Here is a 57671-nt window from a genome sequence, read left to right on the forward strand (position 1 = left end):
GGCCGGGGCGAGGTGACGGGAGCGGCCAGCGCGGGGGTGACGGCCGGGGAGACGGACGCGGCTACGGCTCCCCCGACCGGTACGGAACGTACGACGGACTCGGCGGAGTCGGTGGGTGTGCCGGACGCGGAGTCGGCGGCCGGGGCCGGGTCCGGGCGGACGGGGCCCCGGCCGGACCCCGTGGCGCCTGAGACCGGCACCCTCCGTCCCGGCGGCCTCACCCCGCTCCCCCGGCGGGTGCCGCAGACCAGTCTCGCCGTCGAGCTGCGTGAGGAGGCCTCGGCCGTTCGCGAGGAGGAGGACGCCGACGAGTTCACCGCGGACCACGCGGCCTCCTCGCTGGCCGGGTTCCAGCGCGGCACGCTGCGTGCCCGGGACGAGGACGACCCGCTCGACACCCCCGAGGAAGTGTGCACCGCCGACACGAACGGTCCGCCCGTCGCCGCCCGTACTCCCCACACCGATCGCTCATGAAGGACATGCCATGACACGCCCCACCCCCGCCACGCACACCCAGCTGGACCAGCTGCTCACCGGACTCGTGGAGCGGGTCGCCGACGTGACGCAGGCGGTCGTGCTCTCGGAGGACGGGCTGGTCGTCAGCAAGTCCACCGGGTTCCTGCGCGACGACGCCGAGCGGCTGGCGGCGACCGCGTCCGGTCTGATGAGCCTGAGCAAGGGCGTCAGCATGGACTTCCGGGGCGGCCCGGTGCGCCAGGCGCTCATCGAGATGGCCAACAGTTTCCTCGTCCTCACCTCCGCGGGGCCCGGCGCCCACCTCGTCGTCCTCACGGGGCCGAACGCCGATGTCGGGGTCGTCGCGTACCAGATGAACATGCTGGTGAAGAAGATCGGCGAGCACCTGAGCGCGGCACCACGGGCCGGCATCGGCCCCACCGGCGGGTGAGGTGACCGACAGTGACGCGTCCGGCCGGTTGGTGCGACCGTTCGCCCTGACCGGCGGACGGACCCGGCCCAGCCGCGCCGACTTCACCCTCATCACGACGGTGACCGCGGTCGATCCGCCGCCGGAAGGGGCCCCGCGGCCGCAGGCCGAGCAGACCCGCATCCTGCGCCGGTGCGCCCGCCCGGTGGCCGTGGCGGAGCTGGCCGCGCTGCTCGACCTTCCGGTCAGCGTGGTCGTGATCATGCTGTGCGATCTGCTGGAAGCGGGCCTGATCACCGCGCGCCCGCCGCGCCCGGTCTCGCCCCGCTCCCCGGACCTGGACCTGCTGCAGAAAGTGAGGGAAGGCCTTGGCCGGCTCTGACACGCTCGCGACCGGGGCAGCCGGTACTCCCGCGGCACCCGACACCGTCAAGATCCTCATCGCCGGGGGCTTCGGCGTCGGCAAGACCACCATGGTCGGGTCGGTCAGCGAGATCACCCCGCTGCGCACGGAGGAACCCCTCACCGTCGCCGGCCTGGGCATCGACGACCTCGCGGGGATCGAGGAGAAACGGGCCACCACCGTGGCCATGGACTTCGGCCGGATCACCATCAGCGACGAACTCGTGCTCTACCTCTTCGGCACCCCGGGCCAGCAGCGGTTCTGGTTCATGTGGAACGACCTCGCGGTCGGCGCCCTGGGCGCGGTCGTCCTCATCGACGTCCGCCGCCCGGAGTCGAGCTTCGCCGCGGTGGACTTCTTCGAACGCCGGCGCATCCCCTTCGTCGTCGCCGTGAACGGCTTCGAGGGCCGGCACCCCTATCCGGCCGAGGACATCAGGGAGTCCCTCGCCCTCCCGGAGGACGTTCCGGTGGTGCTGTGCGACGCTCGGCGCCGCGAGTCGTCCCGGGACGTGCTGATCGCCCTCATGGACCTGCTGATCGCCGCGGCCGTCGAATAGCGGCGCCTCACTCGTCCGGCCCGGTCAGCTCCGCGTCGGAGGAGGGGATCAGCCGGGCGCCGAGGTCCGGGTCGGGCATCTCGCGGTCGAAGGGGAACATCGGGCGGCGGATGCGGTGGTGTCCCAGACGCGGCAGGTCCTGGTCGACGCCGCCCGGGGTGAGGGCCATCTTCCAGTCGGCGGCCATCGCGAACAGCTCGGGCTCCAGGTACCCGATCTTGACAAGGACGACGTCCGCCTCGCGCGGCGCCAACTCCAGGTCGGTGAAGTCGTGTTCGTGGTGGTACGGCTTTCTCAGCCGCGTCAGGATCACGTACACGCTCCCCACCCGCAGCACCGCCTCGGTCACCGCGTGCGCGTCACCGTGCCGGATCGCGTGCACCACCCCGGTCAGGGTGAGCGGGCCCGCGTGCCGGTCGTCCACCTCGGCACCCGCGGTGACGGTGACCGTGGCACCGACGCCGGCCTGTACGGCCGTATCGACGGCACAGGGGCCCGGCAGCGAGGCGTAGACGGCCACAGGGCCCGAGGGATCCTGGAACTCCGGGCGGGCCAACACCTGTCGCAGCCCCCATGTGACGTCACCTGCGCCGCCCGCCGTCGGGTTGTCCCCGGTGTCGCTGATGAAGTACGGACGCTTCGGGGAAGCCAGAGCCGCGTCCAGGCACTCCTCCAGCGTGCCGGTCGGGGCGACGAAGCCGAAGTCGTGACGGGCCTTCCAGAAGCCGCGGGCGAGCCGTTCGGCACCGGTCGTCACCGCGTCCACGGACGCACCCGTGACGACGACGGCGGCCCGGTTGCGGGGCTCGTCCGCCCACGCGTAGCCGACCCAGATCGCCGCGTCGGTCACTCCGTCGGTCGCCTCGACATCCGCCACGGCCGCGTAGACGCTCTTCGCCGGCTCGATCCGGGTGGAGGTCTGCTCGCCGGCCAGCAGCACGGGCACCGGGATCCATGCCTTGACCGGGCGGGGCGCGCCGCTCGTGAGGTGGTCCACGAGGTTGCGGGCGGCCCGCTCCTTGGTCTCCGTCTCGTCCTCGTGCGGGGCCATGCGGTAACAGGTGATCAGGTCGGTGCGGTGGACGAGTTCGCGCGAGACGTTGCCGTGCAGGTCCATGGAGGCGGAGATGATCGTGTCCGGGCCGGTGATCTCCCTGATGCGGAGCAGGAGTTCGGCCTCGGCGTCGTCCAGGCCCTCCACGGTCATCGCGCCGTGGATGTCGTACCAGAGGCCGTCGACGGGGCCGATCTCCTTCAGCCGGTCCAGGAGTTCGGCGGAGAGGTCGGCGTAGGCGCGGGCCGTCACCGTGCCGCCGGGCAGCGACTTGCCGACGAGGGCGCCCCGCCAGGTGGCGGCGTGACGCAGTGGCCGACCCGGGGCGAGGAAGGGGTAGCGGGTGAGGACGTCGTCGCCTCGCAGGGGGTGGAAGGCGGAGGCCTCGGTGCGGGCCGGGGAGAAGGTCGAGGACTCGATGCCGAGGCCTGCGACGGCGATGACGGGGCGGGATGAAGGCACGGTTGCTCCAGGTCCGTTGATGTCTGCGAGTTCGTCGTGGCCGGTCGTGCTCCTAGAGGCCTCCGGTGACCGTCCGCATCGCCTGCGCCAGCGCCCGCTGCAAGGCGAACTGCCCCGCCCCCGCCAGCCCCGCGTCCGCGCCCAACGACGTGCGCTCGATCACCAGGTGCTGGGTCACCAGGGGGTGGCAGCCCTCGTACAACTGGCTCCGTACAGCGGCGACGAACGGCTCCAGGGTGGAGAGGATGCCGCCCAGATACACCGCGTCCGGGTTGAAGAAGTTGACGTTGGCGGCGAGGACCTGGCCCAGGTAGCGGCCGGCCTGGCGGACCGCGCGGGTGGCTTCGGGATCGGCATCCGTGGCCAGCCGTACGACGTCCTCGGTGGTCCCCACCCGCAGGCCCCGCTCCCGCAGGATCCGGACCAGTGCCGCACCCGAGGCGACCGTCTCCAGGCAGCCGGTGTTGCCGCAGGAGCAGGGGGTGTCCTGGGCGGCCTCGACGCGGACGTGGGTGATCTCCCCCGCCCCGCCGGTCGCGCCCCGGTACAGCCGTCCGTCGGCGATGATGCCCGCGCCGATTCCGGAACCCACCTTCACCATGATCGACTGCCGGTGCTCGGCGGGCCGGACGCTGTGCTCGCCGACGGCCATGCAGTTGGCGTCGTTCTCGACGGCCACCGGCACGGCGAGGCGTTCCTCGAACCAGTCGCGCACGGGGAAACGGTTCCAGCCGGGCATGCGCGCGGGCAGGGTCACCAGGCCCGGCTCCACGTCGACCGGGCCCGGCAGGCACAGGCCGACGCCCCGCAACCGACCTGGGCCGTGCCGGTCGATCAGGGTCTGCAGCGTGTCCGCCAGGCCGGGCAGCGCGGCCTCGGGGCCGTCCGCCGTGGCGAACGGGACGGTCGACACGTCGGTGAGGCCGCCCCCGGGGTGGACGACCCCCACGTGCGCGTGCTTTCCGCCGATGTCGGCCGCGACCGCGAACCCGTCGCTGCCGCCGAGCCGCAGCACCTTGCGCGGCCGCCCGCCGGTGGAGGACCGGGTGCCTTCCTCGGCGACCAGGCCGTGGTCCAGCAACTGGCCGACCGCGAACGACACGGTCGAGGGCGCGGCACCCAGCAGCGCGGCGAGTTCCGTACGGGTCGACGCCTGCCCGGAGGCAAGGAGTTCGAGGACGCCCTCGGCCAGCGAGGAGAAGCCGGTGCCGTGCCGTCGGGGCGGTTGCCGGTGCGGTGGCGGACTTTTTTCAAGCATGGTCGAAGTTACTCCCGAATTCGACGGCCCAGGCGTTGAGCGTAGGCCCGAAAACCCTCTCTGTGCTTTTTCCAGAACAGCAGAAACAGACTTTTTACAGCGGCACGCCTATTTCTTCCAACAGACGAGGCGTTCACTGGCTCCACCCCCGCTTCCGCCTCCCTGTGCCCCTGGAGCAACCATGTCCCCTGCCCGCACGAGACTTATCGCCGGTGCCGCCGCCCTCAGCGCGGGCACCCTGCTGCTCACCGCCTGTTCGGGGTCGAGCGGCTCGTCGTCGTCCTCTTCGCACGACACGATCGACTACGCGCTGCCGGCGAACTTCACCCCGAACTGGATCCTGCCGATCGGCACCGCGGCGCACCTCAACACCAACAACATCTCCATCGCGAACACGCTGTGGGAGCCGCTCATCGCCTACGACGGCTCCACCGGCAAGATCGGCTGGAACAAGGCCGGTTCGGTCGCCACGGCCGCCGACTTCGCCGCCGGCAACAAGAGCGTGACGATCACTCTCGGCGACCGGCACTGGAGCGACGGGAAGCCGATCACCTCGGCGGACGTGAAGTTCTGGTTCGACCTCATCAAGGCGAACAAGGCGGCCTGGGCGGGCTACAACCCCGGCAAGGCGCCGGACAACTGGACGTCCTTCAAGACGGTCGACGACCGCCACTTCACGATCACCTTCGACCGGGCCTACAACCCGCAGTGGATGCTGGCCAACGAGCTCAACTCCATCACCCCGCTGCCGCAGCACGTCTGGGCCGGGGGCCGGGACGCCAAGCAGGCATGGACGTACCTCAACGACGCGGCGAAGAACATCTCCGGGTACGCCTCGAATCCACTGTGGAAGACCATCAGCGGCCCCTACGCCGTCAAGTCCTTCTCCACCGCCGGGAAGGTGGTCCTCACCGCCAACAAGAAGTACGACGGCGGCGAGAAGGCGAACATCCCCACGGTGAACCTGCTCCCCTTCACGACCGCGGACGCCGAGAAGAACGCCCTGCGTTCCGGCAGTGTCGACTACGGCTACATCGAGGCCACCGACCTCGACCAGAAGGACAGCTTCACCGCACAGGGCTACAAGGTGCAGCCGTGGTCGGGCTGGGCGATCACCTACATGCCGTACAACTTCAACAACCCGGCGGTGGGCGCGGTGTTCAAGCAGCTCTACGCCCGTCAGGCCATCCAGCACAGCATCGACCAGACGGCCCTGTCGAAGGTCGTCTTCAACGGGACGGCGACACCCGGATACGGTCCCGTCCCGCAGGGACAGGCCTCGGACTTCCTGTCGCCCACGCAGAAGGCCAACCCGTACCCCTTCTCGAACGCCACCGCCAAGTCCCTCCTCACCGGCCACGGTTGGACCGAGCAGGGCGGGGTGATGACGTGTGCCGAGCCCGCGAAATGCGGTGCGGGTGTCGCCAAGGGCACGAAGTTCGAGATGCAGGTGCTCTCGCAGTCCGGCTCCGCGGTCACCGACAACATGATGAGCGCGATCCAGTCCTCGCTCGCGAAGACCGGCATCACGTTCTCCATCAAGACGGCTCCGGTCAACTCGGTGCTCTCGCAGACCCCGCAGTGCACCTCGGGACAGTCCATCTGCAAGTGGCAGCTGAGCTTCTTCGGCACGGCGGGCAGCTGGTACTTCAACGCCTTCCCGACCGGTGACTCGCTGTTCCAGAGTGGCGGCGGCTCCAACTTCGGCAAATACTCCGACCCGGCCGTCGACAAGCTCATCTCCGCCACCACGACGTCGAGTTCGAACCAGGCGATCCAGGACTACAGCGCGGCCCTCGCGAAGGACCTGCCGGTGATCTGGCTGCCCGAGCCGGACTACCAGATCTCCGTCGTCAGGAACGGGCTCGGCGGCTTCTCCCAGGACTCCCTCGCCAACTTCCACCCGGCCCAGTGGAAGTGGACGGACTAGTGGACACGGCCGTCTACCTCGTCCGCCGGTTTCTTCAGGCCCTCGCCGTGATCCTGATCGTCACGATCGTGGTCTTCTGCCTGCTGCACGCGCTTCCCGGGGGCCCCGCACGCGGAATCCTCGGGCCGCAGGCGACGGCCGGGCAGATCGCCGCGTTCAACCACGAGCAGGGGCTCGACCGGTCCCTGCCCGTGCAGTACGTCCTGTATCTGCGCGAGTTGGTGCAGGGGGATCTCGGCACGTCGTACACGCTGAACGAAGCGGTCTCCCGGCTGATCGAGCAACGGTTGCCGAAGACCCTGGTGCTGACCGTGCTGTCCGCGATGGTCGGGCTGGTACTGGCCGTGCCGTTGGGCATGTGGCAGGCGGTGCGGCGGAACAAGCCGACCGACTATGTCATCACCACGCTGAGCTTCGTCGCGTATTCGACGCCGGTGTACTTTCTGGGGCTGCTGCTGATCCTGCTGTTCACGCAGACGCTCCGGTGGTTCCCCTCTCAGGCGCCCCAAGGGGACACGCTGGGGCAGGTGCTCGCGGATCCCGCGGGGCTGGTGCTGCCCGTGGTCACGGGGGCCGCGTCCATGGTGGCCGTGTTCAGCCGCTATATGCGGGGCGCGACGTTGGAGAACCTCTCCGAGGACTACGTGCGGACCGCTCGGGCGGGGGGTGCGGGGCAGTACGCGGTGCTCTTCCGGCACGTTTTCCGCAACTCGCTGACGCCGGTGGTGGCGATGCTCGGGTACTACGTGCCGGTGCTGTTCGGAGGCGCGCTGGTGGTGGAGCAGTTGTTCAACTACCCGGGAATGGGGCTGTTGTTCTGGTCCGCGGCTCAGTCGTCGGACTATCCGGTGCTGCTCGGGTGTGTGCTGGTGATCTCGGTGGCGACTGTTGTGGGGACCTTGCTCGCGGATGTGGTGCAGCGGGTTGTGGATCCTCGGGTGAAGGAGGGGCGGGCGTGAGTGTTCAAAGCGCGGGCCGGTGGGGGTTGATCGCGCCCCGCGGCGGAGCCGCAAAGGGGCGCAGCCCCGCGCCCCTCAGAGCGCGCTTCGCGCGCAATCGGCTTGCGGTGGCCGGGGTCGCTGTCGTCGTTCTCTTCCTGCTGTTCTGTTTCATCGGGCCGCTGGTGTACGCCACCGATCAGACCCACACCGACCTCACCCAGGTCAATCTCGCCCCCAGCGGCTCCCATTGGCTCGGTACCGACGCCGTCGGGCACGACCAGCTCGGGCGGCTCATGTACGGCGGACAGGTGTCGTTGCTCGTCGGGCTGGCGGCCGGGCTGCTGGCCACCGTGATCGGGACGCTGTGGGGTGCCGTCGCGGGGTATGCGGGCGGGTGGGTCGATGCCGTGATGATGCGGGTCGTCGACGCGGGCATCGCCATTCCCGCGCTGTTCATCCTGCTGGTCGTCTCCGCCATCACCAGTCCCGGCCCGTCCGGGTTGATCGTGGTGCTCGGGCTGGTGTCCTGGCTGGTGCCGTCCCGGCTCGTGCGGGCCGAGACGCTCACGTTGAAGAACCGGGACTACGTGCTGACCCTGCGCGCCACCGGCGGCACACACGGGCGGGCGATCCGACGGCACATCCTGCCGAACGCGGTCTCCACGATCGTCGTCGCGGCCACCTTCCAGATCGCCGACGCGATCCTGCTCATCGCCTACGTGTCGTATCTGGGCCTCGGTGTCCAGCCGCCGAGGACCGACTGGGGCGGCATGCTGTCGGCCGGCCTGACGGCCGCGTACTCGGGGCGCTGGTGGCTGATCGTGCCGCCGGGTCTCGCGATCATCCTCGTCGTGTGCGCGTTCAACGCGATCGGCGACGGGCTGCGGGACGCCTTCGACGTGAGGGGACGGGCATGAACATCCTGACCATCGAGGATCTCGGGGTGACCTTCTCCACCGAGACGGGCGACGTGCCCGCCGTACGCGGGGTCTCGCTGCACGTGCGGCCCGGGGAGACGCTGGCGCTGGTCGGCGAGTCGGGGTCCGGCAAGTCGACGGTCGCGCTCGCCGCGATGGGGCTGCTGCCGGGCACCGCGCGCGCCTCGGGGCGGATCGCGGTCGACGGCACGGACATCGTCGGGGCACCGGAGGCCTCGCTCGTCCGGCTGCGGGGGCGGACCGCCTCCATGGTGTTCCAGGAACCGGCCACCGCTCTCGACCCGCTCACCCGGGTCGGTGCCCAGATCGCCGAGGTCGTACGGAACCACCGGGACGTGTCCCGGTCCGAGGCCGCCCGGGAGGCGGTCGAGCTCCTGCGTCGCGTCGGGATTCCCGAGCCGGAACGGCGGGCCTCGGCGTTCCCCTTCCAGTTGTCGGGCGGACAGCGGCAGCGGGTCGTCATCGCCATGGCGATCGCCAACTCACCGAGCCTGCTGATCGCGGACGAGCCGACCACCGCGCTGGACGTCACCGTGCAGGCCGAGATCCTGGATCTGCTGCGGCGGCTGGCGGCCGACTCGGGCACCGGCGTCCTGCTGGTCACGCACAACATGGGTGTGGTCGCCGACTTCGCGGACCGGGTCGCCGTGATGCTGCGGGGCGAGGTCGTGGAGACGGGGCCGGTGGAGGAGGTGCTGCTGCGGCCCACGCACGCGTACACGCGGGGACTGCTGGCGGCGGTGCCTCGGCTGAGGCTCAGCGGCGAGGACGCTCCTCCGGCCGATGAGCCCCCGGTGGTGCGACTGCGTGACGTGTCGGTGCGGTTCGGGCGTGTCCGGGCCCTGGACGGGGTCTCTCTCGACGTCCGTCCCGGTGAAACCGTCGGCCTCGTGGGCGAGTCCGGGTCGGGCAAGTCGACGGCGGCCAGGGTCGCGCTCGGGCTCGTCGCGCCCGCCTCCGGCTCGGTGTCGCTGTTCGGGACCGACCTGGGCCGGGTCAGGGGCCGACGGCGGCGGGCCCTGCTCTCCGGTGTGGGTGTGGTGCTCCAGGACCCGGTGGCCTCGCTGGACGCGCGGATGAGTGTGGCCGAGTGCGTGGCCGAGCCGCTGCGGGTGCACCGCAGGGGCATGTCGGGGCCCGAGCGGCGGGACCGGGTCGCCGAGGTGCTCGAACTCGTGCGGCTGCCACGGGAGTTGGCCGGCCGGGGCCCTCGTGAGCTGTCCGGTGGTCAGCGGCAGCGGGTGAGTCTCGCGCGGGCGCTGGTCCTCGAACCCCGGCTGCTGGTGGCGGACGAGCCGACGAGCGCGCTCGATGTGAGCGTGCAGCGGACCGTGTTGGAGGTGATCGCAGAGTTGCAGCGGGAGCTGGGGTTCGCCTGTCTCTTCGTCTCCCATGACCTGGCCGTGGTCCAGGAGTTCGCCCAGCGGGTCGTCGTCATGCGGGACGGGCGGGTCGAGGAACAGGGCCCGACCATGGCCACGCTGCTGCGCCCGGAGACCGACTACACCCGGCGGCTCATCGCGGCCGTACCCGTGCCGGATCCGGTGGTGCAACGCGAGCGGCGTGCCCGACGGCAGACGGAGGTCACCGCGTGAAGGTGGTCGCCGGTGTCGACATCGGCGGCACGAGCACCCAAGTGGCGCTGTGTACAACGGATCTGACCGTCGTCGACCGAATGGAGGTGCCCACCCCGGCGTCCGCGGGCGGGGGCGCGATGACCGGCGCCGCGCTGGCTGCCGTACGCCTGCTGCTCGACCGTACGCCGGCACGGCTGCTGGGTGTCGGGGTCGGGGCGGCGGGTGTGGTGGACGCGCGCGCGGGGCGGATCCTGGTGGCCAGCGACTCCTTCCGCGACTGGGCCGGGTTCGCGGTGACGTCCGCGTTCGAGGAGGCGCTCGGGGTGCCGGCGTTCCTGGACAACGACGTCAACGCGTTCCTGCGCGGCGAGGCGACGGCCGGCGCGGTCGCGGGCGAACCGCATGTGCTGGGGATGACCCTCGGGACCGGGGTCGGCGGGGCGTTGTGGCTGGGCGGGTCGCTGTACGACGGGCCGCACGGCGCGGCGGGCGAGATCGGGCACGTGCCGGGCTTCGGCGACCTGCCGTGCACGTGTGGCGGGCGCGGCCATCTGGAGACGCTGGCTTCGGGGCGGTCGATCGCGGCGCGGTACGGGGAACGGACCGGGCGGCAGCTGAGCGCGCGCGAAGTGGCGGAGTCCTGCGACCCGGACGCGCTCGCCGTGTACGAGGACGCGGGTGCCGCGGTCGCTCGCGCGCTCCTCGTCACGGCGGGGCTCCTGGACGTCACCACCGTCGTGATCGGCGGGGGCGTCAGCCGCGCCTGGCCACTCCTCGAACCGTCGATCCTGCAAACCCTGACCACCGAACCGCCGGTCAGCGGGCACCCGGTACGAGTGCTGCCCTCGCTGCTCGGCAAGGACGCGGTGACGGTGGGTGCGGCGGCCCGGGTACGGGCGGAACTCGGAATCTGACCCGCGAGAACCGGACCTGGGCGAAGTGGGAGCCGAGCCCCGGCGTCGCTCGCGTCCAGGCCAAGCACGTCGCTCGCGTCCAGGCCGGGCACGACCCCGTCGGACCGGCGCGGGTCTCCGTTGTGGGGGACCCCGCTACAGCGGAGACCCCCCGCGCCGGTCGCCGGTCAGGATCAGCCGAGGCCGTTCGTCTTCAGCCAGGCCTTCGCCACGTCCAGCGGGTCCTTGTTGTCCAGCTGGACCTGGGAGTCCATGTCGAGCAGGGCCTTGGTGTCCAGCTTGGCCGAGACCGCGTTCAGGGCGGCCACGCCCTCCTGGGAGAGACCGGACTTGTAGACCAGCGGGGTCACGTTCGCGAAGCCGAAGAGGTTCTTCGGGTCCTGGAGGACGACGAACTTCTCCTTGGTGATGGTCGGGTCGGTCGTGAAGATGTCCGCGGCCTGCACGGTGTTCTTCTTGAGCGCCGCCTGGGTCAGCGGACCGCCCGCGTCGAGGGCCTTGAAGGACTCGAACTTCAGGCCGTACTGCGACTCCAGGCCGAGCAGACCCTGCTGCCGGGTCTGGAACTCCGGCGAACCGCCGATGACCAGCTTCGGGGCGATGTCCTTGAGGTCGGCGAGGGTGGACTCGGCGGTCAGGCTGTACTTCTTCGCGGTCTCCGCGTTGACCGAGACCGAGTCCTTGTCCTCCGCGGGCGCCGACTCCAGCAGCGTCAGCTTGGAGTCGAGCTTGGCCTTGACCCCGGCGTTCACGGCCTGCGCGGACTCCTGCTTGGCGTCCTTGTCGAGGTAGGCCAGCAGCGAGCCGTTGTACTCGGGCAGGACAGTGATCGAGCCGTTCTTCAGCAGGCCGTAGGTGGTCTCGCGGCTGCCGATGTTGGGCTTGTAGGTGACCTTGACGCCCTTGGCCTTCAGGGCCTCGCCGTAGATGTCGGCGAGCAGGATGCTCTCGGCGAAGTTGTTCGAGCCGACGACCACGGTGTCGCCGGAGGCGGCGCCTCCCGTGTCCTCGCTCAGCGGGTCGGAGCTGTCGTCGGAGGACCCGCATCCCGCCAGCAGGACCGTGGCGGCGGCGAGCGCGACGGCGGCCACGCCGGGGTTCTTCCTGAGGGACCTGCGGTGTGCGGCGGTAGAAGTCACGATTCCCGTTCCGGAACTCAGGGGGATGCAAGGTGTTCGGGGCGTCCGAGAAGGGAAGCCCTTGCACTGATCCAATCCAGCCTGTTCTCCCTCAGTCAAGAGCGACCTGGTCACAATTGGCATCGGTCCGTGATCGGTTGTGAAGGAAACGCGAAACCGGCACGCGGGGTACGACTCGGGTTGTAACGGATTCTTGACTCAGGGCGGCAACAAGCGCTGTCCGAAGAGGCTGTAGTCTCGCCGCAGTTGGCGCCGGTCACACAGGCGTGCAGGAGCCACTCAGGTGTCCCTACGTACCGTCCCGTAGCGATCAGAATCGGTCAGGTGCGCGCTCGCGCGCCGTCCGAGACACCCACGAAGGAGGGCTGGTGTCCACGAACGAGGTGGACGTGTCCACCCGATCGGCACCGCCGCCGAACCGGGACGGCGCACGCGGCGACCGGGGACTGCGGGACTTCGCCGAGCGCTGGCCGTTCCGGCGCAAGCTGAACATCCTGGTGGGCGTGCCCCTCGCGGTCGTCGCCGTGCTGCTGGCCTATCTCTTCGCCGACCAGGTCGGCCAGTCCCGGGACGCGTCGGACGCGGCCCAGCTCGTGCGGGACAGCGCCGAAGTGGCCAAGCTCGTCGGGCAGTTGGAGGCCGAGCACCAGCAGGCCGTCCTGCTCTCCGTGCGCCACCAGTCCAGCTGGGACGGCCGCGCCCCCTCGCAGGCCGCCTACCGCGAGGCGCAGATCCGGGTGGACAACCAGGTCGAGAAGGTCCGCGAGGTCTTCGGCGGCCGGCTGCCGCAGGAGGAGGCCCAGGCCCTTCGCGAGGTCAACGGCCTGGAGGACCTGCGCAACACCATCGAGAAGGCCTACCTGCCCGCCGACAACATCGACCCGGCCTACAGCGACGCCGCCAAGGGCCTGATCGACGGCCTCGGGCTCGACCGCAACCCGGCCCTCGCCGCCACCTTCACCGGCAACCTGCTCGACTCGCTGCTGCGCGCCGACGCCGCGCACGGTTCCTTCGAGACCGGTGTCTTCTCCGCGACGACGGGCGACTCCAACGCCCTCATCGAGCTGATCGGCGCGATCGGCTCCTACGACGAGTACACCCACCAGGTCGAGCGCTTCGGCCGGTTCGCCACAGCCCAGCAGGCCGAGGAACTCGGCGACATCGAGCACAACACGGCCCAGGCGGCGATCGCCCGGCAGTACGCCGAGTTGCAGATCGACCCCGGCTCGCTGCAGGCGGGGACCCCGTCCGAGATCAAGGACGCCTTCCAGACGGCGCTCGACTCCTACCCGGACTACCGCGCCCAGGCCCGCACCCGGCTGAACACCACCACTTCCCTCATCGGCCAGATCGCCGACCGCGCCGACGCCGCCTCCCGCGACGCGCGCTCCAACGCGGCCTGGCTGCTCGGATCGGCCCTGCTGGGCTTCGTGCTCTGGCTCGCCTTCTCGGTCGCCGTACGACGCTCGGTGGTGCGCCCGGTGCAGGCACTGACCGGTGCCGCGAGGCAGGTCGCCGAGGTGGCGGGCCGGGAGCTCGCCCGCGTGGCCGACGACGACACCGAGGACACCGGAACGCCGCGGCTCCAGGAGATGCCGGTCACCGCGAAGGACGAGATCGGTGATCTCGCCGAGGTGTTCAACCAGGTGCAGACCACCGCGGTCGCGCTCCTCGAACGCCAGGTGCTCAGCCGCCGCAACGTCGCCGAGATGTTCGGCAACGTGGGCCGCCGCGTCAGCAACCTCACCACCCGGCAACTCGCCCTGATCGACGCGGTCGAGCGCGGCGAGACCGACCCGGCGCTCCTGGAACGCCTCTACAGCATCGACCACATCGCGGTCCGCCTGCGCCGCAACGCCGACAGCCTGATGCTGCTCGCCGGCATCCGCGAGACGGTCCTCGACTCCGGGCCGCTCGCCCTCACCAACGTGGTGCGCGCCGCACTCGGCCAGATCGAGGGCTTCCGGCGGGTCTCCCTGCAGGCCGGCACGGAGGCCATGGTCGAGCCCGACATCATCGGCGACCTCACCCTGATGGTGGCCGAACTCGTCGAGAACGCCGTGTCCTTCTCGCCCGCCGGCAGTCCCGTCGAGGTGATCGTCAAGGACAGCCACGAGGGCGCGCTGGTCGTGATCTCCGACCACGGTCTCGGCATGAGCGCCGAGCGCCTGGAGGAGGAGAACGCCCGCCTCATCCGCCGCGAGCGCCTCGACCTCGTCCCCACGAAGGTCCTCGGCCTGTTCGTGGTGGGCACACTGGCCCGCCGCTGGGACGTCAGCGTGGTCCTGTCCCGCACACCGGGAGGCGGCGTGACGGCCGAGGTGACGATCCCCACCTCCCTCCTGCTGACGATGAGCCCCGTGTCGAGTACGCCGGCGGAGTCCCGTACGGCTTCGGTGGCGGGCGTCGGTCCGGGCACGGCCACGGGTACGCGCCCGGCACCGGCCTGGGCCTCGGACACCGGCTCGCAGACGGCCCCGGATCCGGTCCGGACGGCAGCCCCTACGGCCGTACGGCCCGAGCCGGTTCAGGAGCCGGCCGCGAGCGGGACGGCCCGGGGTACGGCGGCCCCCGAGCCCGGCGTCACGGTGGCCGCCTCCGCCGACGGCGATCACGCGCCCCTCCCCCGCCGGGTCCCGCACCGCGACACGGCAGCGTCTGCTCAACTCCCCTCCCCCGCAATCCCGTTCATCCCGCAGGCCCGCACCGGTGAGGTACCCGGGAACGTCGACGGCGGCGACGGCGCCCGCCCCCTTCGCCGCCGGGTCCGTGGTGCCACTCTGCGCACCACCGTCGGCGCCGAGGCCGTACAGAAGACGGCGCCCGTCCGGCCCGCCGACGCGGAGGCCGTACGCGACGCGCTCGACGAGTTCGAGGCGGCCGTGGAGCGCGCCCACCGGGACAGTGAGACCGGCAGCCACCCCAGACCCGTACCCAGGGACGACGTGGAAACCCGTCAGACCGCATCCAACCCCCCGCACGAACAGAACCACTCCCCGGAAGGAGCGGAGCAGTGAGCACGTCCACAGGTGACACGCCTACGGAAGGCACCACGCCCGCCGACCTGCAGGCCGCCGCAGCCGACTTCACCTGGCTGCTGAACCGTTTCGCGACGGAGACCGCGGGCGTCGTCGACGCCATCGCCGTCTCCTCGGACGGGCTGCTCATCGCCGTGTCGGAGCTGCGTGAGCACGCGGACTCCGAGCGCCTCGCCGCGATCGTCTCCGGCATCACGAGCCTGGCCGCCGGAGCCTCCGGCAACTACGGCCTCGGTGGTCTCAACAAGGTCATCATCGACCTGGAGGGCGGCCATGTCCTGGTCTCCGCGATCGGCAGCGGCGCCGTGCTCGGCGTCGTCACCGACAAGGAGGCCAAGCTCGGCAACATCGCGTACGAGATGACGCTGTTCGCGAACCGCGCCGGCAGCGCGCTCAGCCCCCAGCTCGTGCTCGAACTGAAGAACAGCGTCGGCACCGTGTCGAAGCGCTGACCGAGGAGGAAGCGCAGTCATGGCGGACGGCAGCACGCCTCCGAGTCCGGAGCCGGGCGGTCCCGTGCCCGCCGTACGGCCGTTCCTCGTCACCGCCGGCCGGGTGGCACCCGATCCGTCCGGCCGGACGATGCCCGTCGAGACCCAGGTGGTGGCCACCGCCGAGGGACTCGCCGTGCTCGACCGGCTCGCCTTCGAACAGCACGACATCGTCGCCGCGTGCCGGATCCCGCAGTCCATCGCGGAGATCGCGGCCCGGCTGCGGCTGCACCTGAACGTGGTGCGGATCCTCGCCGAGGACCTGCGTACGGCGGGGCAGCTGACGGTGCACGTGCCCGACACCGACGTCACCCACGACGCCTCCGTCCTGCGCAGGCTCATCGACGGCCTGCGTGCCATCCCCGACTCCCGAGGGGTACTCCGTGACACCGACTGATCCGGCCACCCGGCCCTCGGCCGCGTCCTCCGCCGCCGTACGACCGCCGCTGCCGGTCAAGATGGTGATCGCGGGCGGCTTCGGGGTGGGCAAGACCACCGCGGTCGGCTCCATCTCCGAGATCGAGCCGCTGACCACCGAGGCCGCCATCACCGAGGTCGCCGCGGGCGTGGACGACCTCAGCCACACTCCGCGCAAGACCACGACGACGGTCGCGATGGACTTCGGCTGCATCACCGTCGACCCGACCCTGAAGCTGTACCTGTTCGGCACGCCGGGCCAGGAACGCTTCGGCTTCATGTGGGACGACCTCGTCGAGGGCGCGCTCGGCGGCCTGGTCATCGTCGACACCCGCCGCCTGGACGACTGCTACGCCGCGGTCGACTACTTCGAGCACAAGCAGATTCCGTTCGCGGTCGCCGTCAACGCCTTCGACGGCAGGGTCGAGCACACCCTGGACGAGGTCCGCTGGGCCCTCGACGTCAACGACCGCGTCCCGGTGATCGTGTTCGACGCGAGGGAGCGCGGTTCGGTACGGGACGCGCTGCTGGTCGTACTGGAACAGGCGCTGGCGCGCACGGAGGCATGACGCTCGCCTACGACAGGGGCGTACAGGCCGACAATGCCGCGCGTGCTGTTCAGCGGTGTGGGTCGTTGAACGGATCATGCAGACCAAATCGACGACGCGGCTCGATCTGCCTGCGGTGCAGCGCCAAGTAGACGGCGTGCTCGAGGACTTCCTGGCCGAGAAGGCTCGTGCGGGGGCCGGCCGGGGGCTTCCGCCGGAGGTGGTGCAGACCGTACGGGACTTCCTGACAGCGGGCGGGAAGCGGATCCGGGCGCTTTTGTGCGTCGTGGGCTGGTACGCCGCCGGTGGCCATGGTGACGTGGCGTCGGCGGTGCGGGTGGCGGCGTCGTTGGAGTTGTTCGTGGCCTTCGCGCTCATCCACGACGACATCATGGACGACTCGGCCAGCCGCCGCGGCCGACCCGCTGTGCACCGCGTGATGCGTGCCCGACTGGGAGCCGGCGAGCGGACCGAGCGGCTGGGTGCGGGCGGTGCGTTGCTGGTGGGCAACCTGGCTCTGATGTGGGCGCAGGAACTGCTGCACACCACCCCGATGGAGTCCGGCCGGCGGCGGCTGGTCCATGGGCTGTACGACGCGATGCTGGAAGAGGTGATGTACGGGCAGTACCTGGACGTCATGGGTACCGGCCGTGACGCCGATGACGTCGAGGCGGCCTTGCGGATCGTCCGCTACAAGACCGCCACCGCGACGATCGAGCGGCCCCTGCAACTGGGGGCTGCCGTCGCCGGCGCCGACGAGGCCACGATGGAGGTGTTCACCCGGCTGGGCCGGCCGCTGGGGGAGGCGTTCCAGCTGCGGGACGACCTGCTGGACGTGTTCGGCAGCGCGGACGGCGCATGCGCTCCGGGCCTGAGCGACCTGCGGGAGGGCAAGCGGACCGTGCTGCTGGCCCTGGCCCTGCGGAACGCCGACCCGGTCCAGCGGAAGCGGCTTGGCCGGCTGGTGGGCCGGGCCGGCCTTCAGGAGCGGGAAGCGGCGGAGATCCGGGCCGTCCTGCTCGCGACGGGGGCACGACAGGAGACCGAGGAGATGATCGCTTCCCGCTACGAACATGTCCTGCGCGTCCTGGACGGGGCCGGGTTCCCGCAGTCCGCGGATCGTGCTCTGCGTCGCCTGGCGGTCAGGGCCACCCGGTACACCTCCTGACCCGTGCCGCGACCACAGCAGCGTCACCGGAACCCCCGAGCAGGAAGAACTCGTGATGACCGAGCAGGTTCTCGATCGTGTCGCCGGATATGAGCGCTGGTTCAACACGCGCTTCCAGGAGTACTTCGACACGTTGAGCGACCGGCTGGACGTGCCCCCGTTCAGCCGTTTCACCCCGGAGTGCATTGACTTGCTGCGAGATTTCTCCTTGCGCGGCGGAAAACGGTTCAGGGCCGTGGCAGTGCACGAGGGAGCCCGCCTGGTGACCGACGAACCGGTCGAAGGTCTGGACGCCGCGGCGCTGAGCATCGAGCTGCTCCACACGTCCGGCCTGGTGCATGACGACGTGATCGATGACAGTCCTGTCCGCCGGGGAGGCCCGTCCACCTACTACGTCTACCGGGAGAGGTTCCCTGATCATCCGCACTCGGCGATCGGTCTGACCGTGCTCGCGGGGGACCTCGCCCTCGCCCTGTCGTTGCAGGTGTTGCTGGAGACGAAGGCGCCCGTGGGGGTGCGACAGGCCATGGTCGAGGTCCAGACCCGGGCTGCGGCGGACACGTTCATGGGCCAGATCATCGACGTCGAGCGGGACTTCATGGCCGCCCCGGACGAAGAGATCCTGCACTGCGTGTCCGACTACAAGACCGCACGCTACTCGCTTCTCGCACCCATGCAGCTGGGACTGCTGGCCGCAGGGGAACAGCCCTCCCTCTTCGAGAAGGAGCTGCGTGACTACGCCCGGCTGGTCGGCATCAGCGAAACGATGCGCGACGACTACCTGGATCTGTTCGGAGACCCTGCCGTCCTGGGCAAGCCCACCGGCGCCGATCTCCGTTCCGGCAAGCACAGTTACGCCCTCCACGCCCTGCTTGCCGCCGTTGACGGCCCGGAGCGTCGCGTGGTGGAAGCCGCGTTCGGCGATGCGTCCTGCACACCGGAGACCGTCGCCGCCGTCAGGGAGATCGGTGAACGCCGCGGTGTGGCGGACCGACTGAGAACCGACATGCACCGCCAGGCCGAGCAGGCGTCCACGGTGGCCGCCGACTGGCGGTCCCGGTGGCGGGAGGAGGCGGTCACCTTCTTCGAGCAGCTGCCGCTGTGGAGCGTCAACCGCACCAGGTGACCGGCCGCACCTACAAGGTGCTCGGTGGCGGGGCCGAGCGCGTCAGCTCCGTGACGGCCTGGCGCCAGCGTTCGGGAAGGCTGTCGGCGCCGGGAAGGGCGGTGTCGATGCGGAAGGAGACGCTGGTGGTGTCTTCGTACGTCGTCGCCGCGACGGCCAGGGGAACGCCGGGCGGGCAGCACATGATGGGGTCGATGCGGTGCACGGCAGCCCCGCCATAGTGCAGAGGACGGCGTACCACGAGGTAGGAGGCGCAGACGGTGAGCCTGCCAGGGACCGTGCTCGCGTCCACGAGGAGCTGGAGCAGCCGCCGGGGAAGCCGGGTGAGGGCCGCTCTCAGCACCGCCTTGTGTCCGGCGGACTTGAGTACAGAGGTGACGGCCGCCGTGCGTGCCAGGCGCCGGTCCACCGGCATGGTCCCGCCGGGCAGATCGATCCGGGTCAGGAACAGCCGGTTGCCGGGGGCCGCGACTTCGTCGGGCGTGCGCACGTTGACGGGGACCATCACAGGGATCGCCGTGCCGGTGGCGTGGGGCCAGGCGTCCTCGGCCCACTGGGTGATCGCGTGGACCACAGTGGCGAGGTAGACGTCGTTGACGCTGGTCCCGCCGGCGCGGGCCGCGGCACGCAGACCGGCGGAGGGTGCCTGGGCCCACAGCAGGTGGCGGCGGCTCGACAGCGGATGCGAGGCGGATTGCCACAGGCCGTGCCGGCGCGCGTGCCGCAGCAGGCTCACGGCACTGCGGGCGGTTCGGCGCAGGCCGGCCGGGGCGGGCGCGGGGAATCGAGGCAGCGGACGCGGGCCGAACAGCGTGTCCAGCACTGTGCCGATGTTGGCGCCGTCCTGAACGGCGTGGTGCGTGAGATAGAGCAGAGCGGACCCGTCGGGCACATGACCGTGCAGAAGGATCATGCGCCAGGCCGGGGCTTCCTCCGGCCACGGCTCTCTCAGCGCGAGACGCACTGCTGCCTCGAGAGCCTGCGGTTCGCCGTCGAGGTGCTGGGTGCGCAGGTGCCAGGCCATGTCCGGGTCGGCCGGCGCCCACTGTGCGGTCGGTCCGTCGCCGGTCAGGACATGCGTCAGACAGGGCAGGTCGTCCAGATGGGCGGTGACGTGCTCGCGCAGGCCGGCGAGATCGGGCACGGCGCCGGTCAGGTGCAGTACTGCCCCGATCCTCGCGTGGGCGTCCGGATGCTCCGCAAGCTGTTCGGCCTTGACCAGGACGAGATCGGCGGGACCGGGAGCCGGGAACGGGTTCATGCCCAGCACCTCACGAGGTCGAAGACGGATGAGCCGACGGCCGCGCCGATGAGGAACCCGACGCCGACCTGGCCGGCGGTGTGGCAGCGCAGCCGGATGCGGGAGCAGCCGATCAGCACCACCACGGGAGCCAGTACGAGCGACCAGGGACCGAAGACCGTCGCGAGGATGGTCAGGGCACCGGAGGCGACGGCGGAGTGCACCGACACCTTCCAGAAGAAGGTGATCACCAGGAGGGCGAGGAGAACGGCGAGCATCGCCGTCACCAGGGCCGTCACCTCGACGGGAGCATCCAGCTCATACAGCAGTACGGTGCCGGTGATGACCGAGGCCATCACTCCGGGGGCCGCCACGATGCGGTCCTGCCGGCGGCGCACATGCCGGTCTCCCCAGTACCGGCGGTGCTCGCCGAACCGCAGGATCGCCGTGGGCAGCACCGCGGTGAACACCGCCGCGACCACGCCCCAGCCGAGGCCGGCCCAGCCGTCCGTGTGCCGGCCCAGCAAGGGGGCCAGGAGCAGCATCCAGTTCCGAGGCTCGCCGCCGTCGCTGAGCAGCCACGCCCAGCGCGCTTCCGTTCGAGGCACCGCCTCCTGCACCGCCGGGCTCTCCCGTCTCTCACATGGTCACGCGGTCGCCGTCCACGGCGTTCATCGTCCGAACGACACGCACACCGGGCCGGTCACGACACCGGCGCAGCCTGCTCGACGCCCGCCGGTGCCTTGGCCCCCGTACGCGGGACGCGGGTGCGGGTCCGGGCGGCGAAGGCGGCGATGCCCAGCGCGGCCATGCCGACCGCCCAGCCTCCCCCCAGCAGGAGGCAACCGGCCGGCACCACCTGCAGACCGGCAGCCGCCACCGAGGTCTGCACCGCCGCGTAGGCCGGCAGCAGACGCACCACGAGACTGTCCGCGTCCGGGTTGATCAGCGGGTTCTGCAGCACCAGATCAATGGAACTGATCATGATGGCGAGGAACATGCCGGCCAGCTCGCTGCGCACCACGGCCGCCAGCACCATCCCGATTCCGCCGTAGACCACGGCGCCGGTGAACATGCCCGCGGCGAGCACCAGGGGCTGCTCGGGCCGCCAGAACAAGTGCATCCACGCGGTGGTGTAGGCGGCGACCACGGCCGCGACCAGAAGGAGCGCACTGCACTTGGCGAGCGCGAGACCCGACCGCGGAAAGCCGGCCCGCACCACACGCTGGTCGAACGGCGCGGAACGCACCGTGGCGACGAACATCATGAACGCGATGACCAGCGACAGGGCCTGCAGCGCACCGTTGATCTGGAGCAGGATGTTGCCGTCCATGACCACCGTGTGGCCGACCGGACGGATCCGGAACCGCAAGGGGGCGGACGCCACCACCGTGAACGCCAGCGTGGTCCACAACGGTACGAACAGGACCACGATGAGCAGCGCCAGCCGGTTGCGCGCCTGCTCGATCAGCGCGAACCGCACGGCCGTACGGAAGCAGGACCACCACCGCGTCATACCGCCGCCGCCGTCCCCGCTTCGGTCTGTTCCGTCTCCTGCAGTAAGCCGGCATCGAGGCGGTACAGGGTGTCCAGGCGGGAGGCGTCGTGGGCGAGGTGGGAGACCACCAGTACCGCGCAGCCCCGGTCCCGCAGGTCGGCTGCCACATCCCAGAACCGCAGGTAGGTGTCCCAGTCGAAGCCCTGATACGGCTCGTCCAGAAGCAGCACCTGAGGGTCGTGCATCAGGGCGAGAACCAGATTGAGTTTCTGGCGCGTGCCGCCGCTGAGCGCCGCCACCCGATCGTGCCGGTAGTCGCTGAAGTTCAACCGCTCCAACAGCTCGAAGGCCCTGGTCAGGCTGCTGATGCCGTAGGCGGTCCGAAAGAACTGCAAGTGCTGCTCGACGGTGAATGCCTGGTGGAGCACGGTGTCCTGGGGGCAGTTGCCCAGTCGGCCCGCCCGCTCCACCACACCGCTGTCCGCGACGAGATCTCCGGCCAGGATGCGCAGCAGCGTGCTCTTGCCGGCGCCGTTCTCACCGACGATGCCCACCAGTTGACCGGCAAGAAGGTCGAGGGACACCCCGCGCAGGACAGGACGCCGCCGGTAGCCCTTCCACACCCCTCGCACCCGCAGCACCGGGTCGAGCGAGCTCACCACCGCACCCTCCACATCGCTGCGCACCCCTCGACCGAACGCCGTCTGTTCTCGGCTCCGGTCCTGCAACGATCACGACATCCCACAGGACACGAACGGATACATGTCGGGCGGGTAAGTCCTAGTTGCTCCTGAGCACCCCGCGCGAGACCGTGAGCCGGGTGATCCCCCAGAACAGCGCCAGCGTCGCCAGCGCCATCAGGGCGACCAGTGTGGCGCCGCCCACGACCTTCTCGTAGTTGCGCTGGTACAGGCCGTCGACGATGTACCGGCCGAGGCCGCCCAGGGAGACGTACGCGGCGATGGTGGCCGTCGACACGATCTGGATGGCCGCCGAGCGCAGTCCGCCGAGGATGAGCGGGAGGGCGACCGGGAGTTCGACCCGGAAGAGCACCTCGATCTGGTGCATGCCCATCCCCCGGGCCGCGTCCACCGGGGCGGGATCCACCGACCGCATCGCCTCGTAGGTGGTGACCAGGATCGGCGGCACGGCGAGCACGACCAGCGGGATCATCACGTTGATCAGTCCGAAGCCGAGCGACAGGGTCATCAGGACCAGCAGACCGAAGGTGGGCACGGCCCGCCCGGCGACGGCGATGAAGGCCAGCGCGTTGCCGCCCCGCCCGTAGTGCCCCGTGACGAGTCCCACCGGCAGTCCGATCGCCGCGGCGATGGCGAGGGCCTCCAGGGTGTACTGGACGTGCTCGCCGAGCCGGGTGGGAATCCCGTCGTAGCCCTGCCAGTGCGCGCTGTCGCTGAAGAAGGCGTTGATGAAGTTGAGGACGTTCACCGGGCGGCGACCTCCGGTTCGGGCCGCTCCGCGCGCCGCGCACGCGCGCTGCTCGGCATCCACGGCGTCAGGAGCAGGCGTACGACGACCAGCAGCCCGTCGGCGAGGATCGCGAGGACCGCCATGGTCAGCACGGCGTTCACGGCGAGTTCGGGCCGGTTGTAGATGTTGGCGTCGTTGATGAGGTTGCCGAGCGCGCCCTGGTTGCCGATGAGGGCGCCGACACTGACGAGGGAGATGCTCGACACGGTCGCCACCCGCAGCCCCGCGATGATGGCGGGCACGGCGATCGGCAACTGGACCTGGATGTAACGGCGTATCGGTCCGAAGCCCATCGCCGTCGCCGCCGCGAGGGTCTCCTGCGGCACCGAACGGACGCCGTCGACGATCGCCGGGACCAGGATGACGAGGGTGTAGACGGTGAGCGGGATCATCACGGTGAGTTCGGTCTGGCCGGTGTAGTCGATCAGGACCACGAAGAAGGCCAGTGACGGGATCGCGTACAGCACGGTCGTCACCCACAGCACGGGCGGGTACAGAAACCGGAAGCGCACGCACAGCTGGGACAGCGGCAGGGCGACCAGCAGCCCGGCGAGGACCGGCAGCAGAGCTTCCCTGAGGTGCAGGCCGATCAGCCCGAGCCAGCTGTGCTGGAGGTCGCTCGGGATGTCGAAGAAGCCGTTCACCGGGCGGCCTTGGCGTCCGTACGGCCCTCCGCGTGCGCTCCGCGGATCGCCTCGCCGATGGCCTGCTGGGAGACCACTCCGGCCACCCGCCCCTCGGCGTCGACGCCGACGGCCCACCCGGTGGGCGAGAGCACGGCACAGTCCAGCGCGGCCCGCAGCGAGTCGGTGCCGGCCACGAACGGGCGCCCGTACGACAGGAGCCGGGCCGTGTCGACACTGCCCGCGGTGAGGTCCCGCGGCTCGCTCCAGCCGAGGGGCTTGCCGTCCACGTCAGTGACGAGGAGGTAGGGGGCGTCGGCCGTGTCGCGGGCGGCGATCTGCTCGGCGGTGGCGTCGAGGGCGACGACCGGTCCGGTGAGCAGCCGGAGTCCGGAGGAGGGGAAGAAGGAGAGCCGCCGGATGCCGCGGTCGGTACCGAGGAAGTCCTCGACGAACGCGTCGGCGGGGTTGGAGAGCAGTTCGGCGGGCGGCGCGTACTGGGCGAGCTTGCCGCCGGTGCGCATCACGGCGACCATCGTGCCGATCTTGACGGCCTCGTCGATGTCATGGGTGACGAAGACGATGGTCTTGCCCAACTCGTCCTGGATGCGCAGGAGTTCGTCCTGGAGCCCTTTGCGGACGACGGGGTCGACGGCCGAGAACGGCTCGTCCATCAGCAGGACCGGAGGATCGGCCGCGAGCGCCCGCGCCACCCCGACGCGCTGCTGCTGGCCGCCGGACAACTGGTAGGGGTACCGCTTGGCGAGGGAGCCGTCGAGGCCGACCCGCTCCATCAGCTCCCGGGCCCGGGCCCGTGCCTTCTCCTTGCCCCAGCCCAGCATCCGGGGCACGGTGGCGATGTTGTCGACGATCGTGCGGTGCTGGAAGAGACCGGCGTTCTGGATGACGTATCCCATGGACCGGCGCAGCGTGTTGACGTGCTGCTGCCGGCTGTCCTTGCCGTCGATCAGGATGGTCCCCTCGCTGGGTTCGACCATCCGGTTGATCATGCGCAGGGTCGTCGTCTTGCCGCAGCCCGAGGGACCTACGAGGACGGTGATCGAACTGTCGGGAATCTCCAGGGAGAGGCGGTCGACCGCCACCGTGCCGTCCGGGTACCGCTTGGTGACTGAATCTATCCGTATCAAAGCGCCGCATACCCTTCGGGTCTGCCAGAAGTTGTCCGCGTTCGGCCGGTCCAGCAGGCCGTCCGGCTGAGTCTAGACCGCTTGTGTTGCAGACATTCGAACAGTGGCGCCGATCCCCCACTGTGCGCGACCTGTGAGTTCCCTGATTCTCATCCATCGTTCAGCGAAGCCACAGGGTTCGCCCAGCACCGGGCCCGAGGGTCGTCATCACCACCGCTCGGAGACCTGGAACCTGGAGTACGTGCCATGACTACCCTCGCCCCACCGCCCCCGCCGACCACCCAGGACGGCCGGCACCGGGCCGTGCCGTCCGCCGCGAGCAGCCGGCTGCGCAGGATGTTCACCGGTGCCCCCGAGGACCCCCGCTGGGCCCGCCCGGCGCTGTGGGCGATCCTGGTGCTCGCCACGGCGCTGTACGCCTGGAACCTGTCGTCCCTCACCGGCAACACCTTCTACGACGCGGCCGTGTACTCCGGCACCAAGAGCTGGAAGGCGTTCTTCTTCGGCGCCCTGGACTCCGGCAGCTTCATCACGGTCGACAAACCGCCGTTCGCGCTGTGGGTGATGGGGCTCTCCGCACGGGTCTTCGGGTACGGCACCTGGCAGCTGATGCTGCCGATGGTCGCCGTCGGCACCGGCTCGGTGGCCCTGCTGTACCGCATGGTCAAGCGGGACTTCGGTGCCGTCGCGGGCACGATCGCGGCGCTCGCGCTCACCCTCACGCCCATCACCGTCGCCATCGACCGGGACACCAACCCCGACCCGATCCTCGTCTTCCTGATGCTGCTGGGCGCGGCCGCGCTCATGAAGGCCGTGCGCACCGGACGGCTCGTGCCGCTGGTGTGGTCCGGGGTCGCGATCGGCTTCGCGTTCAACACGAAGATGATGCAGGCGTACGTCGTCCTGCCGGCCTTCTTCCTGGTCTATCTGTGGGCGGCGAAGGGCTCGCTCGGCCGCCGCATCCGCAACCTCGCCGTCGGCACGGTCGCGCTGCTCGTCTCCAGCGCCTGGTGGATGGTGGTCGTCGACCTCATCCCCGCGTCCTCCCGGCCGTACATCGGCGGCTCCACCGACAACACGGTGTGGGACCTGGTCATCGGCTACAACGGCTTCGGCCGGATCTTCGGGGCGAGTTCGTCGGTGGGCTCGCAGGGCAACGGCGCCAGTTTCGGCGGCGAGGCGGGTCTGTACCGGCTGTTCAACAGCATCATGGGCGGCCAGATCTCCTGGCTGATCCCCTTCGCCCTCGTCGCGCTGATCGGCGGTCTGGTGCTGCGTGGCCGGGCCCCGCGCACGGACGCCAAGCGGGCGGCGGTGCTGCTGTGGGGCGGCTGGTTCGTCCTGCACTACCTGACCTTCGCCCTCGCCGAGGGCACCTTCCACCCGTACTACGTCACCGCCATGGCACCCGGCATCGCGGCTCTGGCCGGTATCGGCGGCGTGATGCTGTACCGGGCCTTCCGCGAGGGTGCGGCCGTGAAGTGGGCGTGGGTGCTGCCTGCGGCGATCGCCATCAGCACGGTGTGGGCGGTCCTTCTGCTCCAGCGGGTCTCCGGCTCCGGGACGCTGTACACGGTCGCCGAGGTCGTGGCCGGGGTCGCCGGTGCGGTCGCCGTGATCGGGCTGCTGCTCGGCCGGTTCACGGGGAGGCAGCGGCTGACGGGCATCGCGGCCCTCGCGGCGGTCGTCGCCCTGCTCGCCGGTCCCGCCGCGTACTCGGCGTCGGCGGCCACCTCCAGCACCAACGGCACCAACCCGACGGCCGGTCCGAGCACGGGCGGCATGGGCGGGGGTGGCGGCATGGGCGGCGGCCAGCGTCCCAGCGGCACCGGCGGCCCGGGCACCGGCACCAGCGGCAGCGGCAGCGCGCCGAGCGGCTCCGGCGGCTCCAGCTCCAGCTCCAGCTCCAGCTCCAGCTCCAACAGCCAGTCCGCGTCCGGCCGTACGGCCGGAGGGATGGGCGGTGACGCCCAGGTCTCCTCCGCGATGATCTCGTACCTGAAGAAGAACCAGGACGGCGCCACTTGGCTGGTCGCGGTCGCCACCGACCAGACCGCCTCCTCGATCATTCTGGAGTCCGGTGAGCCGGTGATCTCCATGGGCGGCTGGTCCGGATCCGACAACGCCATGACCCTCGCCAAGCTCAAGAGCCTCGTGAAGTCCGGCAAGCTGCACTACATCGTCATCAGCAGCAGCGGCCAGGGCTCCTCGAACTCCGAGATCTCCACCTGGGTCAAGAAGAACGGCACGGCGGTCTCCGCCTACAGCGGCCTGTACCGCCTCGGCTGACGAGCACGCGCTACACGGTCACACGGAGGGCGGGTGCTGTCAGGGAACGGCCGGGAAACCGGGCGTACGCAGCACCCGTCGCTCCGCGTCCACCGCGAACACCTCGCAGCCGTCCAGGGAGGCAGCCCAGTCGACGCCCCCCGGGCCCAGGGCGAAGGCCGCCGTGGCGACCGAGTCGGCCTCCGTGAGCGTCGGGGCCACGACCGTCAGGCTGAGCAGGCCCGTCGCCGGGCGGCCGGTGCGGGCGTCGAGGATGTGGTCGCCGCGTTCGTAGCGGGCGGAGGTGGCCACCGCGCCGTCGGTGAGCTCCAGGACCGTGCACAGCTTGTCGGCGTGTTCGGGGTGCCGTACGCCCACCCGCCAGGGGCCGCCGGCGGTGACCACGTCACCGCCGGCGTTGAGGACGAACCGCGTCGCGCCGGCCGCTGTCAGCAGCTCCGCCGCCCGCTGCACCGACCAGCCCTTGACCACCGCGCAGGGGTCGAGCCGGCGACCGGGCAGCCGTACGTCGAAGGCGCCGCCGGTGGCGACCCGGTAGTGCTCGCACAGGTCGAGGATCTCGCGCAGCTCCGCGCTCAGCGCGTCCTCGGACAGTTCGCCGCGGTCGTACCGCGAGACCTCGCTGTCCTCCTTGAACGGGCTGAACCGGGCGTCGACCTCGCGCAGCCACGCGAAGACCGCGTCGGCGGCGGACTCGGGGACGTGCTCGTCGTCGACCCGGAGGGAGACCGGGAAGCCCATGACGTGTTCGACGCGGTGCAGCATGGTCGGTGCCTCAGCCCCTCGCGTCGATCGCGGCCTGCAGGGACTCCTTGTAGGCCTCGCTGGTGATGGTCGCGCCGGACACCGTGTCGATGTCCGCGCTCTGCGCCTCGAGAGTCTCCGCCACCAGCACCGGCACGGCGGCCGTCGTCTGCGGGTGGTTCGGCTGCTGGAGCAGCTTCACCGCGGTGATCTTCGTACCGTCGAAGGTCACCTGGACCTGCACGGGGCCCTTCTCCGTGCTGAGGGCCGAACCGTCGACGGTCCGGGAGGACGCCTCGGAAGCGGACGCCGGGGGAGAGGCCGACGCCGCCTTCGCGTTGTCGTCGATCGCGGCCTGGAGGGACTCCTTGTAGGCGTCGCTGGTGATCGTCGCGCCGGAGACGGTGTCGATGTCCGCGCTCTGCGCCTGGAGCGTCTCCGCGACCAGCTTCGGCACGGCGGCCGTGGTCTGCGGGTGGTCGGGCTGCTGGAGCATCTTCACCGCGGTGATCTTCGTACCGTCGAAGGTCACCTGGAGCTGTACGGGCCCCTTCTCCGTGTCGATCGTGGTGGTCGTGACCACGTTCGTGCCGGAGGTTCCGGATGTCCCGGAGGAGGACGTCGAGGGCGCGGGCGTGGTGGCCTGGGCGGTGGAGGTGCCGGACGACGGCTGGTACAGCCAGACGGGGACCAGGCCGGCGATGCTCAGGACGACGACAGGTATGGCTCGTTTCACGGTCTGTTCCTCATCCCGCCAGGCTGAAGCGCTCGAAGTGGATCTGCGGTTTGGGCACGTCCAGCTCGCGCAGGCTGCCCAGGACCGCGGTCATCATCGGGGGCGGTCCGCACAGGAAGACGTCCCGCTCGGCGATGTCGGGCACGAGCCGCGCCAGCTCACCGGCCGCGAGCTTGTCGGGCACCGGCGGGCCGGTGACCAGGTGGAGTTCGGCGCCCTTGGCGAGCGCGAGGTCGCGCAGCTCGTCGTAGAGGACGGCGTCCCGGTCGGAGCCGACGCGGTAGATGACGACGGCGTGGCCCTGCACCTCCTCCAGGAGGGCCCGGATCGGGGTGACGCCGACGCCGCCGGCGATGAGCACGGACTCGGGGCGGGTGCGGTGCAAGGCGGTGAAGGCGCCGTAGGGGCCCTCGGCGAAGACGCGGGTGCCGACCTTGAGGTGCCTGAGGGCGGCGCTGCCCTCGCCGGCCGCCTTGGCGGTCAGGCGCAGTGTCCTGCCGTCGGGGGCGGCGGAGAGGGAGAAGGGGTTGGCCTGCCACCAGCGGTCGGCGGTCAGGAAGCGCCACAGGAAGAACTGTCCGGCGCGGGCGGGGAGTTGGTCGAGGTCCTTGCCGCTGATGTAGATCGAGACGACGTTGTCGCTCTCGGGCACGACGGCCGTCACCCGGAACTGGTGGCGCCAGTTGCGCCACAGCGGGAGCACCGCGCGGCCCAGGACGACCGAGCCGAGCGCGACGCCCCAGACGCCGTACCAGTACCCGGTGGCGACGGACGAGGAGGTGAAGGTGGTGCCGACGGCGACCTGGTGGGTGAAGGCCAGCACCACGGCGACGTACGTGTACAGGTGGATGAAGTGCCAGGTCTCGTAGGCGAGACGGCGCCGGGCGTACCGGGCGGAGACCGCGCCGACCAGGATGATCAGGCAGAACGCGACGATCGCGCGCAGGACGCCCTCGGTGGTCTCGGCGAGGTCGACGATCTCGCCGATCGGGCCCACGTCGGTGCCCTCCGCGTAGCCGAAGCTGATGAAGGTGACGTGCGCGAGGAGGGTCCACAGGATGCCGAAGCCGGTCCAGCGGTGCCAGGAGGTCAGCCGGTCCATGCCGATGCGGCGGTCGAGCCAGGGCAGCCGGGCCACCAGGACCAGCTGGAAGGCCATGATGAGCGCGGCGTACAGGCCGGTGAGGCGGCCGAGCACGATGAGCGCGTTGGAGGCGAAGCCGGCCTGGGCGAAGAACCAGGCGACCACCGCCGCGTTGGCGGCCAGCACGGCGTAGAGCCCGGTGCGGGCCACCACCCTGGGGCGTTTGATCGCCGTGGGGGGCGCGGGGGGCGATTGGACGGTGGTCACGGGTCGTAGCTCCTTGATCGGGGCCTCTGGATTATCGAGCTTCTCCGGTGGGAGCTGTCGATCAGCTGTCGTACAACTTTCAAGAGGTTATCGATCTGCTTACGGGCCCCCTCCGGCTCTGGCTTTCCGGTCGCCGTGAAGCACTATGAGCGGGTGGAAAAAGTACGACTCCTCGTCGTGGACGACGACCCGCCGATCGCCGATCTCGTGGCGACGGTCGCCCGCTACGAGGGCTGGGAGGCGGTCACCGCGAACTCCGGCGAGGAGGCGCTCAGCCGCGCCGCGGAGTTCCGTCCCGACATCGTGGTGCTCGACCTCATGCTGCCCGACATCGACGGCTTCGGCGTCCTGGACCGGCTACGGCGCTCGGGGACGATGGTGCCCGTGGTGTTCCTCACGGCGCGCGACACGGTCGCCGACCGGGTGGCCGGGCTGACCCGGGGCGGGGACGACTACCTGGTCAAGCCGTTCGCGGTGGAGGAGCTGATGGCCCGGCTGCGGACCGTGCTGCGGCGCAGCTCCGGGCCCGGCTTCCAGCGCTCGGTGCTCGCGGTCGCGGACCTCACCATGGACGAGGACACCCGCGAGGTGCGCCGGGGCGACAAGCTGCTCACGCTCACGCCGACCGAGTACGAGGTCCTCAGGTACCTGATGCGCAAGTCGCCGACCGTGCTCACCAAGGCGCAGATCCTCGACCACGTGTGGGAGTACGGCTTCGGCGGCCGCTCCAACGTCGTCGAGCTGGTCGTCAGCCGACTGCGCCGCAAGCTGGACGAGCCCGACGACGGCAGGGTGCCGCTGATCCACACCGTGCGGGGCTTCGGGTACGTCATCCGGCAGGCCGCCGAGTGAGGTCCTTCCTCGGCCGGCTGCGGTCGGCGTACCGGAGGATGCGGCTCGGCACCCGCCTCGCGCTGGGGCTCGGAGCGGTGGCCCTGGTGGTGTTCGCCGTGGTGGGCACCGCGCTGACCACGTACATGCGGGACTATCTGTCGGCCCAGCTCAACGAGCAGCTGTCGCTCGCCCAGGTCGCCCAGTCGAAGAGCATCGCGGAGTCCGGCACGCTCACGGGCAAGAAGTACTGGAGCTGGTACTACGCGGTGTACGACGTCAAGGACGGCACCCCGCGGCTGCGCACACCCGAGGACCCCTCCGACCTGCCGGAGGACGTCGAGGAGTTCACCGCCGTCGCGAAGACGCAGACCGTCGCGCACACCGAGGTCCTGGCCACCGAGCACCTGAAGGGTCAGGGCGAGTACCGGCTGCGCGCCTGCGAGGTCGAGCCCGGTGTGGTCCTGGTCAGCGCGGCTCCCATGGACGACATCGACGCCACGGTACGGCGGCTGATCACGGTCCAGGTCGTCGCCTTCGGTCTCGCGCTGCTGGCTCTCGTGGTGGTCGGCCGCAAGCTGCTGCGCCGGGGCCTGAAACCGCTGAGCGACATGGCGCACACCGCGCACGGCATCGCCCTGCACGACCTGACCGAGTCGGCGGCCCGGCTACCGCTGCGTGCCGACAAGCGGGGCGGCGGTCCGGAGGTCGAGGAGCTGCGGACGGCGTTCAACACGATGCTGGAGCACATCGACGACTCCCTCGCGGTCCGTGCGGAGGCCGAGCAGCGGCTGCGCCGGTTCGTCGCGGACGCCTCGCACGAGCTGCGCACGCCGTTGATGTCCGTACGGGGCTATGCGGACCTCTTCCAGTACGCCGCCGCCAACGCCCCCGAGGAGCGTGACAGGCACCTGGCCCGGCTGCGTGCCGAGGCCGCCCGCATGGGCTTCCTCCTGGACGACCTGCTGCTGCTCGCCCGTCTGGACGCGGCGGAGGTGGAGACCCCGCTCCGGCCCGTCGAGACGGATCTGGTGGAGCTGGTGGAGCACGCGGCCGACGCCCTGCGCGCGAGCCACCCGGACCATCCGCTGACGGTGACGCCGGGCCCCCAGGCCCTGAAGCTGCGGCTCGACCCGCAGCGCGTGCGCCAGGTCCTCGACAACCTCCTCACCAACGCGGCCGTGCACACCCCGGCGGGCACAAAGGTGTCGGTCGGGGTGCGGGTGCGCGACGGGCACGCCCAGGTGCGGATCGCGGACGCCGGGCCGGGCATTCCGGCCGCCGACCAGGAGCGGGTCTTCGACCGTTTCTACCGCGTCGACAAGGCCCGCAGCCGGGACCGGGGCGGCAGCGGCCTCGGCCTCGCGGTGGCGAACTCCCTGGTCCGTGCGCACGGCGGCACGATCGAGCTGAGCAGCGAGCCCGGCTCGACGGTGTTCACGGTGTCGCTGCCGCTGAGCCTCACCCGGTCGTGAGTCTTACGAAGCCGTGACGTGGCGGCCCGGGTCCGGCGGTCCGGGCAGCTCACGGCCCTAGGTTGAGGGCATGCGCGTACTGGTCACCGGCGGTGCCGGTTTCATCGGATCCCACATCGTCGAAGCGCTCGCGGCACACGGCCACGAGCCCCTCCTGTACGACGTCCGGGCCGATCCGGCGTCCGACGTACGGGACCCCGATGCCGTCCGCGACGCCCTGGGCGGAGTGGACGCGGTGTGCCACCAGGCGGCCATGGTCGGCCTCGGCGTGGACTTCGCCGACGCCCCCGAGTACGTCTCCCACAACGACCTCGGCACGGCGGTCCTGCTCGCCGCGATGGCCGAAGCGGGGGTACGGCGGCTGGTGCTGGCCGGGTCGATGGTCGTGTACGGCGAGGGCCGCTACACCTGCGCCCGGCACGGGACCGTACGGCCGGGCCCGCGCGCCGTCGCCGACCTGGACGCGGGGCGCTTCGAGCCGCCGTGCCCGCGGTGCGGCGCGGACCTCTCCCCCGGTCTGGTCGGCGAGGACGCCCCGGTCGATCCGCGGAACGTGTACGCGACGACCAAGCTCACCCAGGAGCATCTGGCCGCGTCCTGGGCGCGGGCCACGGGCGGTTCGGCGGTGGCGCTGCGCTACCACAACGTGTACGGCCCTGGCATGCCCCGCGACACCCCGTACGCCGGCGTCGCCTCCTTCTTCCGCTCCGCGCTCGCCCGCGGGGAGGCCCCACGCGTCTTCGAGGACGGCGGCCAGCGCCGGGACTTCGTCCACGTACGGGATGTGGCCGCGGCCAACGTGGCGGCGCTGGAGGCGAGTTCGAGGGGCGGCGCGCTCACGTCGTACAACACCGGAAGCGGCGAGCCGCACACGGTGGGCGAGATGGCCCGCGCGCTGGCCGAGGCGTACGGCGGTCCCGAGCCCGTGGTCACCGGCGAGTACCGCCTCGGGGACGTACGGCACATCACGGCGGACTCGGCGCGGCTGCGGGCCGAGCTGGGGTGGAAGGCGGAGGTCGGATTCGCCGAGGGAATGCGGGAGTTCGCGGGCGCCGGGATGCGGGGCGCGTAGCCCGCGGTGGACCGGTGGTGCCGCCCGTGAAAGAAAGCGGCCACGGGCGGCACCACCTCTTTTCAGGTGGCGGCCGACGGCAGCAGCACTTCGAAGCGGCAGCCGCCCGGCACGTTGCGTACGGTGGCCCGGCCCGCGTGGGCCTCCACGATGCCCCGGACGATCGCGAGGCCGAGTCCCGCCCCGGCAGGCGGAGTTCGGGCGTGGGTGCCGCGCCAGCCGGTGTCGAAGACGCGGGGCAGGTCCTCCTCGGGGATGCCGCCGCAGCCGTCCGTGACGGACACGACGACACCCTCGGCGCGGTGCTCGGCGGCCACCGCGACCGTCCCGTCGGCGGGCGTGCGGCGGATGGCGTTGACGAGGAGGTTGCCCAGCACGCGGCTCATCTCCTTGCCGTCCACCTCGACCGGCACGGCCGCCACCCGGTCACCGACCAGCCGTACGCCGTGTTCGCGCGCCAGGGGGTCGGCGCCCGCGAGGGCGTCCGAGACGAGGTCGTACAGGGAGATCCGGCTCGGGGTCAGCGCCAATGCCCCCGCGTGGATGCGGGAGAGTTCGAAGAGGTCGCCGACCATGTCGTTGAGACGTTCGACCTCGGTGCGGATCTGCCGCAGGTAGCGGGCCGGGTCGGCGGCGACGCCGTCCTCCAGGGCCTCGGACATCGCGCGCAGCCCGGCGAGCGGGGTGCGCAGGTCGTGGGAGATCCAGGCGACGAGTTCGCGCCGGGAGGACTCCAGGGCGCGTTCCCGCTCCCGGGACTCGGCGAGTTTGGCGCTGGTGGCCTCCAGCTCCCGGCTGAGCTCGGTGAGTTCGGCGGTCGTGGGGCCGCCGGGCGAGGTGAAGTCGCCGCCGTCGCCGAAGGAGCGGGCGGCGAGCGCGAGGGCCCGGCTGCGGCCGGTGACCCAGCGGCCGAGCAGCAGGGCGGTGGCCAGCGAGACCACGGCGGCCATCAGGACGACGGTCGTGACGACCCGCAGGTCGTGCCCGGACAGGAACATGGCCTGGGCGACCGCGAGGGTCCCGGCGAGCATCGCGGTGACACCGACCGCGGCGACCACGGCGAGGTGCAGGGAGAGCGAACGGCGCCGGACCAGCACGAGCACCCAGGCGCCGAGGAGTCCGGCGGCGACGGCGCCGAGGAAGGCGTAGAGGGCGATGAGGAGCATGTCGTTCACGGGTCACACCTCCGCGGGTGAGCCGTCGAAGCGGTAGCCGACGCCCCACACGGTCTGGATCAGGCGGGGTCTGGCCGGGTCGTCCTCGACCTTTCCCCTGAGCCGGCGCACATGGACGGTGACGGTCGACAGGTCGCCGAAGTCCCAGCCCCACACCTCGCGCATCAGGTCCTCGCGGCTGAAGACCCGGCCGGGGTGTCGAAGGAAGAACGCGAGGAGGTCGAACTCCCGGATGGTGAGGGCGAGTTCGGTGCCGTCCTTGAGGGCGCGGCGGGCCGCGGGGTCCATCGAGAGTCCGGCGGCGCCCAGGTGGCCGGTCTGCCGGGCGGGCCGCGAGCGGCGCAGCACGGACTCGACGCGCAGGACGAGTTCGCGGGGGCTGAAGGGCTTGGTGACGTAGTCGTCGGCGCCGACCTCCAGGCCCAGGATGCGGTCGTCCTCGTCGCCGCGGGCGGTGAGCATGATGACCGGGACGGGCCCGCTCCCCCGCATCCGGCGGCACACCTCCAGGCCGTCCATGCCGGGCAGCATCAGGTCGAGGACGACGAGGTCCGGGCGGTGCGCGGCGGCGCGGGCGAGGGCGTCCGGGCCGTCGGCGGCCCGGTCCACGAGGTAGCCGGCCCGGTCCAGGTAGCCGGCGACCACCTCGGCGACGGTGGGGTCGTCGTCGACGACGAGGACCCGGGGCCGGGTCTGTGCGTACTGCTGCTGCTCCATGCCGCCAGCCTCGCACCGCGCGCGCGAATGCGCCGCGGACGGCCGCCGACGTCCTTGTTTCGTAAGGAGCCGGAGTCCGATTCGCCCGTTTCGCGTTCGTAGGGTGAGAGGCGTGACGACCCCTTCAGTGAACGAACCGGCGGCGTCCGTGGACGTCGTGCTGCCCTGTCTGGACGAGGCTGGGGCCCTGCCGTGGGTGCTGGAACGCATCCCGCCCGGCTGGCGCGCGCTCGTCGTGGACAACGGCTCCACGGACGGCTCGGCCCGCATCGCCCACGCTCTCGGCGCGACCGTGGTCCGCGAGGAGCGGCGCGGTTTCGGCGCCGCCTGCCATGCGGGGCTGACCGCGGCCACGGCCGACATCGTGTGCTTCTGCGACTGCGACGCTTCCCTCGACCCTTCGGACCTGGTGCCGTTCGTGGCCGAGGTGCTGGCCGGCGAGGCGGACCTGGTACTCGGCCGGCGCCGCCCGCAGGCCCGCGGTGCCTGGCCGCCGCACGCCCGGGCGGGCAACCTCGCGCTCGCCCGGCTGCTGCGCCGCCGCACCGGTCTGCGGCTGCACGACCTCGGGCCGCTGCGCGCCGCCCGGCGCGAGCCGCTGATCGCCCTCGGCCTGACGGACCGGCGCAGCGGCTACCCCCTGCAGATGGTGGTGCGGGCGGCCGACGCGGGCTGGCGGATCGCCGAGCACGACGTGCCGTACCGGCCGCGCACCGGCACCTCCAAGGTGACGGGCACCTGGCGGGGAACGTGGCAGGCGGTGCGGGACATGAGCCAGGTCCTGTCCGAGTCGGAGCAGGGGGTGCACGCGTGACCACGCTGCTCGTCATCGCCAAGGAGCCGCGGCCGGGGCGGGTCAAGACCCGGCTCACCCCGCCGTTCACGCCCGAGGAGGCGGCCGCGCTGGCCGAGGCGTCCCTCGCGGACACCCTCGACGTCGTGGCCCGCACCCCGGCCCGGCGCCGGGTCCTGGTCCTGGAGGGCACGCCGGGCCCCTGGCTGCCGCCGGGTTTCGAGGTCGTACGGCAGTGCGCGGGCGGCCTCGACGAACGGCTGGCCGCGGCCTTCGCGGGCTGCGAGGGACCGGCCCTGCTCATCGGCATGGACACGCCCCAGGTGACCCCGGAGCTGCTCACGGTGGACTTCACCGGCTGCGAGGCCTACTTCGGGCCGGCCGAGGACGGCGGTTTCTGGGCGCTGGGTCTGGCGGAACCGGACCCGGCCCGGCTGCGTGGGGTCCCGATGTCGACACCGCACACCGGCGCGGCCCAGCGCGCCCGGCTGACCGGACTGCGGGTACGGGAGCTGCCGCCGCTGCGGGACGTGGACACGGCGTACGACGCGGAACTGGTCGCGCGAGCGGCCCCGGACGGACGGTTCGCGGCGGAGCTCGCCCGGCTCGCGGGGGTGTCGCGGTGAGGGGGCCGCGGGTCGGCGTCGCGACACGGCCCACCGCGGACACGGCACTCGCGGGGCCGCGGGACGGCGAGCGGGGTGCAGGGCCGGGTGGACCCGGCGCCGGTGACCCGGGGCCGCTCGCGACGGACGGCACCCATGACGACGGCACCTGGTCCGCCGACCCCTATGCCCGGGCCCTGCGCACCGGCCGCGGGCCCCTCTTCCTGCGTCGCTCCGACGGCTGGCTGCTCCCGCTCGAACTGGAGCGCTGGTGCGCCGCCGCGGACGCCGCGGACCTGGAGGTGCTGCGGCGCTGCGAGGGTGCGGTGCTGGACGTCGGGTGCGGTCCGGGGCGGCTCGTCGCCGCACTCGGGGCCCGTGGCCGGCGGGTGCTCGGCATCGACGTGAGCGAGGCGGCGGTCGCGCGGACCGTCGCGCTCGGCGGACAGGCCCTGCGGCGGTCCGTCTTCGAGTCCCTGCCCGGCGAGGGCCGCTGGGGCACCGCGCTGCTGATCGACGGCAACGTCGGCATCGGCGGCGACCCGCGGGCCCTGCTCGAACGAACCGCCCAACTGCTCACGCCGGGCGGCCTGTTGATCGCCGAGACGGTCACCGGCCCGGACCTCGACGAGCGCGTCCAGGTGCATGTCACCGACGCCCGCGGTGCCGTCGGCAACCCGTTCCCGTGGGCCCGGCTCGGCACCCCCGCCCTGCTGCGGCACGCGGCCCGCACCGGCTGGGCGCCGGTGGATCAGTGGACGGCGGGCGGCCGTTCCTTCGTCGCCCTGCGCCGCCGAAGGACCCTCGCCCTGCCCTGCCGTACGACCAGGACTGCCGCCGAACCGCCGAAGAGCACCGCCGTGATCAGCAGCCAGCGGGCCGCGAAGCCGTCCGGGGACAAGCCGCTCGCCGACGCGTAACGGTCCGCGACCTGCCCGCTGATCAGCGGGAACCACACGAGCAGGAGCAGCAGGGAGAAGGCGGCGGGGACCCGCACGTACAGGACGTGCCGCCCCGCCGCCCTCACCAGCGCCCGGTCCGCCGCCGCGTACAGCGGCAGCAGCACCAGGTCGTGCAGGACGGCCGCCCCGACGAACCACAGCGCGATCCCGAAGAGGTCCCCTGCCAGCAGCCGCACCCCCGCGTACCCCGCGAGGGCGAACGAGCAGATGAGCAGGAGGAGTTGGAGGGGGCTGCCGAGAGGGATCCGCATCACAGGTCTCCGAAGGTCAGCCGCGCCACCCACTTGGTGTTCAGCACACCGGGCGCCGCGGGCACGATGATCCGGGCCGGGTGGCCGTGATCGGGGGTCAGCTCCTCGCCGTTGACGAACAGGGCGAGCAGGGACCGCGGGTCGGCGACCTGGTTGGCGCGCAGGGCCGCCCGCCGGAAGGCGCCGTGCCGTTGCAGGGACTCCACGAAGACGTCCGGCGCGGCGTCCCCGTACCCGACGAGCGCCGCGAGGTCCCGCAGCCGCACCCCGCGCCACTCCTGGTCGGAGGTCGACCAACCCTCCACACAGGCGATGGGCAACGAAGCGCTGTGCGAGGGAAGTTGGAGGAGTTCGGCACGGCTGAGGCGAACAGTGCGGCCGTCGCGTCCCGTGACGACCAGCCGCCAGGCCTCCTCACCGGTCTCCGCCGGGTCGATCCCCGCGTACGCGGCGGTCTTGTTGATCTGGAAGCCGCCGGGCCCGGAGGCCGGCTCGGCGCCGCCATGCGGGGTGAGGAGGGCGGTCTCGCGCAGGGCGCCGTCGAAGCTGCGCCCGGCCGTGGTGAGGAACAGCAGCAGCGAACCGCCTCCGACGAACCAGAGCGCCCCGCGCCGCGACACGGTCGGCTCGGCGGGGTTCGGTGACACCAGCTCGGTGCGTTCTTCCTTGAGGTGACGCAGGTTGCGCAGGGCGAGCGGCATCTTCAGCACGGCGTGGGCGACGAACGCGGTGAAGAACACCCACGCCCCGTAGAAGTGCAGCGGGTAGAAGGAGCCCGGGAAGACGTAGTCCAGCTGGACGTTGAGCACCCCGGTCACGAACTCGAAGAGCGCACCGCCGACCAGGAGCAGCAGCGAGAGCCGTTCCAGCGCGTGCGCGAGCGAGCGCGCGGGCGGCAGCGTGAACAGCTTCGGCGCCACCGACCACAGCTTGGCCAGCAGGACGGGGATCAGGGTGAGGCCGAGGGTGACGTGGACACCCTGGGTCAGCCGGTACAGCCAGTGCGGGTCGGTGGGCCAGGAGAAGAGGTAGAAGCCGAGGATCCCCTTGTCCGGGGTCTTGTCGTTCACCGGCGACAGATCGGGGTTGTAGGCGGCGTACGACAGCAGTCCCGTCACGAACAGCAGCGTGATGCCGCCGAGCAGCACCACCCCGAGGACGGAGGTGAGCCAGGGGCCGCGCAGCGGGCTGCGCCAGAAGGAGGGGGTGAAGGGAGACCGTGCCATGCCCCGACGGTAGGCCCGCGCCACCCCGGGAACGGGTCCGCGAACCATGACGAAACTCTGACGTCGCCGCATGTCAGCCCCACACGGGTGAGCGTGCGGCCTAGCGTCGTCCGCGTGAACCGGGACCTTGTTCGTGATCTGTACGCGGCCGTGTGCGCCGCGCTCCTCGTGCTGACCGCCGTACTGGTCGGCACGGCGATCCAGCACCGGAACGGCTCGTTGCGCGTCGGCTGGCCGCCCCTGCTGGCGAGTTGGGACCCGCACGTCGGCCCGGGCACGCCTGCCGCAGTGGTCGTCGCGGCCGCCGTGGTGGCGTACGGCCCCTCGCTCGCCGCCCGGCTCCCCTGGCGCCCGCTGCTGCTCGCCGTCTGGGGTGCGGGCATGGCCTGGACGTGGTCCCTGGCCCTCGTGGACGGCTGGCAGCGGGGGGTCGCCGAGCAGCTCACCACCAAGAACGAGTACCTCCGGGCCGTCGGTCGCTTCCACGACATCCCGGTGGCCCTGCGGGACTTCACCCGGCACATCCTGATCGGCTCGCCGGACAACTGGGGCGCCCATGTCGCCGGGCATCCGCCGGGCGCCACCCTCACCTTCGTCCTGCTGGACCGGGTCGGGCTGGGCGGCGGGGGCTGGGCGGGGACCTGGTGCATCACCGTCGGCACGACCGCGGCGGTCGCGGTCCTGGTCGCCGTACGCGCCCTCGCCGACGAGTCGCTCGCCCGCCGCGCCGCCCCTTTCCTGGTCCTGGCCCCGGCCGCGGTCTGGGTCGGCACGTCGGCCGACGGGTACTTCGCGGCGGTGGCCGCGTGGGCGGTGGCCCTGCTCGCCCTCGCGGTGCGGGGGGTTCGGCCGGGGCTGAACGGCTTGTGCTCGGGGTTGTTGTTCGGGTTGACCGTGTATCTGTCGTACGGCCTGACGCTGATGGTCGTCGTCGCTGGGGCGGTGGTGTGGCTGGGGTCCTCCCGTCGGCCCGTGTGGTTCGCCCTGGCCGGCTTCGTGGTCGTGCCGGTCGTCTTCACCGCGCTGGGGTTCGAGTGGTGGGAGGGGTACCGGATCCTCGTGACCCGCTACTACCAGGGGGCGGGCGGGGTGCGGCCGTACGGGTACTGGGTGTGGGCGAACCTCGCGTGCACGGTGCTGATCGTGGGGCCGGCGACGGTGGCGGGGGTGCGGCGGGCCGCCGTTCGGCTGCGGCCGGGTGGGGGCTGGTCGCGCAGTTCCCCGCACCCCTTGGCGGTGTTGGTGCTCGCCGCCGCTCTGGCCCTGCTCATCGCGGATCTGTCCGGGATGAGCAAGGCGGAGACCGAGCGGATCTGGTTGCCGTTCGCGGTGTGGCTGTTGCCGGCGTGTGCGTTTCTGACGGGGGTGCGGGGCTGGCTCGTCGGGCAGGCGGTGCTCGCACTGCTCCTGAACCATCTGCTGCTCACGGGGTGGTGAGCCGTCACGCCGGCGGCGGCTCGGTCAGCAGGTGGCCACGCCGTCCAGCCAGGCCGGGCCCTTGATGTAGATGTTGGTCAGCCACGAGCCGTCGGTCAGCTTCGACCAGGCGTCGTTGGTGTAGCCGTCGGCCGTGACCTCCTGGGCGTGCTTCTGGCAGACCACGTTGACCGTGGTCGGCTGGGCGAAGTAGTCGACCACGCCGGCGTTGACGTTGGGCTCGCTGTGGGTGCGCACCCCGGTGCCCCAGGTCTGGAACGCCTTGCTGCCACCCGACGGCGGCGGGGTGCTGCTGCCGCCGCAGTCCGGGATGCCGGGCAGCCAGGCCGGGCCCTTGATGTAGATGTTGGTCACCCACGAGCCGTCCGCGAGCTTCGACCAGGCGTCGTTGGTGTAGCCCTCGGCGGTCACGGTCTCCGCGTGCTGCTGGCACTGGACGGACACCTGGGTCGGTCCGGGGAAGGTGTCGACGACCTCGGAGCCCACGCTCGGCGACCGGTGCGTGCGCACGCCGGTGCCCCAGGTCTCGAAGACGGTGCCGCCGTTCGCGGGCGGCGGGACGGGGGTGCCGGAGCCGTTGATCCGGATCGCGCCCGCGTAGTCGCCGCCGGTGCGCACGGACGTGACCCGGATGTGGGTGCCCGACTCGTACGCCTCGACCATCTGGCCGCCGCCCAGGTACATGGCGACATGGTGGATGTGGCCGTTGCCCCAGAACATCAGGTCGCCCGGCAGCAGCGGGGCGGTGCCCTGCCCGGCGGAGAACCGGGCGGTGGCCTGCGAGCTGTGGAACTGGTCGTCGGTCGTGCCGTTGAGCAGGTCCCTGCCGGTCGCCCGGTAGTAGGCGTACCGCATCAGGCCCGAGCAGTCGAAGCCCTTGCGCTCGCCGTCGTGGAGGCTGTCCGGGTCGGAGCCGTCGTAGAAGCCGTAGCTGGCGCCGGGCGTGGCCGCGTGGCCGCCGCCCCAGCTGTACCAGACGCCGATCTGCGAACAGGCCGCGTCGACGGCGGCCTGTGCGGTGGCCGAGGCGCCGGGCGCGAGGACACCGCAGGTGGCGTCCTGGGCGGCGTGGGCCGGGGCGGAGAAGAAGGCGGTGAGCGCCAGTGCCGAGGCGCCCAGGATCGCGCCGCTGGTCCGACGGCGCGTGCTGATGGTCTTCAAGGACTCTTCCTTAGGTCGAGACGTCGAGGTGACGCGGTGGCGAGGTGACGAGGCGGAGACACGGGTGGCACACCCCACCCCCGTGAGGGTGTGCCACCCGGGCTAGTTGCGGAGGGCGGCGCGCATCTTGGCGAGGCCGCGCAGGCGGTTGCGCTGGACCGTGCCCCGGTGGGCACCGAGCCGCTCCCCGGCCGTGTCGTGGGTGAGTCCCTCCAGGTCCACGAGGATCACCGCGGCGGCCTCCTTCTCGGAGAGCATGCCGAGCAGCGCGAGCGCCGTGGCGGAGGCCTCGTAGGAGTCGAGTCCGCCGTCCCAGCCGGCCTCCGGCAGCCGGTCCGTGGTGCGTTCGCGGCGGGAGGGGTGCTGCCAGGAGTCGCGCAGCAGGTTGAGGGCGACGGCGCAGGTGTAGGCGTACGGGTGCTGCTGCTGGGTCAGGTTCTGGGAGCGGGCCCGCCGGGAGAGCCGCAGATAGGTCTCCTGGAGCAGGTCGTCGGCGTCGTGCGGATTGCCCGTCAGCGCCAGCAGCCGCCGTCGCAGGCGTGGCATGTCGGCCGTGAAGGACGCGTCGAAGTCTCCCGGGCTCATCCGGCCTCCTCGCGCGGTGGAGGCGGACAGGTGGCGTGGCTGTGGTGCATTTCTTTCCCCCTTGCGGTGATTCCTGCGGTGTCCCGCTTCCGGTGGTCAGGCCGGAGGGCGGGGCGGGTCGGCGGGGCCGTAGCGGGCGGTGGGTACGCGGCGCAGCAGGGCCCAGTACCGGTCGCCGTAGGACCAGTGCCACCACTCGGTCGGGTAGTTGACGAACCCGGTCGCGAAGAGCACCCGCCCCAGCAGGGCCCGGTACTCCCGTGCCTGGGCGCCGATGCCGGGCGCGTCGGTGCGGCAGGCGCCCGCGCTCTCCTCCGGGGTGGCGTTGACCTCCGTGCCGAGCGGCAGTTCGCGGCCCGCGTGGTCGCACAGGGTCAGGTCGACCGCGCCGCCACTGACGTGCGGGGCGACCTCCGGCGGCGAGATGTACGCGCTCGCCAGTTCACGGATCCGCTCGGGAGCCGCGTCCGGGTGGGCCCGCCGCATGGTCGCCGCGTACTGCTCGAAGTACCGGCGCTGGAGGTCGGGCGGCCGGTACCCCTCCACCACCAGCAGCCGGATCCCCGTGGGCAGCAGCCGCTGCGCCCGCACGAGCCGCCGCAGCGCGCCGGCCCTCAGATGGGCGTAGCTGCCCTCGTCGTCGGCCTGCCGGGGATCGAGGAGCAACTGCCCCTCCTCCCGCAGATCGACGAGCGGTTCCCCGCACTCGTCGTGCGTCACCGCGGCGACCCTGGGGTCCGCGAGCGTGATGATGTCTGTCACGGGAGGAGCGTCCCGGAGTCCTCTGCAAATGCTCTGCAGATCCCCTGCAGGCTCCGGAGGGAGGGTCTGCAGCGACGCGCGACATGGTCGCGTAGGGCTTCGCGGGCGGTTTCGCGGTTGTGCTGGAGGTCGCGGGCGATAGTGGCGGCGAGGGCGGATTCGCCTTGCAGGAGACGACCGCCGCGACATCCCCTCCACTCCGCGACCACCCCCGCGTTTTCGCCACCCTCACCGCCCCCTCACCCAGGTCCCCCTACGCCCGCTCCGGTGTCTCCCGCTCCCGTGCCTCCCGCGCCCCCGACTCCCGGAACACGCGCAGCGCCTCGGCACGGGCCCCCGCGGCCGCGTCCGCCTCTCCGGCGGCCTCCCACACCCGCGCCAGATCCCACAGCGTCCGCGCCCGCCACAGCGGAAGCCGCAACGCCTCCCACAGCGACAGTGCCCGCTCCAGCGGGTCCCGCGCGCTCCCGGTGTCACCGGCGGCCAGCTGCCACTCCCCCAGTGTCCGCAGCACCAGCGCCTCGCCGAACCGGTCCTGCCGCTCCCGGGACAGCTCCAGACATCGCCCGAGCCGTTCGCGCGACGCGTCCAGGAGGCCCAGCCGCAGCTCCACCTTGGCCAGCGACTGCTCCGTGTACATCACGCCGAACGTGTCGTGGAGGCCGGCGAAGACCCGCAGCACCTCCCGCAGCAATCGCTCGGCGTCCCGGTACTGCCCCTGCACCCGGTGGCACAGGGCGACCGCGCGCAGGACCAGTGCCTCGCCGTGCCGGTCGTCCTCCGCCCGGTACAGCTCCAGGGCCTGCGCGAAGGCCTCGCGGGCGGCGGCGTCGTCACCCTGCTCCCGGTACACGTAGCCGAGGCCGTAGAGCACCCGGGCCAGGTCACCGCGGTCGTCGAGCCGCCCGTACTTTTCCAGCGCCTGGTCGAGCAGCTCCAACGCCTCGGGGTAGCAGGCCTGTTCACGCCGGGCCGTGGCCATGCCGAGCAGGGCCTGGGCCACACCCTGCGCGTCACCATGGGCCTCGAACAGCCGCAGGGCGTCCCGGAAGTAGGCGTACGACTCCTCGAACTCGTCCTGTTCGTAACGGAGTTGGCCGAGACCGGTCAGCAGCCACGCCTCGCCCTCGCCGTCCCCGCTGCGCCGCACCGCCGCCATGGCCGCGGTGTGCGAGCGGGACCAGGCGTCGAACTGGTTGTACAGCGCGACCGAGCTCGCGATCAGCGCCCCGGCGAGGTCCCGGGCGGCCCGGTCCATCCCGTGGTCGGCGCAGTACTCCACCGCCGCCAGCAGACCGGCCTGTTCGGCGGCGAACCAGGCCGCGGGCCGTTCGAGCAGCTCCTCCTCGGCCCGCGGGTCGAGCGGGTCGAGGGGCCGTACGGCGGCCGGTTCGGGGAAGTACCGTGCCGTGCCGCCGGGGCCCCGCGCGGCGGCCTTCCCGGCCAGTCCCAGCCAGCACTCCACGAGACGCCGTACGGCCGCCGCCCGCTCCTCGGCGCTCTCCTCCGACAGACAGCGCTCGCGGGCGTGTTCGCGGGCCAGGTCGTGGATGCGGTAGCGGCCGCGGCCCGTGGCGTCCACGCCGATCACATCGATGAAGTGGCAGTCCACCAGCCGCTCGACGGCCTCCTCGGCCTCCTCCGTGCCGATGTCCAGCAGGGGCGCGGCGATCCAGGCCGCGAAGTCGGGCAGGTCGAGCAGGGCCAGCCGGCGCAGCGCGCGCCGCTGCTGCGGATCGAGGTCGGCGTAACCCAGTTCCAGGCTGGTGCGCAACTCCAGGTCCCCGGCGCGCAGTTCGTTGAGCCGCAGCCGCTCGTCCCGCAGGCGGGCGGCGAGCCTGCCCGGCACCCAGTGCGGCCGGGCGGCGAGCCGTGCCCCGGCGATGCGCACGGCGAGCGGCAGCCGCCCGCACAGGGAGACGATCTCGGCGGTCTGTTCCGGCTCCGCGCGCATCCGGTCCGCTCCGGCGACCCGTCCGAGGAGTTCGAGGGCCTCCTCCTCGTCCGGCACGGTCAGATCGAGGTGGGCGGCGCCCTCCAGCGCCACCAGCCGGCGCCGGCTCGTGACGAGCACCGCGGAGCCGGGACCGGGCGGCAGCAGCGGCCGTACGTGCGCCTCACCGGCGGCGTTGTCGAGGATCAGCAGGATGCGGCGGTGTCCGGTGTACGTGCGGTACAGCCCCGTCAGTTCCTCGACGGAGCTCGGCAGGGTCTCCGGTCCGGCGCCCATGGCGCGCAGCAGCCGGGCGAGGGCGTCGGCGGGCTGCAGCGGGGCGGTGTCGGCGGCCCGCAGGTCCACGAACAGGCGGCCGTCCGGGAAGAGTTCGGCGGTGCGGTGGCCGACGTGGACGGCGAGGGCGGTCTTGCCGGTTCCGGAGCGCCCGGAGATCACCCCGATCGGCGGGGCGGTACGGCCGGGGTCGTCGACGCGGCCCAGCAGCGAGACGGCCCAGTCGATCTGGTCCGCCCGGCCGACGAAGTCGGCGATGTCCGGGGGGAGATGGGAGGGCGCGGGCCGCGCATGCGTGGTGCCGGGGCCGGTGCCGCCGGCGGCCGCTGCCGGGTCCGTGGCCCGCTGCCGGGCCCGCGAGAGCCCGTCCGCGTCCTGGGCCGACGGCCGGGAGCCGGTGTCGTGCGGCGAGGAGGCGGCGTGGGGCGGCCGGGTACCGGTGCCCTGCCGCGAGGAGGCGCCGTGGGGTTCGGGACCGGGGCCGAGCAGTGCGGGGTCGTTGGTGAGGACGGACCTGTGCAGCGCCCGCAATTCCGGCCCGGCGTCGATCCCCAGCTCCTCGCGCAGCACCTCGCGGCCCTCCTGGTAGGTGCGCAGGGCGTCGGAGACCCGTCCGGTGCGGAACAGGGCGGTCATCAGCTGGCCGCGCGGCCGTTCCCGCAGGGGGTGGGCGGCGACGTGCGCGAGCAGGGGCGCGATCGTGCGGTCCGCGCGGCCGAGTTCCAGCTGGAGGCCGAAGGACTCCTCCTGGGCGACCAGCCGCAGTTCGGCGAGCCGGGCCGCCTCGATCCGGGCGAACGACTGGCCCAGTCCTTCGAGAGCCTCCTGTCCCCGCCACAGCCCCAGCGCCTCGGACAGCAGCTCGGCGGCCTCGCCCGCGCGGCCCCCGGCGGCCTCCGCCCGGGCCGACGTGAGCAGTTCCTCGAAGCGGCGGGCGTCGACCTGGCCGGCGTCGAGGTCGGCGACGTATCCCGGCGGCCGGGTGCGGATCACCTCCGCCTCGCCGACGCGGGCCAGGGCACGGCGTACCGCGGAGACATGGGTGGCGACGAGGGCGCTGGCGGTGGCGGGCGCCTGCTCGTCCCAGACACAGTCCACGAGCCGTTCGGTGGAGAGCACCTCGCCCAGGTGGACCACGAGTGCGGACAGGACCGCCAGGGGTCTGACCCCGCCGAGCGGGGCCCGCCGGTTCCCCTCCCAGACCTCAACGGGACCGAGAAGACGTACCTGGAGCATCGTTCCCCGATCGCCGTACCGCCCGCCCCACGGATGCGGGTTCGACGATATCGACGGGCGGTGTCCGCGGACGACGGGATCGGGGCGGCTCTGGCCGGATCGGGCCAGTCGGTCGCCGTGCCGCGCCCCTTGACCAGGGCCTCGCACCGGTGTGGACGGCCGGACTCCGGGCTTCCCCTCCGAATGCCGGTTGGCTGGATTTCGACAGTGGGCAGAAATGGTCCTCAGCTGAGGGACGGCCGGCCGGGGGCGCTCGTATGAGGGCTCTCCGATATTTCTCGCAACGGACTCTCTGCTTCCGGCCGCCGGGCCCGCCGCACCCGACCGCCGGGTCCGCCGCACCCCGTGTCGCCCACCCCGCCCGCGGTCCTTCGGCTGCCGGACATTTGAACGTCACGCCGAGTGGGCACGTTTCCCTCGTCCCCTCTGCATCGCCTTGCCTCCGTCATGCCCCGTGTCCCGCACGGGACATGACGCGAAAGGACGACGTGCGCCGTGTCCCTGCTTCCGCTCGAAGGTCCCCCGGGGGCGCTCCCCGCGCCCGCCCCGGCCCCGCTTCCGATCAGCGCCCCGGCTCCCGCTCCCGCCGCCTCCCGCCGCTCCCTGAGCCGCCTCAGCCGCCGTCTGTTCACCGTGCTCCCCCTCCTGCTCATCGGCGTCTGGGCGGCGCTGGACTGGCGTGCCCTGTACGACGGCACCGCGCGGCTGGCCTCGGCGGACCCCGGCTGGCTGCTCGTCGGGTTCTGCTACACCTGCCTGGGCTGGATCTCCGCCTCCGTCGTACGGCAGGGCGCGCTGCCCGAGCGGCTGCCGTCGGGGCTCCTGGTGGCCTCGCAGTTCGCCGCCGGCGCCGCCAACCACGTCCTGCCGGCGAGCCTCGGCGCCCACGCCGTGACCCTGCGCTTCCTTCGGGCGCAGGGCGTTCCGCTGGCTCGCGCCACCGCCTCGCTCGCCCTGTACACGCTGGTCAGGCCGATCGCCAAGACGCTCGTCCTGATCGGCTTCATGGTCGCCCTGCCCGGCCTGCTGCGGCTCGGTGATCTGGTCCCGGACCGGCGGATGCTGTTGCTGCCCCTGGTGGCCGCGGGACTCGGACTCGGCGCGACACTGCTGCTGTTGACCCTCGTCCGCCCGCTGCGCCGCCCGGCGGTCACGTTCGTGCGCACCGCCCTGACCGACGCCCGCCGGCTGCACACCATGCCCAGCCGGGTCCTCGCCCTGTGGGGCGGCGCGGCCGCCGCACCGCTGCTCCAGGCGAGCGTGATCCACGCGGTCGGCGCCTCGCTCGGGGTGACGCTGTCCTGGGCGCAGGTCGCGTTCGCGTACCTCGCCGCGAGCAGCGCGGTCGGGTCCGTGCCCGCGCCCGGAGGCATCGGCCCGGTGGACGCGGCCATGGTCTTCACCCTGGCCGTCTACGGCGTCCCGGTGAGCGTCGGCACGGCGACGCTCATCGGCTACCGCGTCCTGACGGTGTGGCTGCCGCTGCTGCCGGGGGTGCTGTGCATGTCGGCCCTGGTCCACCGAAAGGCGCTGTGAACACCCGGCGGCACCAAAACGCCTGAGTAGGTGTCTTTCAACCCGGTGCATTGCTGTCCAGAACACTCTCGCCCTCGACGAGGTCCCGGCAGCCGTGGGAGAACCGGCCGGCTGTCACCTGCGGAGCATTCGGGGGTTCTTGCGGGTGAGTCGCCGGGTCATCATGGTGATGAGTGCCCGGTTCAGGTGGGCTTCGGAGTGCCGGGAACCATCAGCGGTGTTTCTTCCCCGCGGGCCGGCCTTTCGACTTTGTCGACTTCTTGGACGGGTTCTTGTCATTGGCTGGAGCGGCGCCCGTGCGGGGCCGGCCGCTCAGCGCGTCATTGCCATCCGCTGACGTCCCCGGGTCCGAGCCGCTCGCCGGATCGCTCGACAGCGTACGGCTCTGCGGGTTGGAAGCTGCCGACGTCGAGGCACGAGGAGCCTCCGATGGGGGCGCGGCCGTGGATGCGGCCGACTGCCTGGTTGCTTTCTGTGGGCTCTCCGCAGAGGTCGTGGGGGAGGACCGCTGCAGCGGAGTGGATTCGACCGAGCCCGGCGCGGACCGGTCGGCGCTGTTTTCCGCACCGTCCAGCGAGACGGCCAGGGTGGTGCCGAGGAGCGCCGTGAGCACGGCCGCACCGGTGACCAGGAGGGGGCGACGGGTGCGGAGCGGCCTCGAGAGCCGGTGCCGGATGCTCGGCCCGGCCGCGGTGGGTGCGGGACCTTCCTCGGTGGGCGTGCCTGCCCTGGCGTGCGCGTCCCTGTCGCTGTCGGCGTCGTCGGGGCCGACAGTGTTCGCCGCGGTTGGCATGAGGCCCTCGGCGGACAGGGCGGAGAGTGCCTCGGCGCACTGCCGGGCGTCAGGCCGTGCCGTGTCCTCAAGAGCTGTCATGGAAAGCAGGAGCTCGGCCAGCCGCGGAGGCACCGAGCCCGGAACCACGGGAGGGCGGTGCAGACGAGCCACAGCGGCTTCAAGGGGAGTGCCGCCGTATTCGAGTTCACTCTTCAAGCACTCCAGCAGGACCAGGCCGAGCGCGTAGATGTCGGCGGCTGGTCCCACGGCCTTACCCAGCACCTGCTCCGGTGCCAGGTAGGCGGCGGTGCCGAGGAGCGCACCGGATGCCGTGTGCCGGGTGGCGTCCATCATCCGTGAGATGCCGAAGTCGGCCAGGCGCGGAGAGTCCGCGGTGTCCAGCAGGACGTTCGACGGTTTGACGTCACGGTGCACGATGCCGGCCGCGTGCACATGGGCGAGAGCACCTGCGAGGGCGGTGCCGAGCCGGGCCACACGTGCGGGTTCCATGGCTCCTGACGAGATGCGCTGGGCCAGCGTGGGGCCCTTGACCAACTCCATGACGAGATACGGGCGGTCCTCATACCGCCCCGCGTCGTGGAGAGTGACCAGCCCGGGGTGCCGCAGACTCGCCAGCAGGACGGCCTCGTCCGCGAAACGCCCCTCCAGCGCCGGGTCGGCGTCGGCTCGGAAGATCTTGACGGCCACCGGACGCCTGAGGCGGAGATCGAACCCCTGGTACACGTCGGCGGCGCCACCGGAGCCGAGCTTGCCTCCCAACCGGTACCGATCGGCTACCACTTCGGCGGGCGTGCGAAGTGCCGTGGGGAAGGCTGATCGGCGGGCCTTCATGTGTCGTCTCCCGGGGCTGCGCCGCGAACTGGACGCGGACCTCTACAAAGCTCCGTCGTGTGTACCCGCCGTGGCTGTCCTCATACCCGCCGATTCGGCGGGGAGCAGGGCGGATGCGTCAGCCGACTGGACGGCCGTCTCGAAAACGCCTTTGGGATTGAAAGGGGGATAGAACCTCCAGATCATGCGGCTCCCACTCCCCGATCGCACGCCCCGGCCCGCCCGTGGTGACCGTGCCCGGCTCCTCGGCCGCCGTCCGCTGCAACACCAGCAATTGCTGCACCGGCAGCTTCAGCGCGCCGGCCAGTGCCGCCACCGTCTCTCTCGACGGCACGGGCTTCTTGGATGAGAGCGCCTCCGACACGGTGGTGCGCCCCAGCTCCGCCCGGGCGGCGAGTTGCGTCTGGTTCAGCCGGGCCCGCCCCAGCCCGCCGGTCAGTTGTAGGCGACCGAGGATGTACTGGCGAGCTCCACAGCCTGGCCGATCTCCCGCATCGACGGCGGGCAGCCCTGCCGCAGGACCGCCTCGGTGATGCAGCGGACGATCGCCGTCTGCCGGTCCGTCAAGTCGCCGTACGCCGAACCCGCCCCGCGTACCGCTTCTCCAACTCCACGTTGCCCTCGAACCCACCGGGCACGTTGGCCGAGACATACACCGGCGGCCGCTCACCCGCGGCGAGCAGCAGTCCCGAAGCCTCCGTGACAGCCATCTGCACGAGCATCACGCCGGTCAGTGTGGACAGCGCCCCCACCGCCCCACCTCCGGGCAGCGCCAGCAGCGCGTCCCCGACCGGTGCCGCGTTGTCCAGCACCACGTCCGCCAGGTCCACCAGCTTCTTGCCGCTCGCATGCCCCGCGGGCACCGCCCCCGTGTGCGTGAGGGACGTGATGGCGAGGATCTTGTGCCCCCGCGACTTCGCGTGCAGCGCCATCTCCACGATGACGCTGTTGACACCGGAGTTGGAGATGATCACGAAGAGATCCCGGGGCCGGGGAGCGGCGAGCTCGTAAAGGCGCTCGGCCACCCCCGGCTCGCGCTCCAGCAGCGGGTCGTCGAGCACGCCCGGCGCGGCACCGCCGTAGAGGACCAGGTCGGACATCTGGATCCGGTTCGTGGGTACCAGGCCGCCCGCTCGGCCGGCGACCTCCAGGACCATCGCCTGGGAGTGGCCGGTGCCGAAGGCCTGGATCACACCGTCGGCGCGGATGCAGTCGACGATCAGCCCGGCGGCGCGGCGCACGTCCTCGCGGGCGGCCTCGGTGACGCGACGGAGGACCTCCAGGCTCTGTTCGGCGAAGCCCTGGGCGCTGACTGACTCGACGGACACGCGACACTCCCCACTGATGGATTGAACCACCATACAATTATCCATCATTGAATGAACAAACCGCAGCCGGACGGTCCTGGTATTCAATCAATGGCTCCAAGGGTGGCTGTTACCTTCTTTCCATGCCTCCGACCGACGTCACCACACTGATCCGTACCGAGCTGCCCCGGCTGCCCGGATCCCTGCGGAAAGTGGGCGAGCTGATCCTGGAGGATCCGGCCGCCGTCACCCACTGCTCCGCCGCCGAGCTGGGCCGCCGCACCGGGACCTCGCAGGCCACGGTGACCCGGTTCTGCCGCGCCGTCGGACTCGACTCCTACCAGCATCTGCTGATCGAGCTGGCGCAGGAGCGCGGCCGGGGCGAGGTCTCCGACTGGGGTTCGGCCGAGATCGGTCCCGACATCTCCCCGGACGACACTCTGGAGCGGGTGGTCCAGGTGGTCGGCAGCGCGGATCTGCGCGCGATCCAGCAGACGATCGAGCGCATCGACCTCGACTCCCTGGAGCGCGCCGCCCAGGCGGTGGCCAAGGCCCGCCGCATCGATGTGTACGGCGTCGGCGGCAGCGGCGCGGTCGCCCAGGAGACCGAGACCCGGCTGTTCCGTATCGGCTGCCAGGTCCGCGGCTGGACCGAGGTGCACGGCGCGGCCACCTCCGCGGCCCTGCTCACCCCGGCCGACGTGGCCATCGGCATCTCCCACTCGGGCGCCACCCGCGAGACCCTCGAACCTCTCGAGATGGCCAAGGAGCGCGGCGCGACCACCATCGCCATCACCACCGACCCGCGCTCCCCGCTGGCCAGGGCCGCCGACATCCGGCTCATCTCATCGACCTCGGAGACCAGCTTCCGCACCGGCAGCATCGGCGGCCGGCACTCCGTCCTGATGATCATCGACTGCCTCTACGTCCGGGTCGGCCAGGTCGCCTACCAACGGGCCAGCGCCTCCCTCGCCCTGACCGACCACATCACCCCGCAGCACGCGGTAAAGGGCCGCCGCACGCGTTGACTGTGGACGATCATGCATGGATGAACCACCGAGATAACACAATGATGGTTGTTTGAATCATCCTCTCGGTGCCAGGATGGGGCTCCCCCGAGTCATCTCGTAGGAGCCCCATGCGCGTCACCTCTGTTGAGTCGACCGAGTTGTTCGTCGGTACCCCCGAAGAACCGCTCCAGGTGGTGTCGGCCGGGATCGAGCACCTCCCGGGCCGCTCGGTCCACGTGCGTGTCGAGGGACGCGGCACCGGGGAGACCGTCGTCACCGTCGGCGAGGACGGCACCGTACGCGCCGAGATACCCGTGACCGGCGCCGGCGGACCGATCACGGTCACCGCGACCGACGGGGACGAGAGCGCGAGCGGCACTGGGGAGTTCACGGTCGCCGAGCCCGGCTGGACCATGTTCATGGTCAGCCACTTCCACTACGACCCCGTCTGGTGGAACACCCAGGCCGCCTACACCGAGACCTGGGACGTGGTCGACGACCCCGCCGCCACCGGCCTGCCCGCCCGCCCCTTCGGCTACCGCGGCGACTCCGGGATGAGCCTGGTGCGGGCCCACAGCGAGCTGGCCCGGCGCGACCCGGCGTACACCTTCGTGCTCGCCGAGGTCGACTACCTCAAGCCCTACTGGGACGCCTTCCCGGAGGAGCGCGCCTTCCTGCGCGAACTGATCCGCACCGGGCGCGTCGAGGTCATGGGCGGCACCTACAACGAGCCCAACACCAACCTCACCGGCGCCGAGGCGACCGTACGCAACGCGCTGTACGGCGACGGGTTCCAGCGCGGGATCATGGGGGCGTCCCCACAGACGGCCTGGCAGTTGGACGCGTTCGGGCACGATCCGCAGTTCCCGGGGCTGATGGCGGACGCGGGGGTGACCTCCAGTTCGTGGGCGCGCGGGCCGCACCACCAGTGGGGGCCGACGATGTCGGTGTTCGGGGAGGAGCCGCGCGATCCCGGGCGGATGCAGTTCCCGGCCGAGTTCGAGTGGATCGCCCCCTCGGGACGCGGGCTGCTGACCGCCTACATGGTCAACCACTACGCCGCCGGCTGGGCGATCGACAGCGCGCCGGACCTGCCCGCAGCGGAGGCCGCCGCCCTCAAGCTGTTCAAAGGGCTCAAGAAGGTCGCGCTCACCCGGAACGTGCTGCTGCCGGTCGGCGGGGACTACGCGCCGCCGTGCCGCTGGGTGATGGACATCCACCGGGACTGGAACGCCCGGTACGTGTGGCCCCGGTTCGTCTCCGGCATCCCCCGGGACTTCTTCGCCGCCGTACGCGCCGAACTGGAAGCAGAGGGCCGCAAGGCCTCGCCGCAGACCCGGGACATGAACCCGATCTACACCGGCAAGGACGTCTCCTACATCGACACCAAGCAGGCCCAGCGGTACGGCGAGACACTCCTCGCCGACGCGGAGGCCTGGGCGACCCTCGCCTCCCTCGTCACCGGGCACCCCTATCCGGACGCGGCCCTCGACAAGGCGTGGCGGCAACTCGTCTACGGCGCCCACCACGACGCCGTCACCGGCTCCGAGTCGGACCAGGTGTACATCGATCTCCTCACCGGCTGGCGGGAGTTGGCCGACCTCGCCGAGACCGTGCACGCCGACGCGACAAAGGCACTGGCCGACCGGGTCGAGCCGGGCACCGGCCCCGATCTGGTGGTCTTCAACTCCGCCACCTGGGAACGACAGGACGTGCTGACCGTCGACGACCCGGGCCTGGTACCGGTCGGCGACGACTTCCAGCCGCTGCCCGCCGTACGCGAGAAGGACGGCACCCTGCGGGTCGTCGTCCCGCAGGTGCCCGGCATGGGCCTCAAGTCCCTTCCCCTGGCCGCCGGTTCACTCCCCGAGTGGACCTCCGGCGGGGGCATGAGCATCCGCAACGAGTTCTACGAGGTGACGGTCGACCCCGCGCGCGGCGGCACCGTGAGCAGCCTGCGCTCCCTGGCCGAGGGCGGCCGGGAACTGCTGCCCGCCGGTGACCTCGGCAACGAGCTGGTCGTCCAGGAGGAGTTCCCGAGGCACCCGCGCTTCGGCGAGGGCCCCTGGCACCTGACCCCGACCGGCACGACCGCCGCGCGCAGCCGTGACGTGAGCGCCGACGTCGAGGTCGAGCACTCCCCGGCCGGCTCCCGGATCACCGTCCGCGCCGACCTCGGCCTGTTCACGTACACGCAGACGCTCACTCTCTGGACGGGCGTCGACCGTCTCGACATCACCACGACCATCGACGGCTACGACGGTGCCGACCGCCTCATCCGGGTCCGCTGGCCCTCCGACGTGCGCGGCGGGCTGCCCGTGCACGAGGTCGCCGACGCGGTGATCGGACGGGGGTTCGGGTTCGTGGAGGTGGACAGCGAGCGGTTCCCGTGGACGCTGGACAACCCGGCCAACACCTGGTTCGCCCTGGGGTCCACGGCACGGGTGGCCCTGCGGGACGACTCCGGCGCCCTGCTGGGTCAACGGTCCATCGGCGTGGCCGAGTTGGTGTACGCCGACTGGGACGAGGCGGGTGACCTGGGCACCCCGCTCGCGGCGGCCCTGGTCCGCGCGGGCGTCACCGCGACCTCGACCGTCGCGGGCGGGCCCCGCTACGGCGACCTGGAGGTCGACTCCAACCTTCCCGACCTCCGGATCGCAGTCGGCGGCCCCGAGCGCAACTCCCTGGTCGCCGAGGCGCTCGCCATGGACCCGGCCGCCGGCCGCGAGCTGCGCCGCCAGGTCGCCGAACGGGGCGTGGCGGCGGTGTGGGTCGCGCCGCGCGCCTCCCTGCGCGAGGAGTGGGTGCCCGGCGCCGACCTGCGTGACCTGGAGCGGCTGCCGCTGCTGGTGATCGCCGGCGCCGACCGTACGGGGGACGCGAAGGCCGTCGACGCGCTGATCGCGGACCTGGAGGACTTCACCGTCACGGCCACGGCGGCGGGCGGCGGCGAGGCACTTCCGCCCGGTGACGCCTGGGACGGACGCGGGTTCGCCGTACTGAACCGGGGCACGCCCGGCTGTGTGGTCACCACCTCCGGCGACCTCTACATGTCCTTGATGCGCTCCTGCACCGGCTGGCCGTCCGGCGTCTGGATCGACCCGCCCAGCCGCACGGCCCCCGACGGCTCGGGCTTCCAGCTCCAGCGCTGGTCGCACACCTTCGAGTACGCGGTCGTCGCGGGCGAGGGCGACTGGCGGGACCTGCAACTCCCCGCGCGTGGGCATGAGTTCAACCATCCGCTCACGGCTCGGCTGCGCGGCGGGAGCGAGTCCGCGCTCCTGCCCCGGCAGATCTCCCTGCTGGCGGTGGAGCCGGCCCGCGAGGTGCTCCTCGACGCCTTCAAGCCGCTCGGTTCCCCGCTGGCCAGGGGCAGCGCGGCGCCCGCGGATCCGGGGCGCGGGATCGTGGTCCGCGTGCACGAGGTGAACGGGCGGCCGGTGCGGGCGCGGGTGCGCGGGCCGGTCGCCTGGACCGAGGGCGCCCGGGCGGACGTACTGGAAAGGCCCGGGGAGTCCCTGCTGCCGGACGGCGAGGGGGCGCTGGAGGCCGGGCTCACCGGCTTCGAGGTGGCCACCGTCCTGGCCGCACCCCCGCTGGCACCCGAGCCGAGGACCGACCCCGGCGTCGCCGCCCACGAGCCCGCCCAGCCCGTCCACACCCGCTACTGGCTGCACAACTCCGGCCCCGCACCCCGCGGCAACATGCCGGTGTCCGTCCACCTCTCCCCCACCGCGCTCACCGCGAGCGGCCCTGTCACCGCCACGGTCCGGATCAGCTCCGAGCTCACGGACACGTCGGCGAACGGCACGGTGGTCTTCGACGTGCCGCCCGGCTGGTCCGCCGAGCCCCCCGAACTGCCGTACGCGCTCGGGCCCGGCGGCTTCTCGCTGGCCGAGGTGACGGTGACTCCGCCGCCGGGCGCCGAGCCCGGCCGGCACTGGCTCACGGCCCGGCTGCCGTACGGCGGCCAGACGTACGAGGACGCCGTGGGCCTCGACGTACCAGGCGGACCGCCCCCGGGGCGGGGCCTGGTGTGCGACCTGGCCGCCGACCGGGTCACCGTGCGCGGGGGTGAGCGGGCTCAGGTTCCGGTGAGCCTGCGCAACACCACCCGGGGCCCGGTCGGCGGTCAGCTGTGGGCGGTGTCGCCCTGGGGCACGTGGCAGGGGGTGGGGCCGGGGCTCCAGGGCTTCACGGTGCCGGGCGGGGAGGAGCGGGAGTTCGTGATCGAGGTGGACGGTTCGTCGATCCCACCGGGCGCGTACTGGCTCATGGCGAAGGCGGCGTGGAACGGCCAGGTGGCGTACACGAAGGCCATAGTCCTGGAGGTGACTCCGTGACGCCGGAACACGCGGCACTGATAGACGGCGAGCCACTGCCGACAGCACGGGTGAACGCCTTCCTGGAAGCGCCGGCCGGCCACCACGAACACGCACCCGCCCGACGGCAACCAGAGGCACCCTCTCTCGCGAGACAACGCCGCCGCTGGGCCACCCAAGTGATCGTCACCGACGAACTCGCCCGAAGGGCCTGCGCCGACCGGGGCCTGAAGGTGCCGGAAGAGGCGTCACCCCTCTCCGTCCTGGCCGTCGCCGAGACGGACGTGGCAGACCTCGGCAGCATCGTCGCCGCGGCCCTCGCCCACTCCCCCGCCGCCCGCACCCTCCTCGCCGCCCTGGAAGCCGAACAGACGGTCCCGGAGACGGCCGTACGGGACTACTACGACCTCAACCGGGACCGCTTCCTCACCCCGGAGGCCCTCAGGCAGGGCGTGGACCCCTTCGGAGAGACGACGGGGCCGGAAGACCTCCTGCCGTACGACACCGCCCGCGACGGCATCGCACGCGAGCTGCGAAGGGCGGCGGGCCGACGCGCCTTCTTCGGCTGGCTGGACCGGGCGAGGAGCACCGTCGTGTACTCCCATGGGCACGAACACCCCGGCGATCCCTCGCACCCGGACCACGAACACCGGCACTGATCTCGTACGGAACCTAAACGCAACACGGGAACCATTGACCTCCGATGAATTCTGGTCCACATTTTCATCAATCGGAGTCGGAGTTGGTTCATTGAACCAGCCGTGGAGGGGCATCACATGAGCGCGAAGAGACTGACCCGCACCCTGACCTGTATCGCCGTTCTGTCACTCGCGGCCACCGGCTGCGGCCTCGGCGGCGGATCCGACAGTGGTGCCGCCACCGCCGGCGGCTGCAAGGTCGACAAGGGAAACGTCGGGTCGGGCAAGCTCACCGGCGAGGTCAAGGGCAGCATCACCTTCCAGACGACCAACCTGAAGAAAGACTTCGGCACCTTCTTCAACGGCGTGATCAAGGACTTCGAGAAGGCCCACCCCGGCACCGAGGTCAAGTGGATCGACGACCCCGGGGACGCCACGTTCAGCCAGCGCACGGTCGCCGACGCGCAGGCCTGCACCCTCCCGGACGTCCTCAACACCGACTCCCCGACCGCGACCTCGCTCACCAGGGCCGGCTACCTGCTCGACCTCGGCGTCAAGGACCCCGACGCCTCGAAGCCGTTCGTGCCGGCCTTCTGGAAGTCCAGCGTGATGAAGGATGCCTCCGGCACCTCGGTGCACACGGTGCTGCCCTGGTACACGGGCGGCATCCTGCTGACGTACAACACCGATCTGCTGAAGCAGGCGGGCGTCGACCCGGCCAAGCCGCCGACCACGATCTTCGGG

The 57671-nt window shown here is 71.7% G+C and carries 52 protein-coding genes (2 of these 52 running past the window's edge); 28 read left to right on the forward strand and 24 right to left on the reverse strand.

Annotated features, from left to right (window positions below; translation table 11 throughout):
* The 4 genes in view from ACGFWE_RS32455 to ACGFWE_RS32470 are tightly spaced (at most 10 nt apart) and all read left to right on the forward strand, a layout consistent with a single transcriptional unit that may run on beyond the window.
* Positions 1 to 474: the 3' portion of a nitrate- and nitrite sensing domain-containing protein gene (locus tag ACGFWE_RS32455; protein WP_393603560.1), read on the forward strand. It extends 1944 nt beyond the left edge of the window; the window shows 474 of its 2418 coding nt (coding positions 1945-2418); its start codon lies beyond the left edge, outside the window; it ends in the stop codon at positions 472 to 474.
* A 10-nt stretch (positions 475 to 484) separates the two neighbouring features.
* Complete coding sequence (locus ACGFWE_RS32460; RefSeq protein WP_007385469.1) at positions 485 to 907, forward strand: roadblock/LC7 domain-containing protein; 423 nt, start codon at positions 485 to 487, stop codon at positions 905 to 907.
* Between the two features lies 1 nt (position 908).
* The gene (locus ACGFWE_RS32465; RefSeq protein WP_352381932.1) at positions 909 to 1268 is read left to right on the forward strand and encodes a DUF742 domain-containing protein; all 360 of its coding nucleotides are present in this window, start codon (positions 909 to 911) and stop codon (positions 1266 to 1268) included.
* The gene (locus ACGFWE_RS32470) at positions 1255 to 1848 is read left to right on the forward strand and encodes an ATP/GTP-binding protein (RefSeq protein ID WP_352381934.1); all 594 of its coding nucleotides are present in this window, start codon (positions 1255 to 1257) and stop codon (positions 1846 to 1848) included. Before ACGFWE_RS32465 ends, ACGFWE_RS32470 begins: the two co-directional genes overlap by 14 nt.
* 7 nt (positions 1849 to 1855) lie before the next feature.
* On the opposite strand, the gene ACGFWE_RS32475 is transcribed toward ACGFWE_RS32470, so the two are convergent.
* Both ACGFWE_RS32475 and ACGFWE_RS32480 read right to left on the reverse strand, forming a co-directional pair.
* A complete protein-coding gene (locus ACGFWE_RS32475) occupies positions 1856 to 3364 on the reverse strand; it encodes a M81 family metallopeptidase (RefSeq protein WP_393603563.1) in 1509 nt (502 codons plus the stop codon).
* Between the two features lie 52 nt (positions 3365 to 3416).
* Complete coding sequence (locus tag ACGFWE_RS32480) at positions 3417 to 4622, reverse strand: ROK family protein (RefSeq protein ID WP_393603565.1); 1206 nt, start codon at positions 4620 to 4622, stop codon at positions 3417 to 3419.
* A gap of 181 nt (positions 4623 to 4803) precedes the next feature.
* On the opposite strand from ACGFWE_RS32480, the gene ACGFWE_RS32485 reads away from it, so the two are divergent.
* The 5 genes from ACGFWE_RS32485 to ACGFWE_RS32505 are packed head-to-tail and all read left to right on the forward strand — an operon-like array spanning position 4804 to position 10922.
* Positions 4804 to 6552, forward strand: coding sequence for a peptide ABC transporter substrate-binding protein (locus ACGFWE_RS32485; RefSeq protein WP_393603567.1), 1749 nt, complete (start codon positions 4804 to 4806; stop codon positions 6550 to 6552).
* The gene (locus ACGFWE_RS32490) at positions 6552 to 7511 is read left to right on the forward strand and encodes an ABC transporter permease (RefSeq protein WP_352381942.1); all 960 of its coding nucleotides are present in this window, start codon (positions 6552 to 6554) and stop codon (positions 7509 to 7511) included. The genes ACGFWE_RS32485 and ACGFWE_RS32490 overlap by 1 nt, the downstream gene beginning before the upstream one ends.
* A gap of 26 nt (positions 7512 to 7537) precedes the next feature.
* Positions 7538 to 8410, forward strand: a complete 873-nt coding sequence (locus ACGFWE_RS32495; protein WP_352382541.1) for an ABC transporter permease — start codon at positions 7538 to 7540, stop codon at positions 8408 to 8410.
* Complete coding sequence (locus tag ACGFWE_RS32500) at positions 8407 to 10026, forward strand: ABC transporter ATP-binding protein (RefSeq protein ID WP_352381944.1); 1620 nt, start codon at positions 8407 to 8409, stop codon at positions 10024 to 10026. Before ACGFWE_RS32495 ends, ACGFWE_RS32500 begins: the two co-directional genes overlap by 4 nt.
* A gap of 2 nt (positions 10027 to 10028) precedes the next feature.
* Positions 10029 to 10922 carry an ROK family protein gene (locus ACGFWE_RS32505; RefSeq protein WP_393603894.1) on the forward strand — a complete coding sequence of 298 codons (894 nt, stop codon included), beginning with the start codon at positions 10029 to 10031 and terminating at the stop codon, positions 10920 to 10922.
* 173 nt (positions 10923 to 11095) lie between these two features.
* On the opposite strand, the gene ACGFWE_RS32510 is transcribed toward ACGFWE_RS32505, so the two are convergent.
* Positions 11096 to 12061 carry an ABC transporter substrate-binding protein gene (locus ACGFWE_RS32510; protein WP_352381945.1) on the reverse strand — a complete coding sequence of 322 codons (966 nt, stop codon included), beginning with the start codon at positions 12059 to 12061 and terminating at the stop codon, positions 11096 to 11098.
* A gap of 368 nt (positions 12062 to 12429) precedes the next feature.
* Here ACGFWE_RS32510 and ACGFWE_RS32515 point away from each other — a divergent pair, with 368 nt between their 5' ends.
* The 6 genes from ACGFWE_RS32515 (at position 12430) to ACGFWE_RS32540 (ending at position 18849) form a co-directional block, all read left to right on the forward strand.
* Positions 12430 to 15078, forward strand: coding sequence for an ATP-binding protein (locus ACGFWE_RS32515; RefSeq protein WP_393603570.1), 2649 nt, complete (start codon positions 12430 to 12432; stop codon positions 15076 to 15078).
* The gene (locus ACGFWE_RS32520) at positions 15075 to 15551 is read left to right on the forward strand and encodes a roadblock/LC7 domain-containing protein (protein WP_280861873.1); all 477 of its coding nucleotides are present in this window, start codon (positions 15075 to 15077) and stop codon (positions 15549 to 15551) included. Before ACGFWE_RS32515 ends, ACGFWE_RS32520 begins: the two co-directional genes overlap by 4 nt.
* Positions 15552 to 15570: 19 nt before the next feature.
* On the forward strand, positions 15571 to 15987 hold the full coding sequence (locus ACGFWE_RS32525; RefSeq protein WP_306975023.1) for a DUF742 domain-containing protein: 417 nt from the start codon (positions 15571 to 15573) through the stop codon (positions 15985 to 15987).
* Positions 15974 to 16576: an ATP/GTP-binding protein gene (locus tag ACGFWE_RS32530; protein ID WP_352381949.1), complete on the forward strand. Its 603-nt coding sequence runs from the start codon at positions 15974 to 15976 to the stop codon at positions 16574 to 16576. The genes ACGFWE_RS32525 and ACGFWE_RS32530 overlap by 14 nt, the downstream gene beginning before the upstream one ends.
* 136 nt (positions 16577 to 16712) lie before the next feature.
* The gene (locus ACGFWE_RS32535) at positions 16713 to 17723 is read left to right on the forward strand and encodes a polyprenyl synthetase family protein (protein WP_393603572.1); all 1011 of its coding nucleotides are present in this window, start codon (positions 16713 to 16715) and stop codon (positions 17721 to 17723) included.
* 55 nt (positions 17724 to 17778) lie between these two features.
* Positions 17779 to 18849 (forward strand): polyprenyl synthetase family protein, encoded by a 1071-nt coding sequence (locus tag ACGFWE_RS32540; protein ID WP_352381952.1) that lies wholly within the window; start codon positions 17779 to 17781, stop codon positions 18847 to 18849.
* A gap of 10 nt (positions 18850 to 18859) precedes the next feature.
* Here the strand turns inward: ACGFWE_RS32540 and ACGFWE_RS32545 are convergent, their stop codons facing one another.
* From ACGFWE_RS32545 to ACGFWE_RS32575, 7 genes are all read right to left on the reverse strand, one after another.
* Complete coding sequence (locus ACGFWE_RS32545; protein WP_393603575.1) at positions 18860 to 20110, reverse strand: hypothetical protein; 1251 nt, start codon at positions 20108 to 20110, stop codon at positions 18860 to 18862.
* A complete protein-coding gene (locus ACGFWE_RS32550; RefSeq protein ID WP_393603577.1) occupies positions 20107 to 20697 on the reverse strand; it encodes a hypothetical protein in 591 nt (196 codons plus the stop codon). Before ACGFWE_RS32550 ends, ACGFWE_RS32545 begins: the two co-directional genes overlap by 4 nt.
* Before the next feature lie 95 nt (positions 20698 to 20792).
* On the reverse strand, positions 20793 to 21605 hold the full coding sequence (locus ACGFWE_RS32555; protein WP_393603579.1) for an ABC transporter permease: 813 nt from the start codon (positions 21603 to 21605) through the stop codon (positions 20793 to 20795).
* The gene (locus ACGFWE_RS32560) at positions 21602 to 22273 is read right to left on the reverse strand and encodes an ABC transporter ATP-binding protein (protein WP_393603581.1); all 672 of its coding nucleotides are present in this window, start codon (positions 22271 to 22273) and stop codon (positions 21602 to 21604) included. The genes ACGFWE_RS32555 and ACGFWE_RS32560 overlap by 4 nt, the downstream gene beginning before the upstream one ends.
* A gap of 94 nt (positions 22274 to 22367) precedes the next feature.
* Positions 22368 to 23036: an ABC transporter permease gene (locus ACGFWE_RS32565; RefSeq protein WP_352381960.1), complete on the reverse strand. Its 669-nt coding sequence runs from the start codon at positions 23034 to 23036 to the stop codon at positions 22368 to 22370.
* Positions 23033 to 23722: an ABC transporter permease subunit gene (locus ACGFWE_RS32570; protein ID WP_352381961.1), complete on the reverse strand. Its 690-nt coding sequence runs from the start codon at positions 23720 to 23722 to the stop codon at positions 23033 to 23035. The genes ACGFWE_RS32565 and ACGFWE_RS32570 overlap by 4 nt, the downstream gene beginning before the upstream one ends.
* Entirely contained in the window at positions 23719 to 24849 is a 1131-nt protein-coding gene (locus ACGFWE_RS32575) for an ABC transporter ATP-binding protein (RefSeq protein ID WP_393603584.1), read from the reverse strand. Before ACGFWE_RS32575 ends, ACGFWE_RS32570 begins: the two co-directional genes overlap by 4 nt.
* 246 nt (positions 24850 to 25095) lie before the next feature.
* On the opposite strand from ACGFWE_RS32575, the gene ACGFWE_RS32580 reads away from it, so the two are divergent.
* Positions 25096 to 27138, forward strand: coding sequence for an ArnT family glycosyltransferase (locus ACGFWE_RS32580; protein WP_393603586.1), 2043 nt, complete (start codon positions 25096 to 25098; stop codon positions 27136 to 27138).
* Between the two features lie 39 nt (positions 27139 to 27177).
* Here ACGFWE_RS32580 and ACGFWE_RS32585 read toward each other — a convergent pair whose 3' ends face one another.
* Genes ACGFWE_RS32585 through ACGFWE_RS32595 form a run of 3 tightly spaced genes read right to left on the reverse strand, consistent with a single transcriptional unit; the run spans position 27178 to position 29969 of the window.
* Positions 27178 to 27903 carry an FAD:protein FMN transferase gene (locus ACGFWE_RS32585; RefSeq protein ID WP_393603588.1) on the reverse strand — a complete coding sequence of 242 codons (726 nt, stop codon included), beginning with the start codon at positions 27901 to 27903 and terminating at the stop codon, positions 27178 to 27180.
* Positions 27904 to 27913: 10 nt separating this feature from the next.
* Positions 27914 to 28618, reverse strand: coding sequence for an FMN-binding protein (locus ACGFWE_RS32590; RefSeq protein WP_393603590.1), 705 nt, complete (start codon positions 28616 to 28618; stop codon positions 27914 to 27916).
* Between the two features lie 10 nt (positions 28619 to 28628).
* Positions 28629 to 29969: a ferredoxin reductase family protein gene (locus ACGFWE_RS32595; RefSeq protein ID WP_352381970.1), complete on the reverse strand. Its 1341-nt coding sequence runs from the start codon at positions 29967 to 29969 to the stop codon at positions 28629 to 28631.
* Between the two features lie 177 nt (positions 29970 to 30146).
* Here ACGFWE_RS32595 and ACGFWE_RS32600 point away from each other — a divergent pair, with 177 nt between their 5' ends.
* The 3 genes from ACGFWE_RS32600 to ACGFWE_RS32610 all read left to right on the forward strand — a co-directional run bounded on the left by ACGFWE_RS32600 (position 30147) and on the right by ACGFWE_RS32610 (position 33347).
* The gene (locus ACGFWE_RS32600) at positions 30147 to 30821 is read left to right on the forward strand and encodes a response regulator transcription factor (RefSeq protein ID WP_352382547.1); all 675 of its coding nucleotides are present in this window, start codon (positions 30147 to 30149) and stop codon (positions 30819 to 30821) included.
* 38 nt (positions 30822 to 30859) lie between these two features.
* Positions 30860 to 32275 carry a sensor histidine kinase gene (locus tag ACGFWE_RS32605; protein ID WP_393603896.1) on the forward strand — a complete coding sequence of 472 codons (1416 nt, stop codon included), beginning with the start codon at positions 30860 to 30862 and terminating at the stop codon, positions 32273 to 32275.
* Positions 32276 to 32345: 70 nt separating this feature from the next.
* Positions 32346 to 33347, forward strand: coding sequence for an NAD-dependent epimerase/dehydratase family protein (locus tag ACGFWE_RS32610; RefSeq protein WP_352381974.1), 1002 nt, complete (start codon positions 32346 to 32348; stop codon positions 33345 to 33347).
* A gap of 62 nt (positions 33348 to 33409) precedes the next feature.
* On the opposite strand, the gene ACGFWE_RS32615 is transcribed toward ACGFWE_RS32610, so the two are convergent.
* Both ACGFWE_RS32615 and ACGFWE_RS32620 read right to left on the reverse strand, forming a co-directional pair.
* A complete protein-coding gene (locus ACGFWE_RS32615; RefSeq protein ID WP_393603592.1) occupies positions 33410 to 34522 on the reverse strand; it encodes a sensor histidine kinase in 1113 nt (370 codons plus the stop codon).
* Positions 34523 to 34525: 3 nt separating this feature from the next.
* Positions 34526 to 35239, reverse strand: a complete 714-nt coding sequence (locus tag ACGFWE_RS32620) for a response regulator transcription factor (RefSeq protein ID WP_393603594.1) — start codon at positions 35237 to 35239, stop codon at positions 34526 to 34528.
* Between the two features lie 103 nt (positions 35240 to 35342).
* Here ACGFWE_RS32620 and ACGFWE_RS32625 point away from each other — a divergent pair, with 103 nt between their 5' ends.
* Genes ACGFWE_RS32625 through ACGFWE_RS32635 form a run of 3 tightly spaced genes read left to right on the forward strand, consistent with a single transcriptional unit; the run spans position 35343 to position 37557 of the window.
* Positions 35343 to 36053 (forward strand): glycosyltransferase family 2 protein, encoded by a 711-nt coding sequence (locus ACGFWE_RS32625; RefSeq protein ID WP_393603596.1) that lies wholly within the window; start codon positions 35343 to 35345, stop codon positions 36051 to 36053.
* Positions 36050 to 36658, forward strand: a complete 609-nt coding sequence (locus tag ACGFWE_RS32630; RefSeq protein WP_393603597.1) for a DUF2064 domain-containing protein — start codon at positions 36050 to 36052, stop codon at positions 36656 to 36658. Before ACGFWE_RS32625 ends, ACGFWE_RS32630 begins: the two co-directional genes overlap by 4 nt.
* Positions 36655 to 37557: a class I SAM-dependent methyltransferase gene (locus ACGFWE_RS32635; protein WP_393603598.1), complete on the forward strand. Its 903-nt coding sequence runs from the start codon at positions 36655 to 36657 to the stop codon at positions 37555 to 37557. Before ACGFWE_RS32630 ends, ACGFWE_RS32635 begins: the two co-directional genes overlap by 4 nt.
* A 292-nt stretch (positions 37558 to 37849) precedes the next feature.
* Here the strand turns inward: ACGFWE_RS32635 and ACGFWE_RS32640 are convergent, their stop codons facing one another.
* Complete coding sequence (locus tag ACGFWE_RS32640) at positions 37850 to 39076, reverse strand: molybdopterin-dependent oxidoreductase (protein ID WP_393603600.1); 1227 nt, start codon at positions 39074 to 39076, stop codon at positions 37850 to 37852.
* A 114-nt stretch (positions 39077 to 39190) separates the two neighbouring features.
* Between ACGFWE_RS32640 and ACGFWE_RS32645 the strand changes: the two genes are divergently transcribed.
* Positions 39191 to 40513 carry a hypothetical protein gene (locus ACGFWE_RS32645; RefSeq protein ID WP_393603601.1) on the forward strand — a complete coding sequence of 441 codons (1323 nt, stop codon included), beginning with the start codon at positions 39191 to 39193 and terminating at the stop codon, positions 40511 to 40513.
* Between the two features lie 24 nt (positions 40514 to 40537).
* On the opposite strand, the gene ACGFWE_RS32650 is transcribed toward ACGFWE_RS32645, so the two are convergent.
* The 4 genes from ACGFWE_RS32650 to ACGFWE_RS32665 all read right to left on the reverse strand — a co-directional run bounded on the left by ACGFWE_RS32650 (position 40538) and on the right by ACGFWE_RS32665 (position 46487).
* Positions 40538 to 41674, reverse strand: coding sequence for a C40 family peptidase (locus ACGFWE_RS32650; RefSeq protein WP_393603603.1), 1137 nt, complete (start codon positions 41672 to 41674; stop codon positions 40538 to 40540).
* Between the two features lie 102 nt (positions 41675 to 41776).
* The gene (locus tag ACGFWE_RS32655; RefSeq protein ID WP_393603605.1) at positions 41777 to 42259 is read right to left on the reverse strand and encodes an RNA polymerase sigma factor; all 483 of its coding nucleotides are present in this window, start codon (positions 42257 to 42259) and stop codon (positions 41777 to 41779) included.
* A gap of 96 nt (positions 42260 to 42355) precedes the next feature.
* Positions 42356 to 43021, reverse strand: coding sequence for a M15 family metallopeptidase (locus ACGFWE_RS32660; RefSeq protein ID WP_393603606.1), 666 nt, complete (start codon positions 43019 to 43021; stop codon positions 42356 to 42358).
* Positions 43022 to 43274: 253 nt separating this feature from the next.
* Complete coding sequence (locus ACGFWE_RS32665; protein WP_393603608.1) at positions 43275 to 46487, reverse strand: BTAD domain-containing putative transcriptional regulator; 3213 nt, start codon at positions 46485 to 46487, stop codon at positions 43275 to 43277.
* Between the two features lie 495 nt (positions 46488 to 46982).
* On the opposite strand from ACGFWE_RS32665, the gene ACGFWE_RS32670 reads away from it, so the two are divergent.
* Positions 46983 to 48023, forward strand: a complete 1041-nt coding sequence (locus ACGFWE_RS32670; protein WP_352381994.1) for a lysylphosphatidylglycerol synthase transmembrane domain-containing protein — start codon at positions 46983 to 46985, stop codon at positions 48021 to 48023.
* Between the two features lie 211 nt (positions 48024 to 48234).
* On the opposite strand, the gene ACGFWE_RS32675 is transcribed toward ACGFWE_RS32670, so the two are convergent.
* The 4 genes from ACGFWE_RS32675 to ACGFWE_RS32690 all read right to left on the reverse strand — a co-directional run bounded on the left by ACGFWE_RS32675 (position 48235) and on the right by ACGFWE_RS32690 (position 50978).
* Positions 48235 to 49578: a protein kinase gene (locus tag ACGFWE_RS32675; protein ID WP_393603610.1), complete on the reverse strand. Its 1344-nt coding sequence runs from the start codon at positions 49576 to 49578 to the stop codon at positions 48235 to 48237.
* Between the two features lie 190 nt (positions 49579 to 49768).
* Entirely contained in the window at positions 49769 to 50014 is a 246-nt protein-coding gene (locus ACGFWE_RS32680) for a hypothetical protein (RefSeq protein WP_393603612.1), read from the reverse strand.
* Positions 50015 to 50085: 71 nt separating this feature from the next.
* On the reverse strand, positions 50086 to 50217 hold the full coding sequence (locus tag ACGFWE_RS32685) for a hypothetical protein (protein WP_393603614.1): 132 nt from the start codon (positions 50215 to 50217) through the stop codon (positions 50086 to 50088).
* The gene (locus ACGFWE_RS32690) at positions 50214 to 50978 is read right to left on the reverse strand and encodes an SIS domain-containing protein (RefSeq protein WP_352381998.1); all 765 of its coding nucleotides are present in this window, start codon (positions 50976 to 50978) and stop codon (positions 50214 to 50216) included. The genes ACGFWE_RS32685 and ACGFWE_RS32690 overlap by 4 nt, the downstream gene beginning before the upstream one ends.
* Before the next feature lie 122 nt (positions 50979 to 51100).
* Here ACGFWE_RS32690 and ACGFWE_RS32695 point away from each other — a divergent pair, with 122 nt between their 5' ends.
* From ACGFWE_RS32695 to ACGFWE_RS32710, 4 genes are all read left to right on the forward strand, one after another.
* The gene (locus ACGFWE_RS32695; protein ID WP_393603616.1) at positions 51101 to 51985 is read left to right on the forward strand and encodes a MurR/RpiR family transcriptional regulator; all 885 of its coding nucleotides are present in this window, start codon (positions 51101 to 51103) and stop codon (positions 51983 to 51985) included.
* Positions 51986 to 52095: 110 nt separating this feature from the next.
* Positions 52096 to 56310: an NEW3 domain-containing protein gene (locus ACGFWE_RS32700; RefSeq protein WP_393603618.1), complete on the forward strand. Its 4215-nt coding sequence runs from the start codon at positions 52096 to 52098 to the stop codon at positions 56308 to 56310.
* Positions 56307 to 56948: a peptidyl-prolyl cis-trans isomerase gene (locus tag ACGFWE_RS32705; RefSeq protein ID WP_393603620.1), complete on the forward strand. Its 642-nt coding sequence runs from the start codon at positions 56307 to 56309 to the stop codon at positions 56946 to 56948. Before ACGFWE_RS32700 ends, ACGFWE_RS32705 begins: the two co-directional genes overlap by 4 nt.
* Before the next feature lie 117 nt (positions 56949 to 57065).
* A protein-coding gene (locus ACGFWE_RS32710; RefSeq protein WP_393603622.1) for an extracellular solute-binding protein crosses the window boundary here: on the forward strand, positions 57066 to 57671 show its 5' end (the start). 765 nt of this gene lie beyond the right edge of the window; only the first 606 of its 1371 coding nucleotides appear in the window; the start codon lies at positions 57066 to 57068; the stop codon falls past the right edge of the window.

Origin of the sequence: Streptomyces sp. NPDC048523, assembly GCF_043199815.1 — a bacterium.
In the GTDB taxonomy this organism is placed as follows: domain Bacteria; phylum Actinomycetota; class Actinomycetes; order Streptomycetales; family Streptomycetaceae; genus Streptomyces.

Excerpts from the sequence above, each read along its gene's own strand:
- ACGFWE_RS32460 (WP_007385469.1), top strand. The coding sequence starts at position 485 with ATGACACGCCCCACCCCCGCCACGCACACCCAGCTGGACCAGCTGCTC.
- ACGFWE_RS32480 (WP_393603565.1), bottom strand. The coding sequence starts at position 4,622 with ATGCTTGAAAAAAGTCCGCCACCGCACCGGCAACCGCCCCGACGGCAC.
- ACGFWE_RS32485 (WP_393603567.1), top strand. The coding sequence starts at position 4,804 with ATGTCCCCTGCCCGCACGAGACTTATCGCCGGTGCCGCCGCCCTCAGC.
- ACGFWE_RS32500 (WP_352381944.1), top strand. The coding sequence starts at position 8,407 with ATGAACATCCTGACCATCGAGGATCTCGGGGTGACCTTCTCCACCGAG.
- ACGFWE_RS32525 (WP_306975023.1), top strand. The coding sequence starts at position 15,571 with ATGGCGGACGGCAGCACGCCTCCGAGTCCGGAGCCGGGCGGTCCCGTG.
- ACGFWE_RS32540 (WP_352381952.1), top strand. The coding sequence starts at position 17,779 with ATGACCGAGCAGGTTCTCGATCGTGTCGCCGGATATGAGCGCTGGTTC.
- ACGFWE_RS32545 (WP_393603575.1), bottom strand. The coding sequence starts at position 20,110 with ATGAACCCGTTCCCGGCTCCCGGTCCCGCCGATCTCGTCCTGGTCAAG.
- ACGFWE_RS32555 (WP_393603579.1), bottom strand. The coding sequence starts at position 21,605 with ATGACGCGGTGGTGGTCCTGCTTCCGTACGGCCGTGCGGTTCGCGCTG.
- ACGFWE_RS32580 (WP_393603586.1), top strand. The coding sequence starts at position 25,096 with ATGACTACCCTCGCCCCACCGCCCCCGCCGACCACCCAGGACGGCCGG.
- ACGFWE_RS32585 (WP_393603588.1), bottom strand. The coding sequence starts at position 27,903 with ATGCTGCACCGCGTCGAACACGTCATGGGCTTCCCGGTCTCCCTCCGG.
- ACGFWE_RS32605 (WP_393603896.1), top strand. The coding sequence starts at position 30,860 with ATGCGGCTCGGCACCCGCCTCGCGCTGGGGCTCGGAGCGGTGGCCCTG.
- ACGFWE_RS32610 (WP_352381974.1), top strand. The coding sequence starts at position 32,346 with ATGCGCGTACTGGTCACCGGCGGTGCCGGTTTCATCGGATCCCACATC.
- ACGFWE_RS32620 (WP_393603594.1), bottom strand. The coding sequence starts at position 35,239 with ATGGAGCAGCAGCAGTACGCACAGACCCGGCCCCGGGTCCTCGTCGTC.
- ACGFWE_RS32640 (WP_393603600.1), bottom strand. The coding sequence starts at position 39,076 with ATGGCACGGTCTCCCTTCACCCCCTCCTTCTGGCGCAGCCCGCTGCGC.
- ACGFWE_RS32655 (WP_393603605.1), bottom strand. The coding sequence starts at position 42,259 with ATGAGCCCGGGAGACTTCGACGCGTCCTTCACGGCCGACATGCCACGC.
- ACGFWE_RS32665 (WP_393603608.1), bottom strand. The coding sequence starts at position 46,487 with ATGCTCCAGGTACGTCTTCTCGGTCCCGTTGAGGTCTGGGAGGGGAAC.
- ACGFWE_RS32695 (WP_393603616.1), top strand. The coding sequence starts at position 51,101 with ATGCCTCCGACCGACGTCACCACACTGATCCGTACCGAGCTGCCCCGG.
- ACGFWE_RS32700 (WP_393603618.1), top strand. The coding sequence starts at position 52,096 with ATGCGCGTCACCTCTGTTGAGTCGACCGAGTTGTTCGTCGGTACCCCC.